At 66.7% G+C, this 57278-nt stretch carries 49 protein-coding genes (2 of these 49 only partly in view); 25 read left to right on the top strand and 24 right to left on the bottom strand.

The window, feature by feature from the left end; translation table 11 throughout:
* The 6 genes from rnpA to mnmE all read left to right on the top strand — a co-directional run.
* A protein-coding gene (gene rnpA, locus KHP16_RS23760; RefSeq protein ID WP_208648262.1) for a ribonuclease P protein component crosses the window boundary here: on the top strand, positions 1-293 show its 3' portion. The gene continues 94 nt to the left of window position 1, outside the view; the window shows 293 of its 387 coding nt (coding positions 95-387); the start codon falls outside the window, past its left edge; its stop codon occupies positions 291-293.
* A 10-nt stretch (positions 294-303) separates the two neighbouring features.
* Positions 304-600, top strand: coding sequence for a membrane protein insertion efficiency factor YidD (yidD, locus tag KHP16_RS23755; protein WP_208648259.1), 297 nt, complete (start codon positions 304-306; stop codon positions 598-600).
* A gap of 22 nt (positions 601-622) precedes the next feature.
* Positions 623-2296 (top strand): membrane protein insertase YidC, encoded by a 1674-nt coding sequence (gene yidC / locus KHP16_RS23750; protein WP_109582452.1) that lies wholly within the window; start codon positions 623-625, stop codon positions 2294-2296.
* Between the two features lie 118 nt (positions 2297-2414).
* Positions 2415-3185 carry a trans-aconitate 2-methyltransferase gene (tam, locus tag KHP16_RS23745; protein WP_211961267.1) on the top strand — a complete coding sequence of 257 codons (771 nt, stop codon included), beginning with the start codon at positions 2415-2417 and terminating at the stop codon, positions 3183-3185.
* Positions 3186-3390: 205 nt separating this feature from the next.
* Positions 3391-4167, top strand: a complete 777-nt coding sequence (locus KHP16_RS23740) for a CHAD domain-containing protein (RefSeq protein ID WP_244835987.1) — start codon at positions 3391-3393, stop codon at positions 4165-4167.
* Positions 4168-4288: 121 nt separating this feature from the next.
* A complete protein-coding gene (mnmE, locus tag KHP16_RS23735; protein WP_109582455.1) occupies positions 4289-5716 on the top strand; it encodes a tRNA uridine-5-carboxymethylaminomethyl(34) synthesis GTPase MnmE in 1428 nt (475 codons plus the stop codon).
* A 16-nt stretch (positions 5717-5732) separates the two neighbouring features.
* On the opposite strand, the gene KHP16_RS23730 is transcribed toward mnmE, so the two are convergent.
* Together KHP16_RS23730 and KHP16_RS23725 are read right to left on the bottom strand one after the other, a co-directional pair.
* Positions 5733-6677 carry a ketopantoate reductase family protein gene (locus KHP16_RS23730; protein WP_211961265.1) on the bottom strand — a complete coding sequence of 315 codons (945 nt, stop codon included), beginning with the start codon at positions 6675-6677 and terminating at the stop codon, positions 5733-5735.
* 51 nt (positions 6678-6728) lie between these two features.
* Positions 6729-7664, bottom strand: a complete 936-nt coding sequence (locus KHP16_RS23725) for a 2-dehydropantoate 2-reductase (RefSeq protein WP_115953964.1) — start codon at positions 7662-7664, stop codon at positions 6729-6731.
* Between the two features lie 129 nt (positions 7665-7793).
* Between KHP16_RS23725 and KHP16_RS23720 the strand changes: the two genes are divergently transcribed.
* The 3 genes from KHP16_RS23720 (at position 7794) to KHP16_RS23710 (ending at position 9891) form a co-directional block, all read left to right on the top strand.
* Positions 7794-8390, top strand: coding sequence for a TetR/AcrR family transcriptional regulator (locus tag KHP16_RS23720; RefSeq protein ID WP_109582458.1), 597 nt, complete (start codon positions 7794-7796; stop codon positions 8388-8390).
* 165 nt (positions 8391-8555) lie between these two features.
* Entirely contained in the window at positions 8556-9134 is a 579-nt protein-coding gene (locus KHP16_RS23715; RefSeq protein ID WP_115953965.1) for an OB-fold putative lipoprotein, read from the top strand.
* A gap of 190 nt (positions 9135-9324) precedes the next feature.
* Positions 9325-9891: an Sbal_3080 family lipoprotein gene (locus KHP16_RS23710; RefSeq protein WP_109582460.1), complete on the top strand. Its 567-nt coding sequence runs from the start codon at positions 9325-9327 to the stop codon at positions 9889-9891.
* A gap of 9 nt (positions 9892-9900) precedes the next feature.
* On the opposite strand, the gene KHP16_RS23705 is transcribed toward KHP16_RS23710, so the two are convergent.
* Positions 9901-11904, bottom strand: a complete 2004-nt coding sequence (locus tag KHP16_RS23705) for a methyl-accepting chemotaxis protein (protein ID WP_244835985.1) — start codon at positions 11902-11904, stop codon at positions 9901-9903.
* A gap of 204 nt (positions 11905-12108) precedes the next feature.
* On the opposite strand from KHP16_RS23705, the gene KHP16_RS23700 reads away from it, so the two are divergent.
* Entirely contained in the window at positions 12109-12912 is an 804-nt protein-coding gene (locus tag KHP16_RS23700; protein WP_109582461.1) for a MerR family transcriptional regulator, read from the top strand.
* A gap of 3 nt (positions 12913-12915) precedes the next feature.
* On the opposite strand, the gene KHP16_RS23695 is transcribed toward KHP16_RS23700, so the two are convergent.
* From KHP16_RS23695 to KHP16_RS23680, 4 genes are read right to left on the bottom strand one after another with little or no spacing between them, the layout of a single operon-like run.
* A complete protein-coding gene (locus KHP16_RS23695; protein ID WP_211961264.1) occupies positions 12916-13797 on the bottom strand; it encodes a metal-dependent hydrolase in 882 nt (293 codons plus the stop codon).
* A complete protein-coding gene (locus KHP16_RS23690; protein WP_121492134.1) occupies positions 13794-14774 on the bottom strand; it encodes an alpha/beta fold hydrolase in 981 nt (326 codons plus the stop codon). Before KHP16_RS23690 ends, KHP16_RS23695 begins: the two co-directional genes overlap by 4 nt.
* A complete protein-coding gene (locus KHP16_RS23685; protein WP_211961263.1) occupies positions 14771-15676 on the bottom strand; it encodes an SDR family NAD(P)-dependent oxidoreductase in 906 nt (301 codons plus the stop codon). The genes KHP16_RS23690 and KHP16_RS23685 overlap by 4 nt, the downstream gene beginning before the upstream one ends.
* Positions 15673-17247, bottom strand: a complete 1575-nt coding sequence (locus tag KHP16_RS23680) for a flavin-containing monooxygenase (protein ID WP_211961296.1) — start codon at positions 17245-17247, stop codon at positions 15673-15675. The genes KHP16_RS23685 and KHP16_RS23680 overlap by 4 nt, the downstream gene beginning before the upstream one ends.
* Positions 17248-17563: 316 nt before the next feature.
* On the opposite strand from KHP16_RS23680, the gene KHP16_RS23675 reads away from it, so the two are divergent.
* From KHP16_RS23675 to KHP16_RS23645, 7 genes are all read left to right on the top strand, one after another.
* The gene (locus KHP16_RS23675; protein WP_244835983.1) at positions 17564-18184 is read left to right on the top strand and encodes a hypothetical protein; all 621 of its coding nucleotides are present in this window, start codon (positions 17564-17566) and stop codon (positions 18182-18184) included.
* A gap of 7 nt (positions 18185-18191) precedes the next feature.
* Positions 18192-19787 carry a GMC family oxidoreductase gene (locus KHP16_RS23670; protein ID WP_211961262.1) on the top strand — a complete coding sequence of 532 codons (1596 nt, stop codon included), beginning with the start codon at positions 18192-18194 and terminating at the stop codon, positions 19785-19787.
* Between the two features lie 354 nt (positions 19788-20141).
* Positions 20142-21095: a TetR/AcrR family transcriptional regulator gene (locus KHP16_RS23665; protein WP_109582467.1), complete on the top strand. Its 954-nt coding sequence runs from the start codon at positions 20142-20144 to the stop codon at positions 21093-21095.
* A 257-nt stretch (positions 21096-21352) separates the two neighbouring features.
* Positions 21353-22213 carry a DUF1571 domain-containing protein gene (locus KHP16_RS23660; protein WP_244214720.1) on the top strand — a complete coding sequence of 287 codons (861 nt, stop codon included), beginning with the start codon at positions 21353-21355 and terminating at the stop codon, positions 22211-22213.
* 214 nt (positions 22214-22427) lie between these two features.
* Positions 22428-23786 (top strand): DUF2957 domain-containing protein, encoded by a 1359-nt coding sequence (locus KHP16_RS23655; RefSeq protein ID WP_121492137.1) that lies wholly within the window; start codon positions 22428-22430, stop codon positions 23784-23786.
* 93 nt (positions 23787-23879) lie between these two features.
* Entirely contained in the window at positions 23880-25199 is a 1320-nt protein-coding gene (locus KHP16_RS23650) for a DUF2957 domain-containing protein (protein ID WP_121492138.1), read from the top strand.
* A 45-nt stretch (positions 25200-25244) separates the two neighbouring features.
* Positions 25245-26099: an OmpW/AlkL family protein gene (locus KHP16_RS23645; protein ID WP_211961294.1), complete on the top strand. Its 855-nt coding sequence runs from the start codon at positions 25245-25247 to the stop codon at positions 26097-26099.
* Between the two features lie 48 nt (positions 26100-26147).
* Here KHP16_RS23645 and KHP16_RS23640 read toward each other — a convergent pair whose 3' ends face one another.
* The 3 genes from KHP16_RS23640 to KHP16_RS23630 are packed head-to-tail and all read right to left on the bottom strand — an operon-like array spanning position 26148 to position 32000.
* Positions 26148-27599 carry an efflux transporter outer membrane subunit gene (locus KHP16_RS23640; protein WP_211961261.1) on the bottom strand — a complete coding sequence of 484 codons (1452 nt, stop codon included), beginning with the start codon at positions 27597-27599 and terminating at the stop codon, positions 26148-26150.
* 1 nt (position 27600) lies between these two features.
* The gene (locus KHP16_RS23635) at positions 27601-30765 is read right to left on the bottom strand and encodes an efflux RND transporter permease subunit (RefSeq protein ID WP_109582473.1); all 3165 of its coding nucleotides are present in this window, start codon (positions 30763-30765) and stop codon (positions 27601-27603) included.
* A 53-nt stretch (positions 30766-30818) separates the two neighbouring features.
* The gene (locus KHP16_RS23630; RefSeq protein ID WP_109582474.1) at positions 30819-32000 is read right to left on the bottom strand and encodes an efflux RND transporter periplasmic adaptor subunit; all 1182 of its coding nucleotides are present in this window, start codon (positions 31998-32000) and stop codon (positions 30819-30821) included.
* Positions 32001-32383: 383 nt separating this feature from the next.
* Here KHP16_RS23630 and KHP16_RS23625 point away from each other — a divergent pair, with 383 nt between their 5' ends.
* On the top strand, positions 32384-33109 hold the full coding sequence (locus KHP16_RS23625) for a TetR family transcriptional regulator (protein WP_109582475.1): 726 nt from the start codon (positions 32384-32386) through the stop codon (positions 33107-33109).
* A 1-nt stretch (position 33110) separates the two neighbouring features.
* Here KHP16_RS23625 and KHP16_RS23620 read toward each other — a convergent pair whose 3' ends face one another.
* Positions 33111-34343, bottom strand: coding sequence for an ABC transporter substrate-binding protein (locus KHP16_RS23620; RefSeq protein ID WP_211961260.1), 1233 nt, complete (start codon positions 34341-34343; stop codon positions 33111-33113).
* Between the two features lie 95 nt (positions 34344-34438).
* Between KHP16_RS23620 and KHP16_RS23615 the strand changes: the two genes are divergently transcribed.
* Together KHP16_RS23615 and KHP16_RS23610 are read left to right on the top strand one after the other, a co-directional pair.
* Positions 34439-35113 carry a response regulator gene (locus KHP16_RS23615; RefSeq protein ID WP_109582477.1) on the top strand — a complete coding sequence of 225 codons (675 nt, stop codon included), beginning with the start codon at positions 34439-34441 and terminating at the stop codon, positions 35111-35113.
* 1 nt (position 35114) lies between these two features.
* Complete coding sequence (locus KHP16_RS23610; protein WP_211961259.1) at positions 35115-36569, top strand: sensor histidine kinase; 1455 nt, start codon at positions 35115-35117, stop codon at positions 36567-36569.
* A gap of 39 nt (positions 36570-36608) precedes the next feature.
* On the opposite strand, the gene KHP16_RS23605 is transcribed toward KHP16_RS23610, so the two are convergent.
* From KHP16_RS23605 to KHP16_RS23575, 7 genes are all read right to left on the bottom strand, one after another.
* Positions 36609-37472 (bottom strand): ChaN family lipoprotein, encoded by an 864-nt coding sequence (locus tag KHP16_RS23605; protein ID WP_211961258.1) that lies wholly within the window; start codon positions 37470-37472, stop codon positions 36609-36611.
* Positions 37469-37798, bottom strand: coding sequence for a DUF2149 domain-containing protein (locus KHP16_RS23600; RefSeq protein WP_109582480.1), 330 nt, complete (start codon positions 37796-37798; stop codon positions 37469-37471). Before KHP16_RS23600 ends, KHP16_RS23605 begins: the two co-directional genes overlap by 4 nt.
* Positions 37795-38304, bottom strand: a complete 510-nt coding sequence (locus tag KHP16_RS23595; RefSeq protein ID WP_167468473.1) for a MotA/TolQ/ExbB proton channel family protein — start codon at positions 38302-38304, stop codon at positions 37795-37797. Before KHP16_RS23595 ends, KHP16_RS23600 begins: the two co-directional genes overlap by 4 nt.
* A 40-nt stretch (positions 38305-38344) precedes the next feature.
* Positions 38345-41593, bottom strand: a complete 3249-nt coding sequence (locus tag KHP16_RS23590; RefSeq protein WP_211961257.1) for an efflux RND transporter permease subunit — start codon at positions 41591-41593, stop codon at positions 38345-38347.
* A gap of 4 nt (positions 41594-41597) precedes the next feature.
* Complete coding sequence (locus tag KHP16_RS23585) at positions 41598-42830, bottom strand: efflux RND transporter periplasmic adaptor subunit (protein WP_109582483.1); 1233 nt, start codon at positions 42828-42830, stop codon at positions 41598-41600.
* Between the two features lie 237 nt (positions 42831-43067).
* On the bottom strand, positions 43068-43688 hold the full coding sequence (locus KHP16_RS23580) for an MOSC domain-containing protein (protein ID WP_109582484.1): 621 nt from the start codon (positions 43686-43688) through the stop codon (positions 43068-43070).
* Positions 43689-43807: 119 nt separating this feature from the next.
* Positions 43808-44830, bottom strand: coding sequence for a D-2-hydroxyacid dehydrogenase family protein (locus KHP16_RS23575; RefSeq protein ID WP_109582827.1), 1023 nt, complete (start codon positions 44828-44830; stop codon positions 43808-43810).
* A gap of 419 nt (positions 44831-45249) precedes the next feature.
* On the opposite strand from KHP16_RS23575, the gene KHP16_RS23570 reads away from it, so the two are divergent.
* A complete protein-coding gene (locus KHP16_RS23570; RefSeq protein ID WP_109582485.1) occupies positions 45250-47103 on the top strand; it encodes a phosphoenolpyruvate carboxykinase (GTP) in 1854 nt (617 codons plus the stop codon).
* Positions 47104-47170: 67 nt separating this feature from the next.
* Here the strand turns inward: KHP16_RS23570 and KHP16_RS23565 are convergent, their stop codons facing one another.
* The 5 genes from KHP16_RS23565 to KHP16_RS23545 all read right to left on the bottom strand — a co-directional run bounded on the left by KHP16_RS23565 (position 47171) and on the right by KHP16_RS23545 (position 53288).
* On the bottom strand, positions 47171-49081 hold the full coding sequence (locus KHP16_RS23565) for a TRAP transporter large permease (protein ID WP_211961256.1): 1911 nt from the start codon (positions 49079-49081) through the stop codon (positions 47171-47173).
* Positions 49078-49740: a TRAP transporter small permease subunit gene (locus KHP16_RS23560; RefSeq protein ID WP_109582487.1), complete on the bottom strand. Its 663-nt coding sequence runs from the start codon at positions 49738-49740 to the stop codon at positions 49078-49080. Before KHP16_RS23560 ends, KHP16_RS23565 begins: the two co-directional genes overlap by 4 nt.
* Positions 49741-49753: 13 nt before the next feature.
* On the bottom strand, positions 49754-50803 hold the full coding sequence (locus tag KHP16_RS23555; RefSeq protein WP_244836001.1) for a TRAP transporter substrate-binding protein: 1050 nt from the start codon (positions 50801-50803) through the stop codon (positions 49754-49756).
* A gap of 377 nt (positions 50804-51180) precedes the next feature.
* Entirely contained in the window at positions 51181-51855 is a 675-nt protein-coding gene (locus tag KHP16_RS23550) for a response regulator (protein ID WP_109582488.1), read from the bottom strand.
* Positions 51852-53288, bottom strand: coding sequence for a cache domain-containing protein (locus KHP16_RS23545; RefSeq protein ID WP_109582489.1), 1437 nt, complete (start codon positions 53286-53288; stop codon positions 51852-51854). Before KHP16_RS23545 ends, KHP16_RS23550 begins: the two co-directional genes overlap by 4 nt.
* A gap of 150 nt (positions 53289-53438) precedes the next feature.
* On the opposite strand from KHP16_RS23545, the gene KHP16_RS23540 reads away from it, so the two are divergent.
* From KHP16_RS23540 to KHP16_RS23530, 3 genes are all read left to right on the top strand, one after another.
* Positions 53439-55511 (top strand): carbon starvation CstA family protein, encoded by a 2073-nt coding sequence (locus tag KHP16_RS23540; RefSeq protein ID WP_109582490.1) that lies wholly within the window; start codon positions 53439-53441, stop codon positions 55509-55511.
* Positions 55512-55536: 25 nt separating this feature from the next.
* Positions 55537-55731, top strand: a complete 195-nt coding sequence (locus KHP16_RS23535; RefSeq protein ID WP_006162283.1) for a YbdD/YjiX family protein — start codon at positions 55537-55539, stop codon at positions 55729-55731.
* 194 nt (positions 55732-55925) lie between these two features.
* The gene (locus KHP16_RS23530; RefSeq protein ID WP_109582492.1) at positions 55926-56360 is read left to right on the top strand and encodes a hypothetical protein; all 435 of its coding nucleotides are present in this window, start codon (positions 55926-55928) and stop codon (positions 56358-56360) included.
* A gap of 96 nt (positions 56361-56456) precedes the next feature.
* Here the strand turns inward: KHP16_RS23530 and KHP16_RS23525 are convergent, their stop codons facing one another.
* Positions 56457-56645: a hypothetical protein gene (locus tag KHP16_RS23525; RefSeq protein ID WP_115953981.1), complete on the bottom strand. Its 189-nt coding sequence runs from the start codon at positions 56643-56645 to the stop codon at positions 56457-56459.
* A 175-nt stretch (positions 56646-56820) separates the two neighbouring features.
* On the opposite strand from KHP16_RS23525, the gene KHP16_RS23520 reads away from it, so the two are divergent.
* On the top strand, positions 56821-57278 hold the beginning of the coding sequence (locus KHP16_RS23520) for a LysR family transcriptional regulator (RefSeq protein ID WP_109582494.1). 487 nt of this gene lie beyond the right edge of the window; the window shows 458 of its 945 coding nt (coding positions 1-458); it begins with the start codon at positions 56821-56823; its stop codon lies beyond the right edge, outside the window.

Raw genomic sequence — 57278 nt, 5'->3', positions numbered from 1 at the left:
ACTTCGTGCTGTACGTACGGGCCAACGGCAGGGAAGAAGCACGCCTTGGCGTCGTGGTCGGCAAGAAGTTCGCGCCGCGCGCCGCCGAGCGCAATCTGGTGAAACGCATGGCCCGGGAACTGTTTCGGGGCCGGCAGGACCAACTCGCGGGCCGCGATGTGCTGTTGCGGCTGCAGACCAAATTCCCGCGTACCGAGTTCGCAAGCCGGGCGGCCATCCGCCGGGCCTGCAGCGCGGAGATCGCGAGCCTGCTCGAAGTCGCCGCGAGGCCGTTACCGGCGGCGCCCGCCTGATGCCGACACCATGAAGCGAATCCTGCTTGCCCTGCTGCGAATCTACAAGATCGCGCTCAGTCCGTACCTGGGCTCGCAGTGCCGCTTCCTGCCGACATGTTCCGAATACGCGCGCGATGCCGTCACCCTGCACGGCGCCGCACGCGGAAGCTGGATGGCCGCTTGCCGGCTCTGCCGTTGTCATCCTTTCGCACAGGGCGGGTATGATCCCGTGCCCGAGCCCCGAAACATGGGGAGCGCCCAGGCGCCCCGTACGAGCGCCGCGCCAGGCCAGCCGCCTGTCACGATCCGGCTCCCCAGACCCTGAATCCCTCCGACCATAGCGAGACATGGATATCAAACGCACCATCCTGTGGGTCATCTTCTCGATGTCCCTCGTGCTGCTCTACGACAACTGGCAGCGGGCCAACGGCCACGCGTCGATGTTCTTCCCGAGCGCGACCACGCAGCAGGCGCCGGCCGGTGGCGCGAGCGACGCCGCGGCGCGCAACGACGTGCCGCAGGCCAATGCCGCCTCCGCGGCCGCCGGCGCACCGGGGGCTCCCGCGGCCGCCCCTGCGGCAGCGGCTCAGCCGACGGGCGAGAAGATCATCGTCACCACCGACGAGGTGCGTGCCGAGATCGATACGGCCGGTGGCATCCTGTCCCGCCTGGAACTGCTCAACGAGAAGGAAAAGGACGGCAAGCCCGTCGTGCTGCTCGAGCGTGACGCCACGCGTACCTACCTCGCGCGTTCGGGCCTGATCGGCGGCGACCTGCCGAACCACACGACCATCTTCACGGCGGCCCCGGGCCCGCGCTCGCTGGACGGCGGCGACAAGGTCAGCGTCGTGCTGACGGCGGAGAAGAACGGCACCAAGTTCGTCAAGACGTACACGTTCCACAAGGGCAGCTATGTCGTGGACACGCAGTTCGCCGTGACCAACGACGGCACCGCCCCGATCTCGCCGACGCTGTATCTGGAACTCGCGCGCGACGGCAGCAAGGTCGAGCAGTCGCAGTTCTACAGCACTTTCACCGGCCCGGCCATCTACACGGACGCGGACAAGTACCACAAGATCTCGTTCGAGGACATCGCCAAGGGCAAGGCAACGGTGCCGGGCGCGACCAACAGCGGCTGGGTCGCGATGGTGCAGCACTACTTTGCCTCCGCGTGGATTCCGCAGACGGGCAAGGAACACTCGTTCTACGTCGAGAAGATCGACAACAACCTGTACCGCGTCGGTATCCAGCAGCCGCTAGGCCAGATCGCGCCGGGTGCGACGGTCACGACCGACGCGCGCCTGTTCGCCGGTCCGCAGGAAGAGCGCATGCTCGAGCAGATCACGCCGGGCCTGGAACTCGTGAAGGACTATGGCTGGCTGACGATTCTGGCCAAGCCGCTGTTCTGGCTGCTGGAGAAGCTGCACGGCCTCCTCGGCAACTGGGGCTGGTCGATCATCGCGCTGACCGTGCTGATCAAGCTCGTCTTCTTCCCGCTGTCCGCGGCCAGCTACAAGTCCATGGGCAAGATGAAGGACCTGCAGCCGCGCATGACCGCCATGCGTGAACGCTACAAGGGCGATCCGCAGAAGATGAACCAGGAGATGATGGCGCTGTACCGCACCGAGAAGGTCAATCCGCTCGGCGGCTGCCTGCCCATCGTGATCCAGATTCCGGTGTTCATCGCGCTGTACTGGGTGCTGCTGTCGTCTGTGGAGATGCGTGGCGCGCCGTGGCTGGGCTGGATCCACGATCTGTCGGTGCCGGATCCGTTCTACATCCTGCCGATCGTGATGGCCGTGTCGATGTTCGTGCAGACCAAGCTGAACCCGACCCCGCCGGATCCCGTGCAGGCGAAGGTCATGATGATCATGCCGCTGGTGTTCTCATTCATGTTCTTCTTCTTCCCGGCCGGCCTCGTGCTGTACTGGGTCGTGAACAACATCCTGTCGATCGCCCAGCAATGGCAGATCAACCGCATGCTCGGCAAGGGCAAGGCGGCCGCGGCGGCCAAGGGCTGATCGTCTCCCGATCTCCCTTCGCACGCGCGATACGAAAAACCCGGCTTCGGCCGGGTTTTTTCTTTGGTGGACAGCAGGCGTATCCTTGCATTCGATCCCACGATAACGAGGAGCCGTCATGACCTGGTCCGCCCGGCAGTACACGCAATTCGAAGACGAACGCACGCGACCCGTGCGGGACCTCGTGGGGGCGATTCCCACGCAGGATGCGAAGCGCGTCGTCGATATCGGCTGCGGACCGGGGAACTCCACCGAGGTCCTTGCGGCGCGCTATCCCGAGGCCGAGGCGATCGGCCTCGACAGCGATGCCGACATGATCGCGGCCGCGCGCAAGCGGCTGCCCGCGCTGCGTTTCGATCAGGCCGACATCACGGACTGGCACGACGACGGTCCCTACGACGCGATCCTCGCCAATGCGGTGCTGCAATGGGTGCCCGACCATGCGACGCTGCTGCCGTCGTTGATCCGCAAGCTCGCGCCGGGCGGCAGTCTCGCGGTACAGATGCCGGACAACCTCAACGAGGCGCCGCACCTGTTGATGCGCGAGACGGCGCTCGAGGGACCGTGGGCGGTCAAGCTCACCGCTGCCGCGGATGCACGCACGCCGCTGGCGTCCGAGCGCTGGTACTACGAACTGCTGAAGCCGCTTTGCACGCGCGTCGATATCTGGCGCACGATCTATCAGCATCCGCTCGCGGGCGGCGCGGCGGCGGTTGTCGAATGGTTCAAGGGCAGCGGTCTGCGGCCATTTCTTGCGCCGCTCGACGAGGCGGAACGCGCAGAGTATCTGCGCCGCTACGAAGCCAAGATCGCCGCGGCGATGCCGGCGCTGGCCGACGGCACGGTGCTACTGCCGTTCCCGCGCGTGTTCCTCGTGGCCACCCGATAAGGCGCAAACCCGCGCAAACCCACGCAAAACCCGCGCAACCCGGCGCATGTCGCGTCGCAACAGGCGGCTCGTGTACTGCGGGCACGTGCCCGATCGCCTACACTGGAATCGTCTCCCACCCGCGTCAGACGACCAGTCCGACGACATTTTCACCATGGCGGAGCGCAAACGATCCCGTCGTTCGCGACGCGGTCTCCGACGCAAGATGACGCCGTCGGCCGCCTTCGTGTCGCTGGCCGATGCGGGGCTATGCACGGTGCTGGCGCGCGTCGACGCGGTGCTCGACGGATCGGCTTCTGCCGAGGACGTCGAGGCCATCCACGAGCTGCGCGTGGGCGTGCGGCATCTGCGCGCGATCTTGTGGGCGTTTCAGCCGGTCCTCTCCGATGGCACGGCGACGCGCTGGAAGACGGTGCTGCGCGATACCGCCGAAGCCTGCGGCGAGACGCGCGACTGGGACGTATTCCTTGCCGAGACGCTGGAGCCCGCGCTCGCGCGCGAGCCGGGCCATCCGGTACTGATGGCGTTGCGCGCGTCCGCGCGGGCGCGGCGCGAGGCGGCGCATGCGGACATGATGACGAAATTGTCACGTGACATGCGTGCACGGCTCGGTACGCTTGAGCAGGACGTGCGGCATATGGCGCGGCATATGGCGAGACATGCGGCCCTATCGCGCAGTGCGGGTAACGCCGACGCGGCCGAGCGCCTCGATGCGTTTGCGCAGCGCCGGGTACGCAAGGCGCGCCGCCGCGTGCGCGCGCTTGCGCGGGCCGCGCGCGATGGCAAGACCGAACATGTGCATCGCCTGCGCATCGGCAATAAGCGACTGCGTTACGCGATCGAGGCGCTGGCGGACGTGCTGCCATCGAAGCTCCGCAAGCGGCTGCACAAGAAGCTCGTGCGCCGGCAGACCGCGCTCGGCGCGGTGGTCGACGATGCCGTGGCGCGACGACTGCTCTGCGCGTGCCTGGTCAGCGACTGAATACTGCCCGGCACGCGCCGGAGGAACGCGTGGCGACTGCCTCACGACCGCCTCACGACTGACTCATCATAGTTCGGCGACCGCCTGACCCGCACCCGGACGATCTGCGAAAATACGGCCCATGACTGCTCCTCTGCTTCCCATTGCCGCCATCGCCACCGCGCCCGGACGCGGCGGTATCGGTGTCGTGCGCGTGTCCGGCCCGGATGTCGTGTCCATCGCGCGCGCGGTTTGCGGCCAGACGCTCAAGCCGCGCCATGCCACGTATCTGCCGTTCCTCGACGCGCGCGGCGGTGTCATCGATCATGGCCTCGCGCTGTACTTCCCCGCGCCGCATTCCTATACGGGCGAAGAGGTGCTCGAACTGCAGGGCCATGGCGGCCCCGTGGTCATGCAGATGCTGCTCGCGCGGTGCCTCGAGGCGGGACGCGATATCGGCCTGCGGCTTGCAGAGCCCGGCGAGTTCACGCGCCGCGCATTTCTCAACGACAAGCTCGACCTCGCGCAGGCGGAAGCCGTCGCGGACCTGATCGAGGCGAGCACGGAGGCCGCTGCAAGATCGGCGGCGCGCTCGATGGAGGGCGTGTTCTCGCAGGCGATCCACACGCTCGTGGAGAAAGTCATTCACCTGCGCATGCTCGTGGAGGCCACGCTCGATTTCCCGGAAGAGGAAATCGACTTCCTCGAAGCCTCGGACGCGCGCGGTCAGCTCGCGGCGATTCGCGAATCGCTGAAGGGCGTGCTCAAGCAGGCGAAGCAGGGCGCATTGCTGCGCGAAGGATTGTCGGTGGTACTCGCGGGTCAGCCGAACGTCGGCAAGTCGTCGCTGCTCAACGCGCTGGCGGGCGCGGAGCTCGCGATCGTGACGCCCATTGCGGGGACTACGCGCGATCGCGTGCGGGAGACCATTCAGATCGAAGGCATCCCGCTCCATATCATCGACACCGCGGGTCTGCGCGAGGACGCGGCGGACGAGGTCGAGCGCATCGGCATCGAGCGCACGTGGGAAGCGATCGGACGCGCGGACGTCGTGCTGCATCTCGTCGACGCGACGGACTATCTGGAGAACGGCCTGTCCGAGATCGACGATGCGATCGACGACCGGCTCAGCGGCCACCTGCCGCCGGGTTCGCCGATCGTGCGCGTCGTCAACAAGATCGACACGGCGCCGGCGGCCAGCGACACGATGTTCGGCGGCAACCGTCCGCATGTGGTGGCCGCGAACGGCCCCAATCCCACGGAAATCTGGATCTCCGCGCGCACGGGCGCGGGCATCGACCTCATGCGCCGCGAGCTGCTGCGCATCGTCGGCTGGCAGTCGGGCAGCGAGGGCACCTTCCTCGCCCGCGAGCGTCACCTCACCGCGTTGCGCTGCGCCCAGTCGCACCTCGACTGCGCGGCCGAACGGGCGGACCAGCAGGCGCAGGCGCTGGACCTGTTCGCGGAGGAACTGCGGCTCGCGCAGGAACACCTGAACAGCATCACGGGCGAGTTTACGAGCGACGACCTGCTCGGGACGATTTTTACGCGATTTTGTATTGGGAAGTGAGTGGCTACGGCGTGCCTTAGCCCCGCTTGCCCTCCGCATACAACGCCAGCACATCCGCGATCGCGCGATTGCATGGCGTGGGCACGCCTAGCTCGCTGCCATAGGCGGCCACGCCACCGCTGAGCCACGGTACTTCCAGACGGTTGCCGCGCTGGAGGTCGTGGTGCATGGACGACGTCATGTCCGGTGGCAAGGTGTCCGCGAAGGCAAGACGGTCGTCGGCAAACGATTCGGCCAGGGCAACGCCCTTCGCGCGGCCCACCGCGACGACCTCGCGCATGACGTCGTGGAGGAATGCGCGCGTCTGCGCATTCGCGCGGATTGGACCGATGGGCTGGCGCATGCTCGACGTCGTGCCCGACAGGCCGACCAGGAACACAAACTTTTCCCAGATCGCGCGCGTGATGTCTTCGCTGATGTCCGCCTGAAAGCCCGCCTTCACGCACGCCGCATGGAACGCCTTCACGCGCGGGCTCTGGCTGCGGTCGAACTCGCCGAACACGAGGCGCTGCATCGCGCCCTTGTATTCGACGATGCCGGGCTCGGCAATCACCGACGCGATGTAGCTCACACCGCCGAAGATCGCTTCCGCGGGCAGGTGCCGGCGCAGGATCTCGTCCTTGTGCACGCCGTTCTGGAAGGACACCACCGCCGCGCCGCCATCCACCAGCCGCCTGAGGGTCGGCGCCAGCGCCTCGGTGTCCCAAAGCTTGACCGCGATCATGATCAGGTCGGCTTGCGGTATCTGGCTAACGTCCTCCACAGCGCGCACATCACGCAGATGCAGATCGTCGCCGCCCGCGCCCCCCGCACCACGCGCGCTCTGGATACGCAGGCCATGGTCGCGCATGGCGCGCAGATGGTTGCCGCGCGCGACAAACGTCACGTCGCATCCGGCGGCGGCCAGTTTCGCCCCGAAAAACCCGCCCACGCCGCCGGCGCCGATCACCGCAATCTTCATGGTGTCTCTCCACAGTGTCTGGTGTGGGGAGACTATACTGCGCCGCCGCGCTTATTGCTGGCGCTGGTGCGCCTCGTACACCTGCAGATGGCAATACGCCGCCTGCGCGATCGGCGCGTCCTGACCGAAGCCCACCGCGCGGCGCACGAGGTCGCCGACCACGTCATCCGCTTCGAGCCGCGGCGCGCCATTGGCGATATCGCGCGCCATCGAGGCCATCCAGTCGAGGTTCTCGTCGAGCAGCCGTGCCTCCATCTGCGCCACCACCGCCGCGGGAATCGGGAAGCCCTCGGCTTCGGCCACGGCAAGGCTCTCCGTCATCGCGCGGCGCATCAACGCCTTGCCATCCTGCGTGCGGGCGATATCCCCGACGGTGCCGCGCATGAGGCAGGTCATCAGCGCGGCCGTCGCGATATGGATCCATTTGTTCCACAGCGCCTGCCCGATGTTGTCGGAGAGGCTGCGCGTGCCCGGCGTGGTACGAATGAGCGCGTGGAATGCCTCGGCCGCATCCTGCTGCGCGGCGTCGCGGGCGCCGACGATCACGATGTCGAGTTTGCCGTAATGCACGATCGATCCGTCGCTATCGAGCATGGTCGCGATCTGCGATACGCCGCCCATCACGTGCGCGCGGCCGAAGCGCGCGTCCAGCCGCTCGTACACGGAGACGCCATTGAGGAACGGCAGGATGCGCGTCCGCGGGCCAATCGCGGGCGCGATGGCCTCCATCGCGGAGGCGAGGTCGTAGCCCTTGCAGGCGAGCAGTACGAGGTCATAGGCCACATCGGATGCGCGTACGCCTGCATCGTCCACGCAACGCACGGGCTGCCGGAACTCGCCAAGCTCGCTGCGCACCACGAGGCCGTCCGCCGCCAGCCGCGCAGCGCGTCCGGGCCGGACGAGGAACGTGACGTCGGCGCCCGCTTCGATCAGGCGTGCACCGTAATAGCCGCCGATGGCGCCCGCGCCCAAAACCAGAATTTTCATGATGTCCGTCTCCTCGATATGGGATCGTGGAAATAATACATGATGATCAACTTCTATACAGGGCGCATTGACATCGGGACCGTGAGCGCCGACCATCGGGCCATTCAGGTTTGAAGCAGGAGTGACCAGATGCCACGGGTATCGAAGGCGGAAGCGGAGCAGAACCGTGCCAATATCGAACAGGTGTCCGCCCGCCTGTTCCGCGAGCAGGGCTTCCACGGCGTCAGCGTGTCGGATCTGATGTCGGCGGCCGGCCTCACGCACGGCGGCTTCTATGGGCATTTCGCGTCGAAGGATGCGCTCGCCGCCATCGCATGCGCGCGCGCGTTCGAGGAATCGACCGACCGGTGGCGCAAGCGCATCGACAGCGCGCCGGACCGCGCCACCGCGCTCACGACGCTGATCGACAGCTACCTTTCCGCTCGCAGCCGCAACGCCATGGGGACAGGCTGCCCGATTGCCGCGCTGGCCAACGACGTGGCCCGCGAGGCCGACGACAAGCCTGTGCACGAAGCCTTCGTCGAGGGCTTCACGGCGCAGCTGGCGCTGCTGGAGGAGGTTCAGCCTGCCGAGGACCCGGGCCAGCGGCATACCGATGCCCTCGCCCAGATGGCGATGCTCGTTGGCGCGCTGGTGCTCGCACGCGCCACGCGAGGGCATGCGCTCTCCAACGAGGTGCTGGCCGCGGCGCGGGCCCACCTGCCGGGGGCAGACGCGCCGGCTTGAGTGCGGCTCGAGTGCGGCTCGAGTGCGGCTTAGGGGCGTAAAGGCGCGCGGGCGCGGGCGCGCGCGATGGGCGCCCGGCTGGAACCGCGCTGGAACCGCGCTGGAACCGCGCTGGAACCGTTTACACTGGCGGTCTTCGCCATTCCGCCCAAGCAGGTTTTCCCGATGTTGAGTCGCGTCCGCCAGACCCTGATTGCCGTCATCGCTGTCGTCGTCCTCGGCATGCTGTGGTTTGTCGGCAATGAGAAGAACGATGACAGCACCCCGGCCGTAGCCCCGGATACCGACGCTGCCGTGCCCGCCGACGCGCCCGCCAGCCTGCCGCGCGGCATCCCGCGCAACGGCACGCTCGACCCCATCAGCATCGATCCCGCGCGGCCCGCCGACCGGCTGCCTGAGTACCAGGCCGATGCCATCCTGAACGATTACCGCGACAACACCGGCGCGGCGGACGACCGCTATCGCGGCCAGTACTTCATCGTCGAGGGCATCGCGAGCGGCGTGCGCCGGGAAGGCAGCGACGTATTTCTCGAGATTCGTACCAACGATTACGGCCATGTCGTCCGCGCGAATCTGCTGCCACGGCAGATCTGCGGCCCGGGCACCCGCGCGTGCGAAGTGGAAGCGCGCGCGACCATGGTCCGGCGCGGCCAGAAGGTGGCCGTCGAATGCACGGGGGCGGGGCTGCTGAACGGCGATACGCCGCTACTCACGGACTGCCTGCTGCGCGGCGGCGCCAACTAGGGCGGGCGCTAGGGCGGGCACTGGGTCGAGCACTAGGGCAAGCGATTCCCGGCGGCGGGACTTTGCCGGGGGTTTTGGCCTCTGTTCGCGCGATTGAAAGGGGAGCGCTACGCCTAGAGTAAGTGGGCATGCTGCCGGCGGTGCGCTCGGCCGCGCCGACACGCTCCAGAACACCCGCCAGGACACCCCGATGAAACGCTCTCTTCTCGCTACCGCGCTGGCCCTGACCCTCAGCGCCTGCTCGACCTATGTGGCCGTCACGCCGGTCGACCGCCCCGACCAGTCGGATCCGCTGCTCGCCTTCCAGACGCCGTCGGGCGTGCCGCAATATCGCATCGACGGCTCGCGCGTGATCGGCGCGGACGGTACGCTGCTGTGCGTGATCGCCAATACGGCCAACGGCAACGCGTACCTGAGCGCGTTTCGCTCGTCGCTGCGCGCGCGCAACTTCGAAGTGAAGATGCTGCCGCCATATTCGTCGATCGCTTCGTGCCCCATCACGGTGACGTATGTAGTGCAGGAGCAGACGTACTGGGTGCCCTTCGTGAACTCCGCCGACATCACCGTGTATCGCAACGGTGAACGCGTGGGCAAGGCCGTGTACAACGCCAATCGCAGCTCGGGCGGCCTGAACTTCAGCAACCTCGTGCCGGCCGACCAGACCATCGAGATGCTCGTGGAACGCCTGTTCCCGGGTCTGAAGCCGCAGCCCGCGCCGCAGGCGACGGACGCGGCCGCGCCGCCGCCCGCCGTCTGACGGCTGCGTTCACGCCAGGCGGAACACCTCCACCGCCTGCCGTAGTTCCTGCGCCTGATGGTGCAGGCTTTCCGCCGCGGCGGCCGCTTCCTCCACCAGCGCGGCGTTCTGCTGCGTGGTGATGTCCATCTCGGCCACCGCGCCGCTGATCTGCGTCAGCCCCTGTGATTGCTCGCGCGACGCCACGCTGATCTCGCCCATCAATGTGGCGATGCCTTCCACGCGGCGCACCATGTCGTCGATCGCGCTGCCGGCCTGCTGAACGGCCTCGTTACCCGACTTCAGGTCCGTCACCGTGCGTTCGATCAGTTGCTTGATCTCGCCCGCGGCATTGGCGCTGCGCTGCGCGAGGCTGCGCACTTCGCCCGCGACCACCGCGAAGCCGCGGCCATGCTCGCCCGCGCGCGCGGCTTCCACGGCCGCATTGAGCGCGAGGATGTTGGTCTGGAACGCGATGCCGTCGATCATGCCGATGATGTCCACCACCTGCTGGGCGTTCTTGTGGATATCCGCCATCGTCGTCACCACACGACCCACCGTCTGGCCGCCCGCGCGTGCCGCCTCGGCGGCGCTGCTTACCGCGCCGTCCGCGTTCTGCGCGTTCTCGGCATTCTGCTGCACCGTCGTGGTCAGCTGCTCGAGGCTCGCCACCGTGCGTTCGAGGCTGCCCGCCTGCGCGGCCGTGCGCGCCGACAGATCCGCGTTCCCGCTGGCGATCTGGCTGGTGCTGCCGGCAATCGCGCCGATGCTTGCGCGCACCTTGTCGACGATGCCAGTCAGGCCCTGACCCACGCCATCGATCGCGCGCATCAGTTCGCCGATCTCGTCGCCGCGCGCGCTGTCCAGCCGCGTGGTCAGGTCGCCGGCCGCGAGCCGCGACGCCGCTTCCGCCGCATGAGCGAGCGGCTGGCTCACCATCCGGCGCAGCAGCCACCAGAACGCGGCCGATACCGCGAGCGCGGCCAGCAGGCCCCCGATCAGAAAGCGGTTGCGGCTGGCAACGAGCTCATCGCGCAGCGTGGCCATCGGCACGGACCCCGCGATCATCCATTGCCATTCGGGGTACGTCACGAAGGCAGTGAGGCGCTCGGTGGCGGGCTGGCTGCCGAGTGCGATCGTGTGCGTGAACGTGCCGTCCTTCGCGGCGATCATGTCGCGAACCCACGTTGCACCGTCCGCATCCTTCGCGTCGAGGATGGACGTGCCTTCGCTGCCGAGCTTGTCCACCATGACCTTGCCCTGATCGGCGCCAGCCTTGGCATCGATCAGCATGAAGTGGCCGGTGCCGTTGATCGTCTTGCGGCGAATGCGGTTCTTCAGCGACGCCAGTTCCGCCTCCACGTTCACGCCGACGTACAACGCGCCGACGATCTTGCCGCTCGCGTCGCGGACCGGCTCGTATTTGCTCATGTACGGCTTGCCGAACAGCCACGTCAGCGCGCGATAGGAACGGCCCGCCGAGACGGCGGCATAGGCGGCGCCCGTACGGTCCAGATTCGTGCCCACGGCGCGTTCGCCGCCCTGCTTCTTCAGCGAGGTGGTCACTCGCACGAAGTCGTCGCCCGTCCGCGCGAACACCGTGGAGACGGTGCCGCCGGTGGTGGCGAGGAAGCGGTCTGGCACCTCGACGCTGTTGTTCAGCAACAGGTCGCCGCTGTGGAACGCCGGTGTCGGCTTGCCGGCTACCTCGATCGTCTGCGAGGGATCCACCGTATAGGGACCGGGCAGTACCGCGGCGAAGCTGAGCATGAAGCGGTCGGCTTCCTGCAGCATGGTGTCGTCGAGCTGGGCCACCAGCTCGCGCAGCGTCTGGCTCTCCGCGGTGATGGCATCGCGGGCCTGCGCTTCCAGCTGCCGCATGCTCGCAACGGAGATGGCCAGCGAAAACGCGCCGAAGGCGATGACCTGGACAACGAGCACGACAAGCGCGACGCGCGTGCCGATGCTCCAGTTGCCGGCGCGCTCCCGTGCGCGGCCGGCAATAGTGGGGCTATGGATGATAAGTTCAGACAAGGGGGCGCTCCGTGGAGTGTCCACACGCCGTCCCGGCGCGTGGGCGGCGCCGGCTCTTCGGGCCGGTCGTCACGGGAGCTATTACGGTTACATGGGCGATCGACTTTAGGCAATACGTGACATATCGCGCGGACAGATGAACCGGCTTCATATGTATCGCCTTGTATGCGGAGGGATGCCGGCGAAACGGTCTAGAATCTGCCCATGCCCGCTCCCAAGCCCGCCGCCCCGGCTACGCCTGCCTATCCCGAATACACGATCGACGAGCTCGCGCGCGCGGCCGGCACGACCGTGCGGAATATCCGGTCGTATCAGGATCGCGGGCTCATCGATCCGCCCGAGCGGCGCGGCCGGGTAGGCATCTACACGCAGACCCATTTGGGCCGCCTGCGGCTGATCAATCATCTGCTCGCGCGCGGCTACACGCTCGCGAACATCATGGAGCTGCTGAAGGCCATCGTCGAGGGCCACGACCTGCGGTCGATCCTCGGCCTGGAGAGCGCGATCAGTAGCCCGTGGACCAGTGAGGCGCCGCGGCATTATTCCTATCTGGCCCTCGCCCGCCTGTTCGGCCGGGCGGTGTCACGGCCGGCCCTCGCCAAGGCGATCGCACTGGGGCTGCTGGAGCCCGACGGCTTCGGCTATCTCGCGCGCAGTCCGCGCGCGTTGCAGGCCGGCGCGGAAATCGCGCGGGCGGGCTTTCCGCTCGAGGATGTGCTGGGCATCATCGAACACTCGCGCATCCACTTTCAGGCGGTCTCCGATCGCATCATCGCCATGGTGGTGCGGGAGCTCGACCGCTTCGGCGACGGCAACCTTCCGCCACCGCAGGACGTGCCCCGCCTCGTCGATATCCTCTGGCGCATCCGTCCGCTGGCGATGGTCGCCGTGGAAACGGAAATGATGCGCGCGCTGGAGATTTCGGCGAACAAGTACCTGGGCGACCGGGTGGCCGCGATTCTCGAGCATTTGCACGACACGCCGTCAGGCCCCGCGCGCCGAAAGTAGCCGCTACGCGCCCGCGGACACGCCGCGGATTGACGGGGCGCGCGTGCTGGCGCCTGCCCGGATGGCGGTCTCCTCGATCTCGGCGACGAGCGGAGCGATGCGGGCCAGTTCGGCGCGGTTGTCTTCGTCCCACGGGTGGAAGCCCGGGCGGAAGTAGCCCAGCCACTCGGGGATCATGCGGCGTAGCACACCCGGGGAGCCCCACAGGAAATTGAGCACGCGGCCGAAGCCGAGGAGTTTGTTCCGGCAGTGGCGGTCCGCCATGACCAGACGGATGTGGAAGACGAACACCATCGCCCAGAAGGTGACCGTGGTGGTCAGCATCGTGAACGCGCGGAGCAGGTAGCGGTATGGGCCGGGTTTCATCACCGCGTTCCACACGTCGAAGGCCACCGCCTTGTGTTCGGTTTCCTCCAGCGCGTGCCACGTCCATACCTGCCGATAGCCCGGCTCCGAATCGCCCATGTGCCGCGGGTCGGCCAGCATGCCGCCCGCGAGCATCGCGGTGTAGTGTTCGAGCGCGATCGTGTGGGCCAGCTGCCATGACTTCGGCAGAATCTTGCGCAGCAGGTTCAGCAGCTTCGCCACCACGCTGTCGAGCTTCGACGCCGGCAGCCCCGCCTCGTCCAGCAGTCGGTTATAGAGAATGTGCTCGCGCGTGTGCATCGCCTCCTGTCCGATGAAGCCGGCCACCGCCTGCTTGAGTTGGGGATCGGTGATGCGGTCGCGATAGTTGCGGACGCTGTCCATGAAGAAGCGCTCGCCCGCCGGAAAGAAGATCGACAGCGCGTTGATGTAGTGGGTGACATGGCGACCCCGCTCGTGCCAGTCGCAGATGCGATCGGGCGGCAGATGGGGATGCACGTCGCGTCGGACAGGCATCATGATGACGTCTCCTGGAGGAATGACAAGAGGTCGGCCGCGACGGGCCGCGGATCTTCTTCCATCGGGATATGGCCGAGCCCCGCATAGCGCCGCAGCCGCGCACCCGGAATGCGCTGGACGAAGGCATCCGCGTGCGCCGGGGGAATCCACCGGTCGCGCTCGCCCCACAGAACGAGCGTGGGCGCCCGCACGCCGCGCAGCCCTTCGGTCGGCAGCGTGTCGAAGTCGAGCTTCGGCACCATGCGGCCCACCGCTTCGCGCACACCCGCCGCGTGGAAGAGGTCGACATAGCGGCGGAACGTCGCCTCCGAAATGCGCGACGCATCGCCATACACGTCTCGCGTGGCCGCGCGCACGATCGCCTCGGGCAGCATCCATGGCGCGGACCATCGCACCGGCGCATGGCGGAAGAGGTCGATCCAGATCGGCAGCTTCATGGGGAAACCCGCCGCGCCGATCAGTACGAGTCGCCGCACGCGCGCCGGCGCGCGAACGGCGAGGTCCCAGGCAATGAGTCCCCCGAGCGAACTGCCGATGAACGTCGCGCGATCGATGCCCACCGCGGCGAGAAAGCCATCAACGACGGCGCGATACCGATCCACATCCATCGTCACGATCCCGCCGTATGTATCGCGCAACGGTCCCGTGAGGCCGAAGGGCGGCAGGTCGAACCGCAGCACGCGATAGTGCCGCCGGAGCGCGGGCATCAGCCCCTCCCATGTGTGCAGCGACGCGCCAAACCCGTGGATCAGCACGATCGGCTCGCCATCGGGTACGCCCTCGTCGGTGTAGTGGAAGCGCGCACGCATGCAGTCCGGTACCGTGACATCGGCCCAGCGCGACTGCGGCAACGCGTGACGCCGCGCGAGCGTGTCTTGCGAAAGGCCGAACAGGCCGATGCGCCCCTGGCCAAACCAGCGCGTGAACGGGCCGGGCGGCGATTGCAGTGCCGCCTCGCGCGGCAGCGCGGCGCTCATGCGCGCTCTCCGTCGTGCGCGGGCGCGGGTGCGACATCGCCCAGCAGCTTGCGGCGCTTGCGGCGCGTCTCTCGCACGACGAGCGACTGGTACGCGGCGGGCAACAGCCGCGCCATCGCATCGGCCGCCACGGCATCGGGGCCGATCAGTACGCGGCGCCGGTTCGCGCGCACGCCGTCGAGGATCACGCGCGCGGCCTTTTCCGGCGAGGTGATGAAGAACCTTTCGAACTCCTCGCGGCCCTGCTGCGCGTCGCGCACGAGCAACCCGTTTACGCTCGGCGATACACGGCTCGCGCGCGCGATATTCGTCTTGATGCCGCCCGGATGCACCGTCGTTGCCGACACGCCGCATTGCATGAGATCGAGCTCCTGCCGGAGGGCCTCCGTGAATCCGCGCACCGCATACTTGCTCGCGTTGTAGGCGCCCATGCCCGGCTGCGCAAATAGCCCGAATACGCTCGACGTATTGACGATGTGGCCGTCGCCCGTTGCCTTCAGATGCGGCAGAAACGCCTTGGTGCCATGCACGACGCCCCAGAAGTTGATGCCGATGATCCAGTCGAGATCGTCGTAGGCCATGCCATCGACGGTGCTCGATAGCGCGACACCCGCATTGTTGAAGATCAGATTCACGCAACCATGCGCGGCGGCCGTCTCATCGGCCCAGGCATGCACGGCATCGCGCTGCGCGACATCGACGACGGCACTCGTCACGCGCAGCATCGGCGCACTGCGCGAGGCGATGCGCCCCACGTCCGAAACCGTCTGCGCGAGCGCATGGGCATTGCAATCGGACAGCGAGAGATGACAGCCCTCGCGCGCGAGGTCCAGCGCGAGCGCGCGGCCCATGCCGGACGCGGCGCCCGTGATGGCCGCCACCTTGTCTCGAAATACCTTCATGCGGGTCTCCGTTCGTTGTCGTAGTTATCCAGCGTGTCGGGGATGGCGCCGGCATCGCGCGCCTGCGCGCGCGACGGCCACGTTTCGTAATCGCTCACGCGAAAGGACGCGGTCGCGCGCCGGAACTGGAACGTGAAGCCCGGCCATAGCGTGGTGTTCTTGCCATTGCGCGGATCGATGTACCAGCTGGCACACCCTCCCGCCGACCAGATCGCGTGGCCGAGCTTGCCCTGGATGTCCGCGTTGAAGTCGCGCTGCACCGCGGGCCGCACGTCCACCGCATGGATGCCGCGCTTGTCCATGTTGCGCAGCGCGTCGAGGATGTAGGCGACCTGCGACTCGATCATGAACACCATCGAACTGTGGCCGAGGCCCGTGTTCGGTCCCACCACAAGGAACAGGTTCGGGAAGCCCGCGACGGTGGTGCCGAGGTAGGCTTGCGCGCCATCGCGCCACGCATCGAGCAGATCGCGCCCGTCGCGCCCGACGATCACGCCGCGCGGCAACGGGTCGGTGGCGTGGAACCCGGTGCCGAGGATGATGCAGTCCGCGGGACGGCGGGTGCCGTCGCGCATGACGATGGCATCGGCCTCCACGCGCGCGATGCCCGTGGTCACGACGTCCACGTTGTCGCGCGACAGCGCGGGGTAGTAGTCGTTGGAGATCAGCACGCGCTTGCAGCCGATCGTGTAGTCGGGCGTGAGCGTGCGCCGTAGCGCGGGATCGGGCACCTGCCGCGCGAGATGCCGGCGCGCGATGCGTTCCACGGCCTTCATCAGCTTCGGATGGATGACGAAGCCGAGCACGCGCGCCTCGAGCGCCCAGTACAACCCCGCGCGCCACAGTGCCTGCGTGAACGGCAGATGGCGGAACAGCCAGCGCTCGCGCGCGCTCACGGGGCGGTCCGGCTTGGGCATGATCCACGGCGGCGTGCGCTGGTACAGGTCGAGGTGCGCGACCTGCGGGGCGATCTGCGGCACGAACTGGATCGCGCTCGCCCCGGTGCCGATCACGGCGACGCGCTTGCCCGCGAGCGGGTAGTCGTGCCGCCATTGCTGCGAATGGAAGCAGGCGCCGGCGAACGATGCGAGTCCCGGGATATCGGGAATCGACGGGCGGCTCAGGCCACCCATGCCGGAGACGAGCACGCGCGCGCTGATGCGCGTCCCGTTGCCCATCTCCAGGCGCCAGACGCGGGCGCCGTCGTCCCAGCTTGCACGCCGCAGTTCATGGCCGAATCGCAGATGCGGGCGCAGGCCGAACCTGTCCGCGCAGCGCTCGAGGTACGCGCGAATCTCCGGCTGTGGCGAGAACATGCGCGACCAGTCCGGGTTCGGCGCGAACGAAAACGAATAGAGGTGGGACTGCACGTCGCACGCGCAGCCGGGGTAATGGTTGTCGCGCCAGGTGCCGCCCAGCGATTCGGCCTTCTCGAAGATCGCGAAATCCTCGACACCGGATTGCTTCAGCCGGATCGCCATGCCAAGCCCGGCAAAGCCGCTGCCGATGATGGCGACGTCGCAATGCCCGTCCACACGGGTGTCGAAAGCGCTGTTGACCGGGGCATGCATGGCGGGCGTCTCTCCAGGTGACGGATCGATCTGGCGTCGAACCTTGACATTGATCGATGTCATCGTAGGCACCGCCCCCCGCGTCGGTCAACGCGCAGGTTTGAAGGATTGCTCTATTTTGGGCCGATTTCCAGCGCTGTTGACGTCACATTAAACGCCGTTTGCGGCGGCATCGCAGCGCTGGGTACGGGGGGCCGCCGTGCGTTTGAAACCGTTGAGCGACGGGTGGCGCGTGTGCGCGGGTTCGGCAGAATCGCAACGCCGATCGCCCTCAGCCCCGGGCGATACGAGAACCACAACATCCACGGAGACCGCCATGCCCCCTCCACGACCCGGCAATCCCGCGCCCGCCGGCCCACTCGCCGCCACGCGCCTCGGCGATCCCGCCCGCCGCCGCGTGCTTCGCGTCGGCTTCGGCTTCACGGCCGCGCTGGCCTGTGCCGCGATGATTCCCGCGCTGACGGGATGCGGTGGCGACTCAGGCGATACGCCGCCGGCGCCCGGCATGGCCGTCCTGCAACCCGCGGATGTGTCGATGTTCCGCGCGCTGCTGCCGGCGATCGTGACCGAACTCGGCGGGCTCGATGCCGCGCAGCGCGACGTGCGCCTCGACAAGGCCGTGCGCAACATCGACGCGACGATCGCGGCGATGGGGCAGCAGTCGCGCGGGGAACTGCGCAAGCTGCTGGACCTGCTCGCCAGCCGGCCGCTGCGCTGGATGCTCGCGGGCATTTCCACGCCCTGGCATGCGACCACCCCCGAGCAAGCGCGTGGCTTTCTCGAACGCTGGCGCGCGAGCCGATTCGCCACGCTCAATGCGGGCGGCGTCGTCCTCGTGAAACTCGCGAGCGTCAGCTATTTCGTGCTGCCGGAAACCTGGGCCGCGAGCGGTTATCCGGGCCCGAATCCGGCCATCTATCGCGCGCTGCACGCCTGACCCGACCATGCCCATCGACGATCTCTACAGCGCCGGCATCGCGTCCGGCTGGCAGGTGCACGACGCGTCCACGTTCACGTCGCCGCGCACCTTCGATACGGACGTCGCCATCGTCGGCAGCGGCGCGGGCGGCGGCATCAGCGCGGAGGTGCTTGCAAGTGCCGGCTTGCGCGTCCTGCTGCTCGAAGAGGGCGGCCTGCACACGTCCGACAGCTTCCGCGACATGGACGAGGCGCGCGCCTACCGCGAGCTCTACCAGGAGGCGGCGGCCCGCGCGACGGGCGATGGGTCCATCGCGATCCTGCAGGGCAGAGCCGTGGGCGGCAGTACCACCGTCAACTGGTCGTCGAGCTTCCGCACGCCGCCGCAGACGCTCGCCCACTGGGCCACCCACCATCGCGTGAGCGGCCACGGCGAACGCGACATGGCGCCGTGGTTCGAGCGGATCGAAGCCAAGCTCGGCATGGCGCCATGGGCGATGGCGCCGAACGCGAACAACGACGTGCTCAAGCGCGGCTGCGACAGGCTCGGGTGGGAATCGCACGTGATTCCACGCAACGTGAAAGGGTGCTGGAACTCGGGTTACTGCGGCCTCGGCTGCCCCGTCAACGCGAAGCAATCGATGCTGGTCTCGACGATCCCGGCCGCGCTGGCGCATGGCGCCACGCTCGTGCATCGCGTGCGCGTGCGCACGATCGACCATGTCGGGCATGAGGTCAGCGGCCTCACGGCCGAGGCGCTCGGTGGCGACGGTTACACCGCGACGGGCATCCCCGTGATCGTGCACGCGCGTTACGTCATCGCGGCCGGCGGGGCGATCAACACGCCCGCGCTACTGCTGCGCTCACGCGTGCCCGACCCGCATGCAAGACTCGGTAAGCGCACGTTTATTCATCCGGTTAATTTAACGATCGCCGAAATGCCAGAGCGTATCGATCCTTACTATGGCGCACCGCAGTCGGTGGCATCGGATCATTTCCAATGGCGCGACGGCGCGACCGGACGCATGGGGTACAAGCTCGAGGTGCCGCCGATGTTCCCGGGCATCAGCGCCGGCGTGTTCAACGCGCTCGGCGACGACCTGCGCCGCGCGATGGCGGCCTTGCCCCACACCAATGCGATGCTCGCGCTGCTGCGCGACGGCTTCGTGCCGGAGAGCGAAGGGGGCCAGGTCCGCATTGCCGACGACGGCAGTCCGATCCTCGATTACGCGTTGAACGACTATGTATGGGACGGCGTGCGGCGCGCCTACCTGAGCATGGCGGAGGCCCAGTTCGCCGCGGGCGCGCGCCGCGTCCGCGCGGCGCACCTCGACGACACGTGGCACGACACCTGGCCCGCCGCGCGCGAGGCCATCGCGGGGCTGCCGCTGCGGCCATTCCGCGCGCTGCTGTTCTCGGCCCACCTGATGGGCGGGTGCGGCATGAGCGATGACCCCACCGGCGGCGTGGTGAACAGCGAAGGTCGCCATCATGAACTCCGCAATCTATGGGTTTTCGACGGCTCAGTCTTCCCCTCCAGCATAGGGGCGAACCCGCAGTTGTCAGTATTCGCACTGACATTGCAAAATGTGTCGAAGCTGCTGCAAAACATCACGGTGTGATGCGCGTCGTGGCGATGGAAGGATGGCAGGAAGGCTCTGTCGGGGGACGGAGCCGAAGAGGGCACGGCGCCGAGTGCTTGGCGTCGATCGCCCGCAAACCCTTGCGGTATCGGGCTTTGCGGCGATCGGCTACCGGACCGGCACGCGCGGGCGGACGACCGTTGACCGCGGCGAAATTCCGTTCTGTCTCATTAGAGCAACTCTTCGAATATTTGGCTTGTGAAACGCTCGAAGCCGTCGCTAGGCTTCGTACAACCGTTTCAAGCAACCGTAAGCCGACAGAGCACGGGGCCAGATGGTCGTGGATGTTTTTTTGCAGGGGTCCACAGCAGGTTTTTTTTGCGAGAGACACCCATGAAGACCGGCAGAAGCACGGCAGGAGACACGAAGGCCCGCATTCTCGATGCAACGGAAAAGTTGTTCATCGAGGTCGGCTACGAGGCGACTTCCCTGCGTCAAGTCACCTCAAGGGCCATCGTGAACCTGGCAGCAGTCAACTACCACTTTCGCAGCAAGGAAATGATGATGCAGTCGGTGCTGGGGCGCCGTCTGGATCCGCTCAACGAGCGCAGGCTCGCGTTACTCGACGCCGTCGAGGCACGCTGGCCCGGTCATGACATTCGCTGCGAACACGTGATGGGCGCGCTGTTCGTGCCCGCGCTCCAGATGGCGCGCGAGCCGGACATTGGCGGCCCGTCGTTCCTGCGGCTGCTCGGCCGCGTGTATTCCGATACCTCACCGTTCATCCAGTCGTACCTCGTCGGCCATTACGCGCCCGTGTTCGGCCGTTTCTTCGAAGCGTTCGCCCGCGCGCTGCCCGATGTCCCGCGGCAGGAGCTGGGCTGGCGCCTGCATTTCGCGCTCAAGGCGCTCGCGGGCGTGCTGGCCGGCGATGAACTCGGCAACCTCATGCCGACGTTCACGCAGGGCCAGCAGATGAGCGATGCGCATGTGCTCGCGCAACTGACGTCGATGGTCGTGGCCGCGCTGAAGGCGCCCGCGCCGTCGTCCGACCAGCTCGGCGCGCTGCAGGATGTCTTCGATATCGGCGAAGACCAGCATGCGGACGAACGCGCGAAGCAGGAGCACATCGCCGCGCTCGCCGCGACGGTCGAGGATGAAGCGCAAAGCGCGGCAGCGGCCACCGCCGCCGCGGTCAATCGCGCGCGCCGGGGTTCGGCACGCACGGTACGCAATGAAGGCACCTCGCGCTCGGCTACCGCCAGCATGGCAGTGCGCCGCGAGCACTGCGCGCCCTTCCCGAGCAACCCGCTCGACGACTGGATGCGCACGCGGCCGAGGACGTAGTGAAATCGTAGTGCGAGGCGGCCCCGGCCGGGGCCGCCTTCTTCCAGCGTTCATCCATCCATTTCCCGATTCGTATCGCGCGAGCGAGGGATTCATGCGCGCTCATGCTGGCGGGGAATGCCGGTCGGGGAATGCTATCTAGATAGTTACATTTGCGATAGTCGCCAACGCAATGGAGGGCACACATGAAAACGCCACCGCTTCTCTCCTCGCTGTCCACGACCATCCCGATCGCGCTGCTGGCCGTGGCGGGCGCCATGATCGGCCTGCTCGCCGCGCCGCCCGGGTTCGCCCCCGAAGCGCATGCGCAGGCTTCGCCCCCGTCCGCCGCGGCGCGTGCGTCAACACCATACGATGGCCTGCCCGCCGCGCAGCAGGCCACGCTGTTTTCGAAGCAGACGGCCAGCGGCGAACTGGCGGCGCTGCCCGACGAACAGGTGCTCGCTACGTTCGACGCGCTGAAACCCGAAGCGCTGCTCATGTGGGCCCGCGCCGAGGTCAATCGCTATCCCGAGTACGAATACTGGATGACGCGCCAGGAGCGGCTCAACGGACAGTGGCAGGACGTACCCGCGCGCATGCAGGTCCGCTATCGCCATATGCCGCGCCAGCTCTATGCAAAGTGGCTGCCGAACGGCGTGCAGGCGGGGCAGGAAATCATCTACGACGAGACGAAGCGCAAGGACGAGATGTATGGACACCTCGGCGGCATGCTCGGGTTCACGTCGATCTGGCTCGCGCTCGACGGGTCGCTCGCGCGTTCGCAGTCCAACCATACCGTGCGCGACCTCGGCCTGCAGTTCGTCGTGTCGACGCTCGAGCGCGATGCGCGCACGCTCCGCGCGGCGGGCCTCAGCGAGAAGTACACGCGGGCGGAGATCGTGCGAGAGCAGGGGACCCGCATGATCGCGCTGACCTGGGACCTGCCCGAAGGCGCGCCGAAGTATTACGCGAAGAAGGTGCAATTGATGTTCGACCTCAAGCACCCGTTCCCGCGCGTGGAGACCGCGTGGGATGCCGAAGGCTTCATGGTGGAGAAGATCGTCTTCGAGAAGGCGGTGAAGAAGACCTTCGACGCCTCCGCGTTCGACCCGGCCAACAGCGAATACAAGTTCTGAACGTGCATACACCGTGCGTTTGAATTCGCGTCGGCATGTGTCGGCGCGCGGTTTGAATGGCGCCGGGAGCGGCCATGCAGTGACCGTATGGAACGGACCCGCCATGTTTGGAACGTGCGCTCTATTGCGCTGACGCGTTCCAGCGGCGAGAGTCCGACCACCGAGCAAGATCCGGAAAAGACCGGATCGCCGGCATAAAAAATGGAGACAAGCCATGCACCAGTCGACGCGTCGACGCACCTTCCTTTTTTTCACAGGGGTAAGCCTTTCCATCGCACTCGCCGCCTGCGGCGGAGGCGAGGGCGAACCCGTCAGCGCTCGCGCGGCCGCGAGCCAGCAATGCGCTCAGACCAATAGCTGTCCCGACACGGGCCCCACGGAGAACGCACCCGTGTCCGCGCTGTGCCCCGCCACGCTCGACTACAACACCGTGTACACCGGCGGCTCCGGTGCGGGCGAATTCGTGAAGATGCAGTTCGACACGAAGGCGGGCACGTACCGCATCCGGATCATCGAGTCGCCAATTCCGAAGCGGACCGGCGAAGTGCAGCCCACGCGCGCGGGCGTGACGCTCGAAGGCACGTTCACGCATCCCGACAAGCCGTTGCCCACGCCGGCGCAAAACGCTTGCGCGCTGCAGCTCAAGACTGTCACGGCTTCCGACGGTGTTTCGCAGGCGCTGATCGATCCCGCCAATCCGCCGATCGTTTTCGTGGGCAACGGTGTTGCCGGCGGCGGCATTCCTGGCGCGACCATCTCGTTCGACGGCATCCTCGGCATCGGGGTGATTCCGCCGAAGACGTTCCCGATCTATCCAGTGCTCGCGTTCGCGCAGACTGAGACGGACTTCAGCAAGGTGGCCGGGTCGTACAACATGATCGGCTATCACATCGTGCCGTCGGGTGCCTCGATCCTGCCCGGCGACAAGTTCATCGCGGCGACCAAGACCTCGACCGAGACCCTCAACGCGGATGGCACCTGCACGCCCGCCGCCGGCACGAACTGCTTCTCCACGGGGCAGGCCTGGAAGCCGCGCGCGCAGAACGACGGCGCGTTCGAAAGCACCAACACGGACAAGACGCTGCACTACCCGTACTTCTGGAAGGAGTCCGTCACCACCGACCAGAGCAGCCAGGCGAAGGGCGTGCTCGTGGTCGGCAAGCTGGAGGGCAGGCTCGTACCGCTGCTGATCCGCGTCGGTTACGCGATCGCGGATCTGGCAACGTTCAACATCGTCATCGACGACGAGTCCGGCCTCGCGCTCCTCGCGCCGAACGTCAGGACCACCAACAACGTGCTCAACGGCAGCTACATCGGCTCGGGCAGCGACCTCAGGTACGTGTCGTCGATCGTGCAGAACAACGTCGTCGCGCTGATCGATCCGCAGGACGCGTCGCTCCATCCCGTCGGCGCCTATCAGATGGACCTGACCCAGAACGTGCCCGGCTTCGTCACCACCGTGGACAACAGCGGCCAGACGGGCCAGCTGATCACGAGCGGCCCCGTGTTCGCGCATCTGTACGGCGATGCCGTCAATCCCACGTTCCGCGTGAGCGTGGTGGCGAGCCGCTGAGTTTTTCCCCTATTGCTTTCCGTATTACCTCACTGCCCAAAACAGAAGCGCCCGCAGGGAATCCCCGCACGGCGCCCCATAAGGAGACTGGCCATGGAGAGAATCGTCACGCGGCCGCGTGCCGGAACGCGCTGCCCCAACAACCGTATCGTCTCGACCGGCGCCGCGCGGCGCTGGCTGCCGCGCGCGCTGCTCGCGGTGGGGACCGTGCTCGCTTTGGCGGCGTGCGGCGGCGGCGAGGGCGGAGGATCCCCCAACGCGGCGCCGGCCACGAGCGTCGTGCGTCTGTGTCCCGCCGCGGTCGACTACTCGACCCCGTATCTCGGGGGCACGGGGTCGGGCGAACTCGTGAAGGTGCAGATCGACACGAAGCAGATGACGTGGGCCGTGACGTTCCTCGACTCCTCGGTGCCGCGCACCCCAGGCACGGTGCAGCCGACACGCTCGGATACCGCGAGCGGCTCCAACGTGATCTCCGGCACGCTGACGCAGGAGACTGGCCTGCCGACGGACAAGCTCAACCAGTGTGCGTTCCGGCTCAATGGCGCGAGTCTGGATCCGGCGCGTCCGGCGCGCCTGTTCCTCGGCGAAGGCGTGATGGGCGGCACGATTCCGGGCGCGCGCATCCAGTTCAACGGCGTGGCGGGCGCCGGCGCGGTGCCCGACACCACGTTCCCGTACTTTCAGTTCATCGGCTTCTCGCAAATCGAAAGCGATCTGACGAAGGTAGCGGGCAACTACAACGGCTCCGGTTTCCACGAGGTGCCTTCGAAAAACTTCCAGTGGGTGGCGCAGGACTACCGCATGTCGCTCGCGGCCGATGGTTCGTTTACGGTGTGCGACAACGCGGCCGGTGGCGCATGCCGGCAGAAGGGCAACAAGTTCACCGTGCATTCCAGCGGCGCGCTGCTCTCGACGAACTACGCGGGCGAGCTGCCGCCGACGCTCGGCGGCACGATGGGCCGTGCATACCTCATCGTGGGCAAGCTGCGGGGCGCGCTGGTGCCCGTGATGATTCGCGTCGGGTACGCCAATGCGTCGTTCACGAACCTGCAACCGATCGGGGCCGATGACGAGATCGGCATCGGGATGATGGCGCCGGCGGTCTCGGCGACGCAGGGGTCGCTCAATGGCGAGTACATCGGCGTGGACAGCAACTTCGAGTACCGCACGACGGCGCTCGTCGGCGACGCGGCGGCCATGCTCGATCCGTTCCGCGCTTCAGATGCGACGCTCGCCATCGCGCTCAAGCTCGACTACTCGCAGACCACGGCGGGCGTCATCCGGACCACGCGCAAGGATGGCAATGCCACCACGCCGATCGGCAAGTTCATGTTCACGGGCGGCGTGTTCGGGTTCCTCGAGACGCGCGGTGGATCGCCGTATTTCACCATCGGCGCCTTTGTCGAATGATGGCCTGACGATCACCGGAGAACGTCGATGACTCTGCAATCCCGCATGCTGTTACCGCGATGGACGCGTCGACTCGGGCGCGTTTGCGCCGGCCTCGCGCTGGGCGCAACGTTTGCGGTGCCCGCGCTGGCACAGAAGGCCGGCGACAATGTGGTCTCCGCTGGCTGGTTCTACATCCAGACGCGCGGCGTCAGCCCGCCGCTCACGACCAACGTGGTCGATGTGCCGATCAACTATCCGCTTGGGCTGCCGAGCACGTTCTCGGCGCCCGGCAGCGGCCTGTCGACGTCGAACGCCAACACGCTCGGCCTCACGTTCAGCCACTTCGTCACCGACCATATCGCCATTACCGGCGTGGGAGGCATTCCGCCGGAGTTCAAGCTCTACGGCCATGGAGAACTGATTCCGCCGGGGCCGGCGGGCGCGCTGGGACGTCAGAGTCTGGGGGATCCTTCGCTGAACCCCATCATCACGCGCGCGCGGCAATGGAGTCCGGCGGCGATCGTGCAGTACCACTTCATGGAGCCGGGCTCGCGGTTGCGGCCGTTTCTCGGTGTGGGGGTGTCCTACAACTTCTTCACCGACATTCGCGTCAACCCCGCGTTCGAGGCCTCGATCAACAACAATCTGGGGGCGATTCTTGCCGCCGGGGCGGGGATTCCCGGGCCCACCAGCGTCCATGCGGATGCGTCGTCGTCGTGGGCGCCTGTGTTCAATATCGGGGGCACCTATAACTTCGACGAGCACTGGGGGCTGACGGCGGCGGTGACCTACATCCCGCTCAAGACCACGTCCACGATGACCATCAAGGCCTCGGACGGGACGACGTTGTCCACGTCCAAGACGAAGCTCGACCCGAAGCCGCTCATCTTTTTCCTGGCGGCGACGTACAAGTTTTGAGATGAGTGAGAGAGCCCTCGCCCCGAAGGGTGAGGGCTTATCGCTTCATCATTGAGGCGCGGTCTCGTTCAGGCCGCCGCCGAGCGCGCGGTACAAGTCGATGGCGTTGACCAGCCGCAGTTGCCGGGCCTGCACCAGTGCCTGTTCCGCGTTGAACAGCTGCCGCTGCGCATCCAGCTCGTCGAGATAGCTCGCCACCCCCGAACGGAACCGCATGCGCGACAGTTCGAAGCGCGCGGCTTCCGCGTTGCGCTGTTGCTCCTGTCCCGCCACCTGTTCCTCGAGCGTGCCGCGCGCCACGAGGGCATCCGCCACTTCGCTGAACGCCGTCTGAATCGTCTTCTCGTAATTGGCAATCTCGATCCGCTTGCGGACGTTCGCCAGATCCAGGTTCGACAGATTGCGACCGGTATCGAAGATCGGCAGCACCAGCGAAGGCGCGAACGACCACGTCTTGGTGCCCGCATCGAACAGCCCCGAGAACGACGGGCTGATCGTGCCCGCGTTCGACGTCAGCGTAATGCGCGGGAAAAATGCCGCGCGCGCCGCGCCGATGTTCGCGTTGGCGGATAGCAGCTGCTGCTCCGCCTGCCGGATGTCCGGACGCTGCTCGAGCAGATCCGACGGCAGCCCTTCCGGGATATCGCTGATGATGCGCTCATCCGACAGCTTCATCGGCGCGGGCAGGTCCGCGATGTCTGCGATGGGCTTGCCCACCAGCACCTCGAGCGCGTTCTGCGCCTGCGCGCGCTGGCGCGCGAGCTGTGCCGCGGAGACACGCGCCTGCGCCACGAGCGATTCGTTGTCGCGCAGATCGAGCGCCGACGTCGCGCCGGCATCGAAACGGCGCTTAGCCAGGTCGTACGTGCTCTGCCGCGCGGCCAGCGTGTCGCGCGCGATGTCGTACTGCTCCGCCAGCGCACGCTCGGACAGATAGGCCTTGGCCACTTCCGATACTAGCGAGATATGCGCCGCTCGGCGAGCCTCTTCCGTCGAGAAGTACTGCGCGAGCGCCGCATTGGAAAGGCTGCGCACCCGACCGAAGAAATCGAGCTCGTACTGCGAGATCCCCAGACCCACCTGATAGACGCTGCCGGTGAAGGTCTGCGCCCCGCCGGCACCCGGCGCCACGGACAACGACGAGAACTGGCCGCGCTGGTAGCTCGCATTGGCGTTGACGGTCGGCAGCAGGTCCGCGCGCTGCACCTGATACTGCGCGCGCGCTTCCTCGATGCGCAGCGCCGCGGTCCGCAGATCGCGGTTGTTGTCGATCGCCGTGGCGATCAGCGACTGCAACCGCGGATCGCGGAAAAACTCGCGCCAGCCGATATCGCTCGCGCGGCGCGTTTCACCGGTCTTCACTTCCGAGGCCGCGTAGCCTTCCGGCGCGGCCGGATAGGCAACGGCCACCGGGGGCTCGGGACGGTCGTAATGCGGGGCCAGCGTGCAGCCAGAGAGAACGCCGGCCACCAGCAGGAGTGTGGTCAGAGTCTTGGTCATGTCAGATATCCTCTTTCGGGTCCAGCCGCACGTTCTCGCGCATCGCTTCGCGCTCGTGCTGACGTTTGCTGCCCGGGAAACGCTTGCGCACTACCACGAAGAACACGGGGACCAGGAAGATCGCAAGCAGCGTCGCCGCGATCATACCGCCCATCACGCCCGTGCCGATCGCGCGCTGGCTGCCCGAGCCCGCGCCGGTGGCGATGGCCAGCGGCAGCACGCCGAGGATGAACGCCATCGACGTCATCAGGATCGGGCGGAACCGCAGATGCACCGCCTCGAGCGTCGCGTCGATCAGGCTGCGGCCCTGCGCCTGCAGGTCCTTCGCGAACTCGACGATCAGGATGGCGTTCTTCGCGGACAGGCCGATCGTCGCGATCAGGCCCACCTTGAAGTACACGTCGTTCGGCATGCCGCGCAACGTCACGCCGACCAGCGCGCCAAGCACGCCGAGCGGCACCACGAGCAGCACGGCGACCGGGATCGACCAGCTCTCGTACAGCGCGGCCAGGCACAGGAAGACGATGATCAGCGACAGCGTGTACAGGATCGGTTCCTGCGCGCCCGCCAGGCGTTCTTCGTACGACTGGCCCGACCATTCGAAGCCGAAGCCCGGCGGCAGCTTGGCGAAGTTCTCCTCCATCACGCGCATCGCCTCGCCGGTACTCTGGCCCGGCGCGGCCTGCCCGGCCAGCTTGACCGCCGGCATGCCGTTGTAGCGCTCCAGGCGCGGCGAACCCATGATCCATTTCGACGTGGAGAACGCGGCAAATGCCACCATGTCGCCGTTGGCGTTGCGCACGCGCAGCTTGCTCAGGTCATCGGGCAGCTTGCGGTCGTCGCCCTCGGCCTGCACGATCACCCGGCGCACGCGGCCTTCGTAGATGAAGTCGTTCACGTACGACGACCCGAACGCGATGGACAGCGTGGCATTGATGTCGGCGACGGACACGCCCAATGCGCGCGCCTTCTCGCGGTCGATGTCGATACGCAGCTGCGGCGCATCTTCCTGGCCTTCCGGACGCACGCCGGCCAGCACCGGCGACTGCGCGGCCATGCCCAGCATCTGGTTACGCGCTTCCATCAACTTCTCGTGCCCCTGCCCGGTGCGGTCCTGCAGGCGGAAGTCGAAGCCAGACGAATTGCCGAGTTCCGAGATCGCGGGCGGATTCAGCGGGAAGATGATCGCGTCCTTGATGAACGACAGCGCGCCAAACGCGCGGCCCGTCAGCGCCTGCGCGGTCTCGTCGGCACCGGAACGTTCCTTCCAGTCCTTGAGGCGCACGAACGCGATACCGCCGTTCTGGCCGCGGCCGAAGAACGAGAATCCCGCCACCGTGATCATCTGGTCGACGACCTTCGACTCCTTCTGCAGGTAGTAGTCCTCGATCTGCTTGAGCACGCCGATCGTACGTTCCTGCGTGGCGCCCTGCGGCAGCTGCACGACCGTGATCATGTAGCCCTGGTCCTCGTCGGGGAGGAACGACGACGGCAGGCGCTGGAACAGCAGCACCACACCCGCGATGATCAGCGCGTACAGGATCAGGTAGCGGCCGGAGCGGCGGATGACGCGCGCCACCACACCCTGATAGCCGGTGGACGCGCGCGCGAATGTGCGGTTGAACCAGCCGAAGAAGCCCTTCTTCTCGTGATGATGGCCGGCTTCGACGGGCTTCAGCAGCGTGGCGCACAGCGCCGGCGTGAGCGTCAGCGCGAGCAGGGTCGAGAACGCCATCGAGGCGATCAGCGACAGCGAGAACTGGCGGTAGATGTTGCCGACCGAGCCCGAGAAGAACGCCATCGGGATGAACACCGCGACGAGCACCAGCGAGATACCGACGATGGCGCCCGTGATCTGCCCCATCGCCTTGCGGGTCGCTTCACGCGGCGACAAGCCTTCCTCGCTCATGATGCGCTCGACGTTTTCCACGACCACGATCGCATCGTCCACGAGGATACCGATCGCGAGCACCATGCCGAACATCGTCAGCACGTTGATCGAGAAGCCGAACGCCAGCATCGCCCCGAACGTGCCCAGCAGCGCGATCGGCACCACGAGCGTCGGGATGATCGTCGCGCGGATGTTCTGCAGGAACAGGTACATCACGAGGAACACGAGCAGCACCGCTTCCAGCAGCGTCTTGATGACCTCTTCGATCGAGATCTTCACGAACGCCGAGGTGTCGTACGGCACGCTGTATTCGTAGTCGGGCGGGAAGTACTTCGACAGCTCGTCCATGCGCGCGCGCACGGCATTGGCCGTGGCCAGCGCGTTGGCGGCCGGCGCGAGCTTGATGGCGATGGCCGACGCGGGCTTGCCGTTGGTACGCGCGAGCGTCGAGTAGTCGGCACCGCCGAGTTCCACGCGGCCCACGTCCTTGATGCGCACCGACGAACCGTCCGGATTCACGCGCAGCAGGATGTTGGCGAACTGCTCGGGCGTGGTCAGGCGGCTTTCGGTGTTGACGGTCGCGTTGAGCTCCGTGCCCTTGGGCGACGGCGTGCCGCCCAGTTCGCCGACGGCGACCTGGATGTTCTGCTCGGACACGGCGGCCGTCACATCGAGCGGCGTGAGGTTGTAGCCCGTCAGCTTGGCCGGATCGAGCCACACACGCATGGCGAACTCGGTGCCGAAGAGGTCGGCCGCGCCCACGCCGGGCACACGACGGATCGAATCCACCACCTGCGCCGAGACGAAGTTGCCAAGGGCAATCGCATCGGTGTTACCCGACTTCGACTGGACCGTGATGAACATCATGTAGTTGTTCCCGGCCTTGTCGATGCGCACGCCCTGCTGGCGCACCTCCGCCGGCAGGCGCGCTTCCACGCGCTTGAGGCGGTTCTGCACTTCCACCGAGTTCAGGTCGGCGTTGGAGCCCGGCGCGAACGCGATGTTGATCGTCGCCAGTCCGGTGGACTCGCTTTGCGATTCGTAGTACAGCAGGTTCGGCGCGCCGTTGAGCTCCTGCTCGATCACGGTGGTGACCGAGTCTTCGAGCGTCTTGGCGGAAGCGCCGGGGTAGGTCGCCGAGACCGTGATGATCGGCGGCGCGATGTTGGGGTACTGCGCGATCGGCAACTGCAGGATCGACAGTAACCCGCCCAGTCCGATGATCAGCGCGAGCACCCACGCGAACACCGGCCGGTCGATGAAAAACTTGGCCATGAACTGGCTCCCTTCTTATTGGGTCCCGATAGAGGCGTCTTGACGGACTGCGATCAGCCCTGCTTGGCCGCGGCGGCGTCGGCGGTCTTGGGCTGCTGGAACGGCACGGCCTTGGCCGGCGCGCCCGCGCGCACCTTCTGCAGGCCTTCCACGATCACCTGCTCGCCGCCCTTGAGGCCTTCCGACACCACCCAGCTGTCGCCAACCGCCTGCGTCGCCGTCACCGGCACGCTGGCCACCTTGCCGTCCTTGCCGACGACCATCACGCTCGCGCCCTGCGCGGTGCGGATGAGCGCGCGCTGCGGCACGGTGAGCGCGTTCTCGTCCACGCCCTGTTCGACCTTCACGCGTACGAACGTCCCCGACAGCAGCTCGCGCTTCGCGTTCGGGAATTCCGCGCGCAGCGTGATCGCGCCCGTGGTCGGATCGACGGTCATGTCCGAGAACAGCAGCTTGCCCGTCTGCGCGTACTCGCGATCGCTGCCTTCGACGAACAGATGCACGCGCGCGCCGCCGTTGACGGACTTGACCTCGCCCGACTCGATCTGGCGGCGCAGGCGCGCGACGTCGGCCGCCGGCTGCGTGAACGTGACCCAGATCGGATCGACCTGCTCGACCAGCGTCAGCTTCGTGGCCTCGCCCTTGCCAACCAGCGCGCCTTCGGTCACCAGCGCGCGGCCCACGCGCCCCGAGATCGGAGCCGTGACCGTGGTGTAGCCGAGGTTGATCTGCGCGGTCGTCACGGCCGCCTTGGCCGACGCGATATCGGCATTGGCCTGGCCAGCCGCCGCCACGGCCTCGTCGTACTCCTGCTTGCTGACGGCGTTCGCGGCCACGAGCGGCTTGTAGCGCTCCGCCTTCTGGCGCGCGGAGACTGCATTGGCCTCAGCGCGCTCGAGCGATGCCTTTGCCGATGCGAGCTGGGCCTGATAGGGCGCGGGATCGATACGGAACAACACCTGGCCGGCCTTGACCTCGCCGCCTTCGGTGTAGTTGCGCGACAGCACGATGCCTTCCACGCGGGCGCGGACCTCGGCGGTACGGACGCCCTCGAGGCGGCCCGGCAGTTCGTTGATCACGGCGACGGGACGCGGAGTCACCGTGACCACGCCGACTTCGGCGGGCGGCATGGCGGCACCTTCCTGCGGCGCCTTTTCGCCGCACGCGGCCAGCCACAGCACCGCGGACGCCGCGGCAGCGGCGGTGAAATATGAATTACGTCGGGTCTTGCTCATCGATCACCCCAATCTTGGCGTTGATTCTGAATATGGACTGCAGTCGCCCGCGTCACGCGCGCGCCCGGGCAGACGCTGCGGGAACGGGTGGCCATGCGGGTCAATACTTCGGGCGGGTAGCCGTCCGGGGCAGGGAAGTGGCCGCTTCTACGGTGGAAGCAGCGCAGTAATGCGAGTGGCCGGACGGCGAACAAGCGCGTAGTATATATACATTCAAGCATGTATGTTAAAAGTTTTAACACGGCTTGTTGCTTTCTTGCGCACTTATGCCCTGTATTAGTGCTCGCACCCAGCGAAGGCGACAGTCGGTTCCCGAGCAAAGTTGCGGCCGGCGCGGTACGATGCCGCCCGTTAATCGCGGCCACACCGCGATAGGAAAGGTCATGGTCAGACGCACCAAGGAAGAAGCGCTTGAAACGCGCAACCGGATACTCGACGCGGCGGAAACGGTGTTTCACACGCGCGGCGTGGCACGTCCCTCGCTCGCCGACATCGCCGAGGCGGCGGGTGTCACGCGCGGCGCCATCTACTGGCACTTCAAGAACAAGAGCGACGTGTTCGCGGCGATGGTCGACCGCGTGAACCTGCCGGTGGAAGCGCTATGCGATCCCGAGCGGATCGCGCGGCACGAGGACCCGCTCGGCGGCATCCGGGACATCTGCGCGTTCGTGTTCCGCCAGACGGTGGTGAATCCGCAATGGCGGCGGATCTTCGAGATCCTGTTCCACAAGTGCGAGATGGTGCAGGACAATGGCGCGATCTTCGAGCGCCAGCGGCAGTCCCACAAGGAAGGCGTCGCCAAGATCCGCGAACATCTGCGGCTCGCGGCGGAACGCGGGCAGTTGCCCGCCGACCTCGACCTGGACTTCGCCGTGAACGCTTTCCACGCGGCCATCGGCGGCGTGCTCGCGCACTGGCTGTTCTGTCCCACTGATTTCGATCTGGCCGGTCAGGCGGAGCGCATGGCCGACGTGTTCATCGACACGCTGCGCTTCTCGCCCGCGTTGCGCCACGGCTATGTGGCCCGTCCGCTGGCCGAGGCCGAACTCGACGCCGAGGTGGCGACCTTCTGCGAGGCACAGGCCCGGCAGCAATCGCTGGCCGAATAGTTCAACCGCGCAGCGCTTCGGACCATCTGGCGAGAAAAGCACGCTTGCGCAGCGCATCCTGCGCGGCAAGCAGGCCAGGGCCGACGCTGATCGGCTTGAGCGTATAGCCGAGCCGCTCGGCGAGCGCGCCCGGCGTCTGGCCGCTCGTGATGTCGCTGCGAATCGTGTAGAGCTGCGACGTGGACCGCGCGAGCAGTGCCTGGCCTTCGCGCGAGATCAGGAAGTCCAGCCATAGCCGCGCCGCATTCGGCCGCGGCGCCTTGCGCGCGATAAAAGCCACGCGCGACATCACCAGCGTGTAGTCGCGCGGCGCGATCACGCCGATCTCCGCGCCGCGCTCCATCAGCGACAGCGCATACGACCCCAGCACGTTGTACCCGAGCACGAACTCGCCGCGCGCGATGCGCTCGATCATGTCCACCGACGACACCGACAGCTTGGCATCGGCGCGCCCAAGCGCCTGCGCGAGATACCAGAACTCGTTGCCCATGCGCGCGTCCTGCTGCGCGAACAGGTAGCCGATGCCCGAGCGCTGGATGTCGTACGTCACCACGCGCCCGCGCCACAGCGGCGCATGCTCCTGCATCAGCTGTGCGAGGCCACTGCGGCTACCCGGCATGCGCGTGTCGGTGAAGTGGCGGCGGTTGTAGACGATCACCGCCGGCTCGAAGGTCGTCCCCCAGGCTTCGTCGCGCCATACGGCCCAGTTGGGCAGCGCGCCACGCTCCGGCGATTCGTAGCGTTGTGCATAGCCATCGTTGACGAGCTTGATCTGGAGATCCATCGCCGTGCTCCAGAGCACGTCCGCGTAATCGGCATCGCGCGGCGGCTTGCCACTGCCGAGCCTGGCGGTTTCCGCAAGAAAGCGGTCGTTGAGCTCGACCGTGTTGAGGTCGCGGTAGTCGACGCGGATACCGGGAAAGCGCGCTTCGAAGCCGTCGATCAGCGGCCGCACGATATCGCTGTCCGTGGACGCGTACACGGTCACGGCGCCTTCGTGCAGCGCCCGCGAGACGATGCCTTCGTACTCAGCCGGATAGCCCGCCGGCACGGAGGGGGAGGCCACATGTGGCGTGGCGGTCTGCGCGCGCGCGACGGTCGACGTGCCGGGTACCGCGGCCAGCGCCGCTACGGCCGCGCCCGCGCCCGCCTTGAGCAGGCGGCGCCTCGCGGGAAGCGATGCCGGGGGAGCGGAATGCAATCGACGAGATTCGGGGAGCGGCTTGGGCGGCATGGCGGCGGGGGCGACACCCGGAGCGGGGCGGCGTTATTATAGGCGCCCCCGGACGCGTCCCGCTGCCGGGACGATCGGGGTGGAGGAGGTCCCGCATGCGCATCCTGCTGGTGGAAGACGAAGTGGAACTGGCCCGCTGGGTCGCGCGCGCGCTCGAACAGGGCGGCTTCGTCATCGAGCATGTGGCGGACGGCCTCCAGGCCGAGGCCCGGCTGATGGCCGAAGAGTACGATGCCGTGGTGCTGGATCTGCGGCTGCCCGGCAAGGACGGGCTGTCCGTGCTGAAGGCCATGCGCGGCCGCGACGACCGCACGCCCGTGCTGATCCTCACCGCGCAGGACACGCTCGACGAGCGCGTGCGCGGCCTGAACCTCGGTGCCGATGACTATCTGCCGAAACCGTTTGCCATTGCCGAGCTCGAGGCACGCATCCTCGCGTTGATCCGCCGCAGCCGCGGACGCGCGCATCCGCGCCTGCAATGCGGCGCGCTGGTCTTCGATGGCGAGACCCGGAGCTTCACGCTCGGCGGCGCGCCGCTCGCGCTGACGCCCCGGGAATCGACGCTGCTTGGCGCCCTGCTGGCGCGCAGCGGCCAGCCGCTGACGAAGGCGCAACTGCTCGACAAGGTGTTCTCGCTTGACGCCGACGTGAGCCCCGATGCGATCGAGGTGCTCGTCTATCGCCTGCGCAAGAAGCTGGCCGGTCATGGCGTGACCATCGTCACGCTGCGCGGCTTCGGCTATCTGCTGGAACCCGAGACCGAGACCTGACATGTGGCGACGCCATCTGCGCGCGCCCGCACGGCTGCCGTTGCGGCTCTGGCTGCGTGGCAGCCTGCGTCGCCAGCTGCTGTTGCTGCTGGTACCCGCGCTCATCGCGATCACCGCGATCGATTCCTGGTTCACGTACGACACCCTGCGCGATGCGGCGAACACCGCGTATGACCGCTCGCTCTACGGCTCGGTGCGGACGATCGACAATGCGATTGGCATGGCGGGCGAGAGCGTGCAGCTGTCGCTGCCCGACGCCGCGATGGAGATGTTCGAAACCGCTTCGCAGACGCACGTGTTCTATCGCGTGTCGATCGAGCGCGCGGGGGTGGTCGAGACCATTACAGGCTACGACGACCTGCCGCTGCCCAGGGGCACGCTGGTGAACAACGAGACGCGCTTCTACGATGCGACGTATCGCGAAGAACCCGTGCGCATTGCGGCGATGGCGCGGCCCGTGTACCGGCCCGATGCCCATCTGCGCGTGATCGTCCAGGTGGCGGAAACCGCCGAGCCGCGTACGGCATTGATCGCGCGCGTGTGGCGCAGCGCGCTGGCGCGCGATACGGTGCTGATCGTGCTGTCGGCGCTGATCCTCGTCGGCGGCATCACGTATGTGCTGCGGCCGCTGGCGCGGGTCCGCGACGACGTGCGCGCGCGGTCGCCGGACGACCTCACGCCGCTGGCGTTCGATCATGTTCCGGTGGAAGTGCGTCCGCTCGTCGATGCCGTGAACACGCATGTGGCGCGATCCGAAGCGATGGCGCAGGCGCAGGCCCAGTTCATTGCCGATGCGGCGCACCAGTTGCGCACGCCGCTCGCGATCCTGAAAACGCAGGCGGAGTTCGCGCAGCGTCAGCTATCGTTGCATGGCGACCCGCAGGCGGCGCGCGAGGCGGTGGGGGCGATCGAAGCCCAGCTTGGGCAAGCGGCGCGGCTGACGAATCAGCTGCTGGCGCTCGCGCGCGTGCGGCGCGATGGGGCGGTGCCGGTGGAAGCGGTCGACGTCATCGATGCGGTCGCCATCGCGGAACAGGTAGCGCTCGATTACCTGCCGCTGGCGCGCGGCAAGCAGCAGGACTTCGGGTGGGAACGGCCGGCGGGGTTGTCGTTACCGGTGCGCGCGGATGGGGCGCTGCTGCGGGAGGCGCTGGCGAATCTCGTGCACAACGCCATCCAGTATTCGCCGCGCGGCAGCCGCATCACGCTATCCGCGCGGCTCGCGGGCGATGAGGCGCTGCTGATCGTCGAGGACGATGGGCCGGGGATTCCTGTGGAGGAACGCGAGAAGGTTTTCGCGCGCTTCTACCGCCGCGTCGGGCATACGGAACCGGGCTCCGGCCTGGGCCTCGCCATCTCGCGCGAAATGGCGGCGCGCTTCGGCGGCGGCGTCACGCTCACGGATGCGACGCAGGGGCGGGGGGTGAGGGCGGTGCTGGCGCTGAAGCTGGCTTGACACGCCCTCCAGCTGGCTTAACGCGCCCTCGGGGTTGCGCTACTTCCGCACGACGACGTCGTCGCAAGGGTCCTTGCGCGCGACCGTCGGCACGCGGATCACCGCGTCGTAGCCCTTCGCCACCGTATTGCTCTCCTCGAGGTAGCCGATGCTCAGCACGGCCGCCTTGTCACCGGGGATCCAGCGCGGCACGCCGAGGTCGCGGCGGACGTGGCCGTTGCCCGCGATGAGCACCGCGCCGCGCGCCGCGTAGGGCTGCATCGTCGCGGCCATCATGGCGTCGCGCGCCGCCTGTGCGCTCAGCATCCCCGGCAGCATCTGGCGCGGAAACAGCCCGCAGTGCCCCGCATCGAGTTCCGTCGATTGCGCGGATACCAGATCCGGCGGCAGCGGCTTGTCGAGGCCAAGCGCCTTCTGCTGGCCCGCATTGAACACGCCTGCCAGTCCGCCCCGCACGATCCGGCTGGCATCCGCGCGCGACAGGTTGGCCGCCAGCAACGGCAGGTCGTACTGCAACGCCAGCGCCACCACCGGCCGGTACAACGGCCATTGCCACCCGCTGCGATCGCCCGCGGCCTGCGCGATCAGGTAATCGGGATCGTCCGGCCGCTCGCGTCGCGCGCGGTCGATATCGCCCTGACGCTCGCGATCGAACTGTTCCATCGCGATCGCCGGCCGCCACCCCGCCTGCACAGCGCGCGTCAATGCTTCGAGCCGTTGGCGCTGCCCCTCGGGGTTGTCATGCACTTCGCCGAGCAGCACGTACGACTTGCCCACGAAGGTCTTGCTCACGTCCTCGGGCGTCGGACCCTGCATGGCACAACCGCTCAGCCCCACCACGCAAGCCAGCACGGCCAGCGCCACGGTCGCGCCCCAGGCGCGGCCGATCGAATCGATGCTCATGGTTTGTCGGTCTCCGCTCCGGTCTCAGGGACATACACGATCGATCCATCCTTCATGCGATAGGCCACCCCCGCCTTCACGCCATCGCCACTGCCGGGCTGCCCCGTGCCGTGATACCGCACCACCTTCTGCCCCTGCCGCGACACGATCTCCATGTCTGGCTTGCCGGGACGGGTGATGACCGTGACATCGTCATGCGTAAACGGGTTCATCGGATTGCGCGCAATGGCGATGAGCAGCGCCGCGATCACGACGAGGAACACGTCGATCAGGTTCACCACGGACAGGATCGGATCGTCGGCTTCGCTCTCGTCGAGGAATTTCATGCACCGGCGCTCCGCTCCGCCCTGGCGCGCCCGAGCCATACGAGTTCTTCCGCCAGCCAGCGGCGACGCACATTGACCACCCAGAAGGTAATGCTGGCAGCGATCAGCGCGAGGATCACCGCCGAGAATGCGATGGTCAGGTTCTCGCCAACGTTGGCGAGATCGCCGCCGGAAAGGCTCTTGAGCGCGGGGCCCATCGGAATCATCGTCGCCACGAGGCCCAGCATCGGCGCCACGCGCGTGGCGATGCGCGCGCGTTCCAGCAGACGGTGCGCGGCGACGTCGAGCGCATCCGCATCGTCCTCGCCATGCCGCCGCGCCCACGCCACGAGCGCATAGCCGCGCCCGCTGTCGATCGGATGCCGCGCGCGCAGCCAGGCTTGCATCGCAAAGTCGCCCAGCGCCCAGAAGGCGTGGACGAACAGGATGCCGATCAGCGCGAGGGTCGGATACAGGAACAACTGTCCGACCTCGTACATGAGGGTTTCGAGCGTACTGGGTGTCATGGCGTGAGATTCTAAGGCCAAAAAACCCGGCACCGCGTACCTACCGCTGCGCGACCGCCTCCGCTTCCGCGATCAGGTTGCCCTCGGCATCGATCTGCAACGGGCCGCTACCCGAGAAGCGGTCGAGCGCGAGGTAGATGACGGGCGTGATGAACAGCGTGATGACCTGCGAGAACAGCAGGCCGCCCACCACGGCCAGACCGAGCGGCTGCCGCAGTTCGGCGCCCGCGCCGAGGCCCAGCGCCAGAGGGAGGGCGCCCATCACCGCCGCGAACGTGGTCATCATGATCGGACGGAAGCGCAGCAGGCAAGCCTGACGGATGGCCCTGGCCGGCGCCATGCCCTGCTCGCGCTGCGCCGCGAGCGCGAAGTCGATCATCATGATGGCGTTCTTCTTGACGATGCCGATCAGCATCAGCACGCCGATGGTCGCGATCAACGACAGCTCCACGTTGAAAATGAACAGCGTGAGCAGCGCGCCGATCGCCGCGGAAGGCAACCCCGCAAGAATCGTCAGCGGATGGATGTAGCTCTCGTACAGCACGCCCAGCAGCGTATAGATGACCGCGATGGCGGCGACGAGCAGCACGATCTGCGTCGCCTGCGACGACTGGAACACCGCGGCGTCGCCGCCCCAGCTCGGGAAGATCGAGTTAGGCATCTCGATCTCCTTGCGATAGCGTTCGATCTTGCTGGACGCGTCGCCCAGCGCGGCACCCGGCGCGAGGTTGAACGACACCGTGACGGAGGGCAGCTGTCCCTGATGGTTGACCGCGATCGGCCCGACGCGCCGTTCGGTGGTCGCGAACGCCGAGATCGGCACCATCTGCCCCGTCTTGCTGCGCACGTACAGCTTGGAGAACGCGGTCTCGTCGGTGCGATCGACTTCGGCCGCCTGCAGAATCACGTAGTAGTTGTCGATCGGCGTATAGATCGTCGAGACCTGCCGCTCGCCGAACGCCGTGTACAGCGCCGTGCGCACGTCCTGGATCTGCACGCCGAGCGCATTGGCCTTGTCGCGGTCGATCGTCAGCTGCGCTTCGAGGCCCGACTGCTGCGAGTCGCTCGTCACGTCGCGGAAAATGGGTTCGGCACGCATCTTCGCCATCAGGCGATCGGAATACGACTGGAGTTCGCCGGCCTTCACGCTTTGCAGCGTGTACTGGTAGCGGCTCTTGCTCTGACGCCCGCCGAGCCGCAGGTTCTGCACCGGCGAGAAATACACGGCGAGGCCGGGCACCACCGACACGTCCTTGCGCAGCGACTCCACCACCTGCGGCATCTTGGGACGTTCGCCGAGCGGCTTCAGTTCGACGAACATGCGGCCCGTGTTGATCGCGGGGGAGTTGCCGCCGCCGATGGATGCCACCACGGATTTCACCGCGGGATTCGCGCGGATGCGTTCCGCCGCATCGCGCAGGCGCACCGACATTGCCTCGAACGAAATGTCCTGCGGGCCTTCCGCGTTCACCTGGATCTGCCCGATGTCCTCCTCGGGGAAGAAGCCCTTGGGAATCGTCGCGAACATCACCGCGGTCAGCACGAACGTCAGGCCCGCGATCGCCAGCACGAAGCCGCGATGCGCGAGGCACCAGTCGAGCCCGTTGGCGTACTTGCGGAGCGTCCAGTTGAACAGGTCCTCGAACCACTGCGTGGAGCGCAGGCCGATCGACGGCTTCTTCGGCGCGTGATGCGACTGATGCGCGTGATGCGACGGATGCGCGGCGGCCACCGCCATGACATGGTCACCCTTGTGGTCGCCCTTGTGGTCTCCATACGCATGCTGCGATTCGTCGATGGGCACGTTCTCCGCCGACAAGAAGCGCGCGCACAGCATCGGGATGAGCGTGAGCGAGACCAGCGCGGACACGAGAATGGACAGCGACACCACCGCCGCGAACTCGTGGAACAGCAGGCCGATCACGCCCGGCATGAAGAAGATCGGAATGAACACCGCCACCAGCGAGATCGAGATCGAGAGAATCGTGAAGCCCATCTCGCGCGAGCCGATCAGCGCGGCCTTCAGCGGGGGCACGCCTTCCTCGATATGCCGCACGATGTTCTCGAGCATCACGATCGCATCGTCGACGACCAGACCCACGGCCAGCGTGATCGCGAGCAGCGACACGTTGTCGAGGCTGTAGCCCAGCGCTTTCATCAGCGCGACCGTGCCGATCAGCGAGATGGGCACGGACACCGTCGGGATCAGCGTCGCGGCCGCGCGGCGCAGGAACAGGAAAATCACCATCACGACGAGCGCCACCGTCAGCGCCAGCGTGAACTGCACGTCGTGGATCGATTCGCGAATGGACACGGAGCGGTCGTTGACCACCGCCACGTTGACCGAGCCCGGCATCTGCTGCACGAGGCGCGGCAGCGTGGCCTTGATCGAGTCGACCACGGCCACCGTGTTGGCATCGGGCTGGCGCAGCACCGTCAGCACGATCGAGCGCTCGTTGTTGAGCCAGCTGCCCGTCTTGATGGTCTCGACGCTGTCCTCGACCTCGGCCACGTCGGACAACCTGACGATGGCCCCGCTCGGCTGGCTCGCAACGATGATGTTGCGGAACGCATCGGCGTTCGAGAGCTGCCGGTTGGCCTGGATCGTCAGCGTCTGGCGCGCGCCGTCGAGCGTGCCGACCGGCGTGTTGGCATTCGCGCGATTGAGCGCGGTAGCCAGCTCATCGAGCGTGAGCCCGCGCGCGGCCAGCGCATCGGGTTTCGCGCGCACGCGCACCGCAAAGCGCTTCTGGCCAAGCACCTGCACCTGCGCGACGCCTGGCAGCGTGGCCAGCGTCGGCGAGATCAGGTTGTCGCCAAACGCGTTCAGCTCGGCCAGGCTCATCGCCGGAGAATTGATCGCGAGCAGGATGACCGGCGCATCGGCCGGGTTCACCTTGCGGTACGACGGCGGCTGCGTCATCTCGATCGGCAGCGTGCGCTGCGCGCGGAACAGCGCGGCCTGCACGTCGACCGCGGCGGCATCGATATCGCGGTCGTTGTTGAATTCGATCGTGATGCTCGAATTGCCAAGCGTGTTCGACGAACTGATCACCGTCACGCCCGGAATCGTCGCGAACTGCTTCTCCAGCTGGATCGCCACGGACGCGGCCATCGTCTCCGGACTCGCACCCGGCAGCGTCGCGGTGACCTGAATCACCGGCGAGTTGAAACTGGGCAGCGCGGCGATCGGAATCGTCGGGTACAGCACGATGCCCGTCACGATGACGGCGAGGCATAGCAGCACCGTCATCACGGGCCGCCGGATACAAAGCTCGGACAGCGTCATGATGTCAGTGTCCGCCGTTGCCGGCCGTGGCCGACGCCGCCGACGCGCCGCCAGCCTTGCCTTCGCGAATGCGCGAGCCGGGGCGCAGGTTCTGCGTGCCTTCCGTCACCACGCGCGCGCCGGGCTCCACGCCCTCGATCACCGCGGCCGCCGCCGTCGTGGCGATGACCTTCACGGGCACGCGCGCCACGGTGCTGTCCGGCTGCACGGTGTACACGAAGCGGCCTTCGGGCCCCGTCACCACGGCCTGCGGCGGTACCGTCAGCGCGCCCTGGAGCGTCTGCACGACCGCGTTGACGTTGGCATAGGTGCCCGGCCACAGGCGCTGTTCCTCGTTGTCGAACTGCGCCTTGATGCGGATGCTGCCGTATTGCGGATCGACGGTGTTATCGACGAACGTGATGCGGCCGACCACCGGGGTCTTGCTGCCGTCATTGGGCAATGCGGTCACCTTGACCGGGCCGACGCGCAGCGCCTCGCGCAGCGCGGCGAGCTGGCGCTCGGGCAGCGTGAACGTGACGGCGATCGGCGAGATCTGCGCGACGGTGACCATCGAGGTGGCCGTGGTCGGCGTGACCAGCGAGCCCGGAAAGACGTTGATGACGCCGGTGCGGCCACCGATCGTCGCGCGGATGGAGCCATAGCTGATGGCCACGCGGCTGGCCTCGATCGCGGCCTGGTCGGCGCGGATCGTCGCCTCGAAGCCATCGACCTTCGCCTGCGCGGTGTCCACCGCGCTGCGGGAGATAAAGTTGCGCTCGAGCAGTTCCTGGCTGCGGGAGAGGGTGCGGCGCGCATCGGCAAGGTCCGCCTGATCGCGCAGCAGCTGCGCGCGGGCGCGGGCCATGTTGGCTTCATCCATGCGCGTGTCGAGCGAGAACAGCAGGTCGCCCGGCTTCACCGTCTGGCCTTCCTTGATATGCACGGACTGGACCGTACTGGAGATTTGCGGGCGCACCTCGACCGTCTGCAGGGCGGTCACGTTGCCGTTGGCATTGACCTCCAGCGGCACGTCGCCCTGCTGCACGACCGCCGTCGACACCATGATCGCGGCGGGGGCCTTGACTTCGTGCTTCGGCACGTACCACGTCTTCCAGCCGAACCAGCCGGCACCGGCCACCACGAGGATCACAACCAGCGCGACCCAAGGCGAAGTCCGGCCGCGCCCCGTACCGGCGGCCGCGCTCCAGTTGCCATCGACAAACCCCTTGGGCTGGTCGATCCCGTCTGTTTTCATGTGAGGACCCTTCTCCACTGCGAACGTCAAACGCTGCTCCCCGACGGAAGGCGGCTTCTTGGAGCCACTTCGACCGTATTGCCCCGTGCCCTTGTTATCGGCGCGTATCGAATCTGTATAAGTACCGCGCCTCGCATGATTCAGGCTAGCGCGGCTTATTACAGCGCATTACAGACGGCCGGAAAGGAGGGGACGCTCGCGGCGTTGTATTCAGAGTTGTATTAAAGGGCAAACATATCAGAAAAGCACGCGCCAGCCATCCCTGCGGCGGAGGTTGATGTTTTCCACCGACACATTGCGTGGCCCGGGGGTCACCACGATGGCGTCGCCGGCCTGGAGCTCGCCAGGCTTGACCACCCGCAGATAGACCCCGGTGTAACCGCTCTGCACCATGTCATGTACGGCTTTACCGTACCCCATGACTGCGTTGAACTTGACGTTCGGGTTGCGCGGCAGGCCGACCTCGAGCACGACGTTGCCGATGCGCAGGAGGTCGCCGGCCCAGAGTTCGGTCTCGAACAGGCCCTGCACGGTGAGGTTCTCGCCCAGCGCGCCGAAGCCGAGCGGGCGGTTGGACTCGGGCACCTTCGCCGCGCGGCGGCGGGCGTTCCACCATGCATAGTGCTCGAACGGATAGAGATAGAGCGCGCGATCGGGACCGCCGTGGATGGTGCGGTCCGCCTGCTCGTCGCCGGCGAGGCCCAGCGCATGCACCTGCACGGCGATGGGCCTCAGCTGCGTGCTGAGCGGATGCTTGCGAATGGCAGACAGGACGATGGCCTCGGTACCGCCGCCGGCCACCACGAGCGGCAGCGGCGTACCCACGCTGATCGCGAGAACACGGGCGGAATCGGTCATCGGTGCACTCCGGGACGATCGACGGATCGACGATGCGACCAGTGTATCCAGCGAAGTGCACGTTTGAATGTGGGCCAGCCCACGCGCCCGTGCGGGCCCTGTAAAGGACCTATCGGGACCTAGCGCGACAGCGCGGGCGTCAGCGCCTTCGGGTTCGCGATGCTGTCGTGCTTGCCGGCGAGGACGTCCAGGATGTTCTGGAACGCCGTGCGGAAGTAAAGCTCGTAGCTGTCGCGCTCGACGTAGCCGAGGTGCGGCGTGCAGATGCAGTTCTCCATGCGAAGCAGCGCGTGGCCCTGCAGGATCGGCTCCGACTCGAATACATCGACCGCCGCCATGCCAGGCCGGCCGCGATTGAGCGCCGCGACGAGCGCGTTCTCCTCGATCAGCTCGGCGCGGCTCGTGTTGACGAACAACGCGGTGGGCTTCATGCGCTGCAGATCCGCGAGCCGCACGATGCCGCGCGTCTCGTCGTTGAGCCGCAGATGCAGGCTCAGCACGTCGCTGTCCGCAAACAGCTGCTCGGCGGATTCGGCCACGTTGAGGCCATCGTCGCGTGCCGACTGCTGCGATCCTTCGCGGCCCCATACGAGCACGTTCATGCCGAACGCGCGGCCGTAACCGGCCAGCAGCTTGCCGATCTTGCCGTAGCCCCAGATGCCGAGCGTCTGCCCGCGCAGGACCTGGCCGAGGCCGAAATTCGGCGGCATCGTCGTCGACTTGAGGCCCGACTGCTGCCAGGCGCCATGCTTCAGGCTGGCGACGTACTGCGGAATCCGCCGCTGCGCGGCCATGATCAGCGCCCACGTCAGTTCGGCCGGCGCCACGGGCGACCCTGTGCCTTCCAGTACGACCACGCCGCGGTCGGTACAGGCGTCGAGGTCGATATGGCCGCCCGGGCCGCCCACGCGGCCGGTCTGGCTGATGATCTTGAGCTTGGGCAGCTTTTCCAGAAGCTGGCGCGTGACCCGGGTCCGCTCGCGGATCAGCACGAGCGCTTCCACATCGGACAGGCGGGCGGCCAGCTGGCCCACACCCTTGACGGTGTTGTTGAACACCTTGACGTCGTGGCCTTCCAGCAGCGCGAAGCAAGGCAGCTTGCGCACGGCGTCCTGGTAATCGTCGAGAACGGCAATCTTCATCGGTGACTCTTTGACTTCAGCGAAGCTTGGTGCGCCCGGCAACAGAACCGCGGCGCGCCGGACAGTATGGTTGGCATCCAGATCGCGCAGAACATGTTTGCCGGGCCTTTCGGGCCCTTCGACAATGCTGCGCAGCAAAAAACAGCGGGGTGCAGCAGTGGTATCCTTGCCCGCTCCTGTCGGCAATGCCCGATGGTCGAGCTTGCTCCCATCGGCGTAATGTCGCCGGACAAAGCTACGCGGAACCCGAGGACGGGCGAAGCGCAACTGTATCGCAGCCGCATGGGCCGCCGCGATATTTTGCGCGGGATTCGCCGTCCCGGAGTTGTAACGGGATGTGACGATTGCGATGCGATGTGCATCATGCCAAACACCCGCGCGGCTTTGCCAGAATTCTTTAGTCGCTTTGGAGCACCACAATGAACCACCCCACAATGCAAGGCACGCCGGCTCTCAATGTCCCGGCCTGGGTCAAGCACCAGAAGCTGATCTCCTGGGTCGCTGAAATCGCCGCGCTCACCAAACCCGACAACATCTACTGGTGCGACGGCTCGCAGGAGGAGTACGACCGCCTGTGCGACCAGATGGTCGCCGCCGGCACGATGCAGCGGCTGAACCCCGCCAAGCGCAAGAACTCGTTCCTCGCCCTGTCCGATCCGTCCGACGTCGCGCGCGTGGAAGACCGTACCTTCATCTGCACGGACAAGCAGGAAGACGCCGGCCCCACCAACAACTGGACCGCGCCGGCCGAAATGCGCCAGACGCTGAACGGCCTGTTCGACGGCTGCATGCGCGGCCGCACGCTCTACGTGGTGCCGTTCTCGATGGGCCCGCTGGGTTCGCCGATCGCCCACATCGGCGTCGAGCTTTCCGATTCCCCGTACGTCGCCGTGAACATGCGCATCATGACGCGCATGGGCCGCGCGGTGTACGACGTGCTGGGCACCGATGGCGAGTTCGTGCCGTGCGTGCATACCGTGGGCAAGCCGCTCGCCGCCGGCGAGAAGGACGTACCGTGGCCGTGCAACCCGACCAAGTACATCGTTCACTTCCCCACCACGCGCGAGATCTGGTCGTTCGGCTCCGGCTACGGCGGCAACGCGCTGCTCGGCAAGAAGTGCTTCGCGCTGCGGATCGCCTCGACGATGGGCCGCGACGAGGGCTGGCTGGCCGAGCACATGCTGATCCTCGGCGTGACCTCGCCGGAAGGCAAGAAGTACCACGTCGCCGCGGCATTCCCGTCGGCCTGCGGCAAGACGAACTTCGCGATGCTGATTCCGCCCAAGGGCTTCGAGGGCTGGAAGGTCACCACGATCGGTGACGACATCGCCTGGATCAAGCCGGGCCAGGACGGCCGCCTGTACGCGATCAATCCGGAAGCCGGCTACTTCGGCGTGGCCCCGGGCACGAGCGAGAAGACCAACTACAACGCGATGGCGACCCTCAAGGAAAACGTCATCTTCACCAACGTCGCGCTGACCGACGATGGCGACGTATGGTGGGAAGGCATGACCAAGGAAGCGCCCGCGCACCTGATCGACTGGCAGGGCAAGGACTGGACGCCGGCCATCGCGAAGGAGACCGGCGCCAAGGCCGCGCATCCGAACGCGCGCTTCACCGCACCGGCCTCGCAGTGCCCGTCCATCGACGAGAACTGGGACAACCCCGCCGGCGTCGCGATCGACGCGTTCATCTTCGGTGGCCGCCGCTCGACCACGGTGCCGCTCGTGACCGAAGCGCGCAACTGGACCGAAGGCGTGTACATGGCCGCGACGATGGGCTCGGAGACGACCGCGGCCGCCGCGGGCCAGCAGGGCGTGGTGCGCCGCGATCCGTTCGCGATGCTGCCGTTCTGCGGCTACAACATGGCCGACTACTTCGGTCACTGGCTCGCGCTGGGCAAGAAGCTCGAGGCATCGGGCGCCAGGCTGCCGAAGTTCTATTGCGTGAACTGGTTCCGCAAGGACGCGGACGGCAACTTCGTATGGCCGGGCTTCGGCGAGAACATGCGCGTGCTGTCGTGGATGATCGACCGCGTGGAAGGCAAGGGCCAGGGCGCCGAGCACGTGTTCGGCACGTCGCCGCGCTACGACGACCTCAACTGGAACGGCCTCGACTTCAACACCACGCAGTTCGATCAGGTCACGTCGATCGACGCCGATGCGTGGAAGCGTGAGCTCGCGCTGCACGAGGAGCTGTTCACGCAGCTGAAGCATCATCTGCCGCAGGAACTCGTGGACACCAAGGCTGCGCTGGAAAAGCGTCTCGGTTAATCCCGAACCGCCTCCCCCTCAGCCTCAGCCATGACAAAGGCCTCTCCCTCGGGAGAGGCCTTTTTGTTTAGCGGTACAGCACTTCGGGTAACCACAGCCCGATGCCGGGGAAGATATACAGCAGCGCCAGCGCGATCAGCTGAATCCCCATGAACGGCAGCATGCCGACGAAGATCTGATTCAGGGTTACGTGCGGCGGCGCCACGCCCTTCAGATAGAACGCGGCCATCGCCACTGGCGGCGAGAGAAACGCGGTCTGGAGATTCAGCGCGACAAGCAGGCCGAAGAACAGCGGATCGATGCCGAAGTTGTCGAGCAGCGGGATGAAGATCGGCATGAAGATGATGATGATCTCCGTCCATTCGAGCGGCCAGCCGAGCAGGAAGATGATGATCTGCGCGAGGATCATGAACTGCACGGGCGTCAGGTCCAGCGAGAGCACCCATTCCTCGACCAGCGCCTGCCCGCCGAGCAGCGCGAACGCCGCCGAGAAGATCGACGACCCCACGAATAGCCAGCACACCATCGCGCTCGTCTTCACGGTGAGGAACACCGACTCGCGCACGACGTTGTAGTTCAGCTGTCCATAGGCGGCGGCCAGCAACGCACCGCCGAGCGAACCCACCGCCGCGGCTTCCGTCGGCGTGGCGAGGCCGAACACGATCGATCCCAGCACCGCGATGATCATCACCGCGAGCGGAAAGAACGACGACAACAGCAGCTTGAAGATCTCGAGACGCGCGAAGTTGAAGTACCAGTAGAACACCGCGAGCCCGATGGCGGCCACGGCCAGCGTGATCCAGAACCACCGTGGCGCCGGCGTTGCGGGGACATCCGCCTGCGCCGCCGGCACGGACACGGCCGACGCCACATCCCGCGGCGTCGCGGGCTTCGGCGTGGCAACAGGGGGCGGCGCGAGTGTCTCGCCTTCGCTCGGCGGCGCCTGCAGTTCATCGAACGATGACGATGGCTCGCTGTCGGCGATCGCGCCCATCTCCACCGCGCCGCCGCTGCTTCCAGCGCTCCTGGGCGCCGTGACGGCGGCATACATCAGGCTCATGGCCACGGCGACCGCAAACGCGGGCATCAGCACCACCCCGAGCTGCCGGATGACGTAGCCCATCGGCACGTCGGCATTGCGGCGGCCCTTGAGCGCTCCCAACAGCGCGGGCAGTGCCCGGCGGCTCACGGTATCGCGCAACGTGGCCGCGAATGTCGTGAGCGGGATGACGCGATCCTCCGCCGCGAGCGGCGGTGCCAGCGATGGCTTGATCTTCGCGATGAGGATGGCGTAGAGGATATAGAGACCGGCAAGCATCAGCCCCGGAAAAAACGCTCCGGCATAAAGCTGTACCACCGAGACGCCCGCCGTCGCGCCATAGACGATCAGCAGCACGGATGGCGGGATCAGGATGCCGAGGCATCCGCCGGCCGTGACCGCGCCCGCGGACAACTGCGTGCTGTATCCCGCGCGCAGCATCGCGGGAAACGCGAGCAGCCCCATCAGCGTGACGACCGCGCCGACGATGCCCGTCGCCGTGGCAAACACCGCGCACGTGATCAGCGTGGCGACCGCCAGCGAGCCCGGCAGCCATGCCAGCGCCAGATGCAGGCTGCGGAACAGCTTCTCGATCAGGTTCGCGCGCTCGACCAGGTATCCCATGAACACGAACAGCGGGATGGAGATCAGCACGTCGTTGGTCATGACCGCGTACGCGCGCTGCACCATCAGGTCGAGCGTCTGCTCCACGGCGATGGCGGGATTCGCATGCCGGTATGCCAGCCACGCGAACAGCACGCCCATGCCCATCAGCGTGAACGCCGTGGGAAAGCCGAGCATGATCGCGACCACGATCAGCGCGAGCATCAGCAAGCCGAGATGCCCGTTGGTCCACATCGACGGCGCGGGCATGAACCACGCGACCGCCCCCACGATCAGCACCATCAGCGTGATACCGAACCACAGTTCCTTTCTCATCGCGGGTTGCTCTCCAGTGCCGAGGTCTTCGTGCCGGGAGCGCGCACCGCAGAAGTGTCGGCGGAAGTGTCGGCGGCACTCGCCAGCACCTCCTCCTTGCCCACCATCTGCTTGAGCTTGTCGACGTCGACCTCCTCCACGTCTTCCTCACGCCGCGGCCAGTCGCCATCCATGAGGCACAGCACGCAGCGGATGACCTCCGCCACGCCCTGCAGCAACAGCAGCGCGCCCGCCACCGGTATCACGGCCTTGAACGGATAGATCGGCGGACCGTCCGCGGCGATCGACGAATGCTCGTTCTGCGCGAGCGACACCTGGAAGAAATCCAGGCCCGCCCACGCAAGCGCGATCACGCCGGGAAAGAAGAATAGGAGATACAGCACGAGGTCGATGGCGGCCTGCGCGCGCGGCTGCAGAAAGCCATACAGGATGTCGCCCCGCACGTGGCCGCGCTTGGCGAGCGTGTAGGCGCCGCCGAGCATGAACAACGCGCCGTACAGCATGTTGCTGGCGTCGAAGACCCATGCGTGCGGCGTCCCGAGGGCGTAGCGCGAGAACACCTCGTAGCTGATCATCAGTGTAAGACCGACGATCAGCCACGAGGCGGCCTGTCCCACGAGGGTACTGATCTTGTCGATACCCAGCAGCAGTGTTTGCACGAGACCGCTCCGGTCAGCCGCTCTTCTTCGTGGAGAAGTAGTACGAGGAGGCCATTCGATAGTCGACGTTGGTGTCGTTCTGCCAGCGCGTGCTGCGCTGCGCGAACGCCTTCATCGACTCGTTGACCTTCTTGAACATCGGGTTTTCTTTCTCCTTGCGCGCGACGATCTCGTCCCACACCTTCAGTTGCGCCTGCAGCACGGAGCTCGGCGTCGCGTAGAACTTCACGCCCTGTTCCTGCAGCGCCTGATAGTCCTTCGAATAGCGGTCGATCGCCTTCATCGACATCTCGGCGGAGCTGGCATCGACGGCGTTGGCGATGACCGCGCGCAGCTTCGGCGAGAGCGCGTCGTAACGCTTCTTGTTGAACAGCACCTCGAACTGCTCCGAGCACTGGTGGAAGCTGCGTAGCATGCAGACCTTCGACACGTCGGGGAAGCCGAGCGCGCGGTCGGAGCTGGCGTTGTTGAACTCGGCCGCATCGAGCAGGCCGCGGTCCATCGCCGGCACGATCTCCGCGCCGGGCAACGCGTTCACGGCCGCGCCCAGCCCCGTGAAGATATCGATCGACAGTCCCACCGTGCGGAACTTGAGGCCCTTGAAGTCCTCGGGTTTCGTGATCGGCTTCTTGAACCAGCCAAGCGGCTGCGTCGGCATGGGCCCATACATGAAGGACACCACGTCCAGATTCAGGCTGCGGTAGATCTCTTCCTGCAGCTCCTTGCCCCCGCCGTACTTGTGCCAGGCCAGCAGCATGTTGCCGTCCATGCCCCATGCCGGTCCCGAACCCCAAAGCGCCAGCGCCGAGTTCTTGCCGTACCAGTACGCGATGACGCCGTGGCCGCCGTCGAGCGTGCCCTTGTTGACCGCGTCGATGAGGTCGAATGCCTTGACCACGGCGCCGGCGGGCAGCAGCTCGATGCGCAGCTCGCCGCCCGACATGTCGTTGACCTTCTTGACGAAGTCGCCCGCGAACTCGTGGAAGATGTCCTTGGTGGGCCAGGTGCTCTGCCACCGCATGCTGATGGGGCCCTGCGCCTTCACGATGGCGGGAAAGCCCAGCGTCGCCGCGCCCGTGGCCGCCGCGGCCGCGCCTCCGAGGAATCCGCGCCGCGATGCTGCGAGCCCGTCGTTGCCCGTGTTGGCGCGGGTGCCAGTGTCCGTACCCACGCTAACGTCCTTGCTGCCCTTGCGCCTTGCTGCCATGACTGTCTCCCCTGTCTGTTGGACCGACGACAAAATGCCTGGCCGTCTGCGTGCCGCGCGGGCATGCGCCAGCGCGGACGGCAAACGTCAACAATGGAACGGAAGAATCGGTGCGAGGCGCATGACGCGCGGCGGGTGAGCAGCGCGTGGAGACGTTAAAGGCAATCTCCGTGGCCTTTGGTTGTATTGATCTTAGGAAGCGCGCATCACGTCAACAATGTAGGGAATACCCTTCACGCCTGCCCGCTCTCGCGTTCGGCGCCCAATTGCTGCACTGCATATTTGACGAGGCCCGCGCGGCCTTCGATGCCGAGCTTGCGCTTGAGGTTGAGGCGATGCGTCTCCACCGTGCGCACGGAAACGCCGAGATTCGCGGCAATCTCCTTGTTGGCGAGACCGCGTCCGATGCCGTTGAGGATGTCGCGCTCGCGCGGCGTGAGCGCGTCAAGCGGGCTACCCGATTGCTCCGCCATCGCGCGCGCGATGCGCGCGCTGTAGAACACGCGGCCCGCGAGCACGGCGTGGATCGCCGCCAGCAGTTCGTCGGCTGGCGCGTCCTTGAGCACGTAGCCGCGCGCGCCCGCGCGCACGGCCTGCCGTACATATTCGAGGTTGTCGTGCATCGACACGATCAATACGGCGAGTTCCGGATACTGGTCGTGCAGCGCGCTCGCCAGCGCGATCCCACCCATGCCGCGCATGCCGATGTCGGTGATCACGAGTTCGGGACGCTGTGCCTCGTCCACGCGCGCGAGCCAGGCCAATGCCGCCTCGCCGTCGTCGGCTTCACCCACCACCTCCAGCCCAGGCTGCAGCGTCAGATGCATGCGCATGCCATCGCGCACGAGCGCGTGGTCGTCGATCAGCAGCACGCGCGCCGGCGCGGCGGTATCCGGAAACACGGTCATGACAGCGGGTGTTCGGTGGAGGCTTTGGAAAGGGAAGAGGCCGCGGTGGCGTCGCCCGCGCTAGCGTCACCCGCGAGAGCCACGCGCGGCAGCGTTGCCACGAGCCGCGTGCCGGCAAGCCCGGACGAGATGTCGAACGTGCCGCCGAGCGCGGCCATGCGCTCGCGCAGGTTGCGCAGTCCGATGCCGCGGTTCGGATCCGACTGCATGCGCGCGACATCGAAGCCCGCGCCATCGTCGCGTACGGTGAGGCGGGTGGCGTCCGCCGCGAAATCGAGGATCACGAACACGCGATGCGCATGCGCATGACGCTCGACGTTGGTCAGCGCCTCCTGCGCGATGCGGAAGAGCGCGGTGGCCTGTTCCTCGGGCAGCTCGCGCGGCGTGCCATGCTGCGTCACGTCGACCTGCAGCGTGCTGCCTTCCTGCATCTCGCGCGCAAGGTGCTGCAGGGCCGCATGCAGCCCGAGGTCGTCGAGCAGCGCGGGACGCAGGTTGCGCGCGACGCGGCGCACTTCGTTGAATACGGTATCGAGGCGGTTCAGCGCCATGCCAAGCACGGGTACGACGGACGCGCTCTCCGCCGGGGCGATACGCAGCCGGTTGGCCGCGGTCTCCAGCACGAGCTTCACGGACACCAGCAACTGGCTCACGCCGTCGTGCAGTTCGCGCGAGAGCCGCGCGCGTTCCTGTTCCTGCGATTGCACCACGCGCTGCGCGAGCTGCCGCAGCTTGGCATCGGCCTCGCGATGCTCGCTGACGTTCAGCGCCAGCCCGCTCGCGGCCACCAGCAGGATACTGATGGCCGCGATCACGCCGATCCACGCCATCGTGTCCCGGATATCGATGGCCGCGCGCGCGTCCAGCCGGCGCAGCGTCTCCTCGACGTCGTCGAGGTAGATACCGGTGCCGACCATCCAGTTCCATTCGGGCACCGACACCACGTATCCCAGCTTCGGCGCCACTTGCTGCGACGACGGCTTCTTCCACAGGTACCGCACGGAGCCGCCGCCCTTGGAAGCGGCCTCGATGAGCTTCTGGATCGTCAGCGCGCCCTGCGGGTCGCGCATGAGCCACAAGTCCTGCCCCACGAGCTCCGGCTGGCGCGGATGCATGAGGTTGCGGCCCTGCATGTCGTACAGGAAGAAGTAACCGTCCGGACCGTAGTCGAGCCGTGCCAGCGCCTCCATCGCGGCCTGGCGCGTGGCCGCGTCGTTGCGGCCCGACTGGAGCATCGGCGCGATGGTGCTCTGCGCGAGTTCCACGTAGTGCCGTAACTCCATTTCCTTGCTCTGGAGATACGCGGCCTCCACCAGCGCCCGCTCGTGCTGCGCCAGCGCGGTGGCCTGATAGCGCACGGCCAGCGCAATGCCGAGCATCGCCACCGCAAGTGGCGCAACGGCTAGTAACAGGATCTTCTGGCGGAGTTTCATGGAGACCGGGGGTAAACACCGACGCCCGCAAGGCCGCGTGCCATCGTCGGCCTGCGTAGTACTACGCAGGCGCGCTGCGTAGTTACGCGCTTGTGTGGGCGGGGGCGGGTAACAATACTACACGCCGTAAAAAGAGGAGACCTTTCACACATGAATCGCATTTCGGAACACCTCATGTGGCTGGCCGTCGCCGTCATCGGCGCATTTGCCTTCGCCACGGTCGCGCTGTCGCGCGGAGAGGCCGTCAGCGCGCTGTGGATCGTGGTGGCCGCGATCTGCATCTACCTGATCGCCTACCGCTACTACAGCCGCTTCATCGCCGACAAGGTGATGCAGCTCGACCCCCGGCGCATGACGCCCGCCTGGCGCCATAACGACGGCCTCGACTACGTACCGACCAACAAGGCGGTCCTGTTCGGCCACCACTTCGCCGCCATCGCCGGCGCCGGTCCGCTCGTCGGTCCCGTGCTGGCCGCGCAGATGGGCTACATGCCCGGCATGCTGTGGATTCTCGCGGGCGTGGTCTTCGCGGGCGCGGTGCAGGACTTCATGATCCTGTTCATCTCCACGCGCCGCGACGGCCGCTCGCTGGGCGACCTCGTCAAGTCCGAGATGGGCACGGTGCCCGGCATGATCGCGCTGTTCGGCTGCTTCATGATCATGATCATCATCCTCGCGGTGCTGGCCCTGATCGTCGTAAAGGCGCTGGCCGGATCGCCGTGGGGCACGTTCACCGTGGCCGTGACGATTCCCATCGCGCTGTTCATGGGCATCTACACGCGTTACCTGCGTCCGGGCCGCATCGGCGAAGTGTCCATCATCGGCTTCGTGCTGCTGATGCTCGCCATCGTCGGCGGCCAGTACGTGCATGAAAGCGCCACGCTCGCGCCGCTGTTCACGTACGACGGCAAGGCGCTCACGTGGATGCTGATCATCTACGGTTTCATCGCCGCCGTGCTGCCCGTGTGGCTGCTGCTCGCCCCGCGCGATTACCTGTCCACCTTCCTGAAGATCGGCACGATCATCGCGCTGGCGATCGGCATCGTGATCGTCGCGCCCGAACTCAAGATGCCCGCGTTCACGCAGTTCGCGCAGGGCAACGGTCCGGTGTGGTCGGGCAACCTGTTCCCGTTCCTCTTCATCACCATCGCGTGCGGCGCGGTGTCCGGCTTCCATGCGCTGATCTCGTCGGGCACCACGCCCAAGCTGCTCGAGAACGAATCGCACGCGCGCTTCATCGGCTACGGCGCGATGCTGGCGGAGTCGTTCGTCGCGATCATGGCGCTGGTCGCCGCCTCGGTGATCGAGCCCGGCGTGTACTTCGCGATGAACAGCCCGGCCGCCGTGATCGGCACCACGCCGGAAGCCGTCGCGCAGGCCGTCTCGACGTGGGGCTTCGTGATTACGCCCGACGTGCTGGTGCAGACCGCCAAGGACGTCGGCGAGCACACGATCATCTCGCGCGCCGGTGGCGCCCCGACGCTGGCCGTCGGCATTGCCCACATCCTGCATCAGGTGGTGGGCGGCCAGGCGATGATGGCGTTCTGGTACCACTTCGCGATCCTGTTCGAAGCGCTGTTCATCCTGACCGCCGTTGACGCGGGCACGCGTGCCGGCCGCTTCATGCTGCAGGATCTGCTCGGCAGCTTCGTGCCGTCGCTCAAGCGCACGGATTCGCTGCCCGCGAACCTGATCGCCACGGCGCTGACGGTCGCGGCCTGGGGCTACTTCCTCTACCAGGGCGTGGTCGATCCGCTGGGCGGCATCAACACGCTGTGGCCGCTGTTCGGCATCTCCAACCAGATGCTCGCCGCCGTCGCGCTGGTGCTCGGTACCTGCGTGCTGGTCAAGATGAAGCGCGGCCAGTACGCGTGGGTCACACTGGTCCCGACCGTGTGGCTGCTCATCTGCACGCTGACCGCCGGCTGGCAGAAGCTTTTCCACGCCGATCCGAAGGTCAGCTTCCTGACCCACGCGGCCAAGTTCAGCGACGCCATTGCCGAAGGCAAGGTGCTGGCGCCGGCCAAGTCGATGGAGCAGATGCACCGCATCGTCTTCAACGACTACCTCGACGCGGGCCTCTGCGCGCTGTTCATGTTCGTGGTGCTGTCGATCGTCGCGTACGGCTTCAAGACCGCGCTGCAGGCGCGCCAGGCCGCGCGCCCGACCGACCGCGAGACGCCGTTCGAACCGCTTCCCGCGGCCGCCTCGTCACAGCACTGATCGCAACACTGACCGGAGAATCGCCATGCTCGAGCAACTCGGCACCATGGGCCGCTATCTCGGCCAGTCGCTGCGGCTGATGGTCGGCCTGCCCGACTACCAGACGTACGTGGCCCACATGGAAGCCACGCATCCGGACCGCGAACCGATGACGTACGAGGCGTTCTTCCGCGAGCGTCAGGAGGCGCGCTACGGCGGCGGGCAGGGCAAGTGTTGCTGAGCCGGTAACCGGCTTCTCGTGGACCAGACGGCGGCCTTTGGGGGCCGCCGTTGTTTTTTTGTGTGGACATCCAAACGCAAAGCGGCGTAGAAACAACGTTTCTGTGGCAGGGTTACAGGGCTTACACCCCGTTACAGCAACGATTTAGCGCCTTATCTACACTCCGTTCCAGACAATCAATTAAGGAAAATACGATGTCTATCCAAACCGTTCGCAACCTGAGTCTGGCTCTGATTCTTTCGGCTTCCGCACTGCCGGCCCTTGCAGGCGGTGACCTGAACAATGCCCTCGGCGGCGGCCTCGGCGGCGTAGCCGGCGCGGCAGTCGGTGGCGCCCTCGGCGGCAGCACCGGTGCCGTGATCGGCGGCGCGGTCGGCGGTGGCGCCGGTGGCGCGCTCACGTCGAATCGCCGCGAGCGCACTGGCGCGATCATCGGCGGCGCACTGGGTGGCGGCGCTGGCACCGCGGCGGGCAACGCCGTGGGCGGCCGGACCGGCGGCCTCGTGGGCGCGGGTCTGGGCGGCGCGGCGGGTGCGGCGCTGGGTGGCAACGTATCGCGCAGCAACTCCTATGACGACGATCGCCGCTACTACAAGCGCAGCAAGCATCGCCGCCATCGTCACGACTGATCCGACTGATCCGTCAGGACGCGCGCCAAAGCAAAAGGCCGTACCCACTGGGTACGGCCTTTTTTTTCGACCGCGCGACGGCGGGCGGGGTGCGGATCAGCGCGCCGCGCCGTCCGTGAAGACGTCGAACTGACCGCGCATGCCGTCGGTGAACACATCGAATTGGCCCGCCTTCGCGCCGTCGGTGTAAACGTCGAACTGGCCGGCCTTGGCGAACGCGGGCGAGGCCGCAAGAGCCAGGAGGAAAGCAGGCACGAGGGCGGGGATGAGGGCGAAGCGCTTCATGAGGGATCCTGTGGACAAGTTCGGTCGCCATGCTGCGCTGCGACACACGGGTGGGCCGATATTAGGCGTTCCCCGGATATGCATAAACAAGCCTATCCACAATGATTGATTGTGATTTCAACAATAAATCACGCAGATCGTGTAAAAGTCCACGGTAGGAACGGGAGACTGTGTCATGGATCGGCTTCAATCGATGCGCGTGTTCGCCAAGGTCGTCGAGCTTGGCAGCTTCGCCCGTGCGGCGCAGCAATTGGAAATGTCCAATGCGGTGGTCACGCGCTATGTGGCCGATCTGGAAAGCCACCTCGGCACTCGGCTGCTCAACCGCACTACGCGCAGCCTGTCGCTGACGGACGCCGGCGAAACCTATCTGCTGCGCTGCAACCAGATCCTCGAAGACGTGGAGGAAGCCGAGGGGGTGGTCACCGCCCGCAGCCAATCGCTCTCGGGGACGCTGCGGCTCGTCACGCCGGTGATGTTCGGGCTCCATCTGTTGCCGCATACCCTCGCGCGCTTCCAGCGGCTGTATCCCGATGTGGTGTTCGACGTGTTGCTCTCGGACCGCAACGTGGACATCGTGGAAGAGGGCAGGGACGTCGCGGTCATGCTGTCCGATCTCGGACTGGGATCGCA

Source organism: Cupriavidus plantarum, from assembly GCF_905397285.1.
GTDB lineage: Bacteria > Pseudomonadota > Gammaproteobacteria > Burkholderiales > Burkholderiaceae > Cupriavidus > Cupriavidus plantarum.
Note: the sequence above shows the minus strand (reverse complement) of the source record. Positions and strands in the feature narration are given on the sequence as shown.

What these genes read in the sequence shown, in the direction of transcription:
- yidD (WP_208648259.1), top strand. Translation starts at nt 304, where the DNA reads ATGAAGCGAATCCTGCTTGCCCTGCTGCGAATCTACAAGATCGCGCTC.
- yidC (WP_109582452.1), top strand. Translation starts at nt 623, where the DNA reads ATGGATATCAAACGCACCATCCTGTGGGTCATCTTCTCGATGTCCCTC.
- tam (WP_211961267.1), top strand. Translation starts at nt 2,415, where the DNA reads ATGACCTGGTCCGCCCGGCAGTACACGCAATTCGAAGACGAACGCACG.
- KHP16_RS23740 (WP_244835987.1), top strand. Translation starts at nt 3,391, where the DNA reads ATGACGCCGTCGGCCGCCTTCGTGTCGCTGGCCGATGCGGGGCTATGC.
- mnmE (WP_109582455.1), top strand. Translation starts at nt 4,289, where the DNA reads ATGACTGCTCCTCTGCTTCCCATTGCCGCCATCGCCACCGCGCCCGGA.
- KHP16_RS23730 (WP_211961265.1), bottom strand. Translation starts at nt 6,677, where the DNA reads ATGAAGATTGCGGTGATCGGCGCCGGCGGCGTGGGCGGGTTTTTCGGG.
- KHP16_RS23725 (WP_115953964.1), bottom strand. Translation starts at nt 7,664, where the DNA reads ATGAAAATTCTGGTTTTGGGCGCGGGCGCCATCGGCGGCTATTACGGT.
- KHP16_RS23720 (WP_109582458.1), top strand. Translation starts at nt 7,794, where the DNA reads ATGCCACGGGTATCGAAGGCGGAAGCGGAGCAGAACCGTGCCAATATC.
- KHP16_RS23715 (WP_115953965.1), top strand. Translation starts at nt 8,556, where the DNA reads ATGTTGAGTCGCGTCCGCCAGACCCTGATTGCCGTCATCGCTGTCGTC.
- KHP16_RS23710 (WP_109582460.1), top strand. Translation starts at nt 9,325, where the DNA reads ATGAAACGCTCTCTTCTCGCTACCGCGCTGGCCCTGACCCTCAGCGCC.
- KHP16_RS23700 (WP_109582461.1), top strand. Translation starts at nt 12,109, where the DNA reads ATGCCCGCTCCCAAGCCCGCCGCCCCGGCTACGCCTGCCTATCCCGAA.
- KHP16_RS23695 (WP_211961264.1), bottom strand. Translation starts at nt 13,797, where the DNA reads ATGATGCCTGTCCGACGCGACGTGCATCCCCATCTGCCGCCCGATCGC.
- KHP16_RS23690 (WP_121492134.1), bottom strand. Translation starts at nt 14,774, where the DNA reads ATGAGCGCCGCGCTGCCGCGCGAGGCGGCACTGCAATCGCCGCCCGGC.
- KHP16_RS23685 (WP_211961263.1), bottom strand. Translation starts at nt 15,676, where the DNA reads ATGAAGGTATTTCGAGACAAGGTGGCGGCCATCACGGGCGCCGCGTCC.
- KHP16_RS23680 (WP_211961296.1), bottom strand. Translation starts at nt 17,247, where the DNA reads ATGCATGCCCCGGTCAACAGCGCTTTCGACACCCGTGTGGACGGGCAT.
- KHP16_RS23675 (WP_244835983.1), top strand. Translation starts at nt 17,564, where the DNA reads ATGCCCCCTCCACGACCCGGCAATCCCGCGCCCGCCGGCCCACTCGCC.
- KHP16_RS23670 (WP_211961262.1), top strand. Translation starts at nt 18,192, where the DNA reads ATGCCCATCGACGATCTCTACAGCGCCGGCATCGCGTCCGGCTGGCAG.
- KHP16_RS23665 (WP_109582467.1), top strand. Translation starts at nt 20,142, where the DNA reads ATGAAGACCGGCAGAAGCACGGCAGGAGACACGAAGGCCCGCATTCTC.
- KHP16_RS23660 (WP_244214720.1), top strand. Translation starts at nt 21,353, where the DNA reads ATGATCGGCCTGCTCGCCGCGCCGCCCGGGTTCGCCCCCGAAGCGCAT.
- KHP16_RS23655 (WP_121492137.1), top strand. Translation starts at nt 22,428, where the DNA reads ATGCACCAGTCGACGCGTCGACGCACCTTCCTTTTTTTCACAGGGGTA.
- KHP16_RS23650 (WP_121492138.1), top strand. Translation starts at nt 23,880, where the DNA reads ATGGAGAGAATCGTCACGCGGCCGCGTGCCGGAACGCGCTGCCCCAAC.
- KHP16_RS23645 (WP_211961294.1), top strand. Translation starts at nt 25,245, where the DNA reads ATGCTGTTACCGCGATGGACGCGTCGACTCGGGCGCGTTTGCGCCGGC.
- KHP16_RS23640 (WP_211961261.1), bottom strand. Translation starts at nt 27,599, where the DNA reads ATGACCAAGACTCTGACCACACTCCTGCTGGTGGCCGGCGTTCTCTCT.
- KHP16_RS23635 (WP_109582473.1), bottom strand. Translation starts at nt 30,765, where the DNA reads ATGGCCAAGTTTTTCATCGACCGGCCGGTGTTCGCGTGGGTGCTCGCG.
- KHP16_RS23630 (WP_109582474.1), bottom strand. Translation starts at nt 32,000, where the DNA reads ATGAGCAAGACCCGACGTAATTCATATTTCACCGCCGCTGCCGCGGCG.
- KHP16_RS23625 (WP_109582475.1), top strand. Translation starts at nt 32,384, where the DNA reads ATGGTCAGACGCACCAAGGAAGAAGCGCTTGAAACGCGCAACCGGATA.
- KHP16_RS23620 (WP_211961260.1), bottom strand. Translation starts at nt 34,343, where the DNA reads ATGCCGCCCAAGCCGCTCCCCGAATCTCGTCGATTGCATTCCGCTCCC.
- KHP16_RS23615 (WP_109582477.1), top strand. Translation starts at nt 34,439, where the DNA reads ATGCGCATCCTGCTGGTGGAAGACGAAGTGGAACTGGCCCGCTGGGTC.
- KHP16_RS23610 (WP_211961259.1), top strand. Translation starts at nt 35,115, where the DNA reads ATGTGGCGACGCCATCTGCGCGCGCCCGCACGGCTGCCGTTGCGGCTC.
- KHP16_RS23605 (WP_211961258.1), bottom strand. Translation starts at nt 37,472, where the DNA reads ATGAGCATCGATTCGATCGGCCGCGCCTGGGGCGCGACCGTGGCGCTG.
- KHP16_RS23600 (WP_109582480.1), bottom strand. Translation starts at nt 37,798, where the DNA reads ATGAAATTCCTCGACGAGAGCGAAGCCGACGATCCGATCCTGTCCGTG.
- KHP16_RS23595 (WP_167468473.1), bottom strand. Translation starts at nt 38,304, where the DNA reads ATGACACCCAGTACGCTCGAAACCCTCATGTACGAGGTCGGACAGTTG.
- KHP16_RS23590 (WP_211961257.1), bottom strand. Translation starts at nt 41,593, where the DNA reads ATGACGCTGTCCGAGCTTTGTATCCGGCGGCCCGTGATGACGGTGCTG.
- KHP16_RS23585 (WP_109582483.1), bottom strand. Translation starts at nt 42,830, where the DNA reads ATGAAAACAGACGGGATCGACCAGCCCAAGGGGTTTGTCGATGGCAAC.
- KHP16_RS23580 (WP_109582484.1), bottom strand. Translation starts at nt 43,688, where the DNA reads ATGACCGATTCCGCCCGTGTTCTCGCGATCAGCGTGGGTACGCCGCTG.
- KHP16_RS23575 (WP_109582827.1), bottom strand. Translation starts at nt 44,830, where the DNA reads ATGAAGATTGCCGTTCTCGACGATTACCAGGACGCCGTGCGCAAGCTG.
- KHP16_RS23570 (WP_109582485.1), top strand. Translation starts at nt 45,250, where the DNA reads ATGAACCACCCCACAATGCAAGGCACGCCGGCTCTCAATGTCCCGGCC.
- KHP16_RS23565 (WP_211961256.1), bottom strand. Translation starts at nt 49,081, where the DNA reads ATGAGAAAGGAACTGTGGTTCGGTATCACGCTGATGGTGCTGATCGTG.
- KHP16_RS23550 (WP_109582488.1), bottom strand. Translation starts at nt 51,855, where the DNA reads ATGACCGTGTTTCCGGATACCGCCGCGCCGGCGCGCGTGCTGCTGATC.
- KHP16_RS23545 (WP_109582489.1), bottom strand. Translation starts at nt 53,288, where the DNA reads ATGAAACTCCGCCAGAAGATCCTGTTACTAGCCGTTGCGCCACTTGCG.
- KHP16_RS23540 (WP_109582490.1), top strand. Translation starts at nt 53,439, where the DNA reads ATGAATCGCATTTCGGAACACCTCATGTGGCTGGCCGTCGCCGTCATC.
- KHP16_RS23535 (WP_006162283.1), top strand. Translation starts at nt 55,537, where the DNA reads ATGCTCGAGCAACTCGGCACCATGGGCCGCTATCTCGGCCAGTCGCTG.
- KHP16_RS23530 (WP_109582492.1), top strand. Translation starts at nt 55,926, where the DNA reads ATGTCTATCCAAACCGTTCGCAACCTGAGTCTGGCTCTGATTCTTTCG.
- KHP16_RS23525 (WP_115953981.1), bottom strand. Translation starts at nt 56,645, where the DNA reads ATGAAGCGCTTCGCCCTCATCCCCGCCCTCGTGCCTGCTTTCCTCCTG.